The organism is Shewanella gelidii (genome assembly GCF_014647855.1).
GTDB classification, from domain to species: Bacteria; Pseudomonadota; Gammaproteobacteria; order Enterobacterales; family Shewanellaceae; genus Shewanella; species Shewanella gelidii.
In genome coordinates, this window is record NZ_BMPZ01000009.1 from 1 (window position 1) to 57,671 (window position 57,671).

Here is a 57,671-nt window from a genome sequence, read left to right on the forward strand (position 1 = left end):
GACAGGTGTCACGACGGATTATGTAAGGTAGGCGCTGCTTATCGAAAGGTAAGTAATCCACGGATATCAGCATGACAACCGACGAACTTACTTGCTTCATCTACTGCGTTAACTCAATTCATTTTGGGTAGAGAACAAAACTAGGCTTAAATCTTTAGGCCGATATTATTACGTTCTGCTTGACGTGGGGAGTCATACCAACGCCAAGCTAAGCGGCGCAGCTTTGCTGCGTCCTTGCTTGAGCGCCTTGTTAGGGCTTTATGCCAGCTTGAATACGACATTGCCCGATTTAAATTGTTTTAGCTTAATAGCTGGATCGTTTAATGTTGCCTCAGCGCCAGGTCCCAGCCAAAAGTTTTTTACAGCTTGGGTCGTTGGGTTCTCTGATTTCTCGTTGAAACAAATCAGAGAGTTGATGCTACGTTTTTTGAGCCAATTTCTTAATTTTTTGTACAGTAACTCTACTGCCTGATGCGACGAGAAGTTGTAAGCCCCATCCAAATCAGTTGAAGCAATTGCAATGCGACCGGAAGTAAGGATTCCGTCTTCTAGGAGGCTTCGTTCATATTGGATGAAGCCATCATCCAGCAGAATCTCATCGAAGAGTTTCCCCTTCTTAATGCTTACTCCATCAATGCTACGAAGATGATCGTCAAAGACCGCATGATCATCTTGGTTCATGAAGTATTGAAATTCACTCCGCATCTCGATTCCTTTGTAGCCCTAACGCCCTGTTAAGGGGCAAATTGTAGTTGGCTAAAATGTGAAGCGAAGCGGAACCAGCCAACTGTTATTTGTCCCGCTTGAACAGCTTGTTATGTGTAAATTTTTAGCTGTACTTTGCCGTTTATAATTTCTAAGTTACCAAACTCACCAATAACCTTAAAGCCTTGATTTGTCTTAATTAACGAATCTATATTGCCATAATCAAATGAACCATTTATATCTTTGATTGGTTTAACACTACTTTGTTCAGCAAGCCCTGAATATGAAGTAAAATCCGTAAATTGAATTTCACATTTACGGTAGCAAGTATATTCATCAGGTTTTGGACTTAGATAATGAGGTGAATCAGGCCAAATGCTTGCCTCAATTTTGAATGTGATTTCCGTGTCATTTGAACTCCAACCGAGAACAAACGAGTCATTGAAATCTATACCTTTGAAAATATCCATATACTCGACGATATCCGTTTACACATAACGCTTATTAGCGAGCATGCCGTATATGAAAATCACCATATTCTAATGAACGCCTTCAGCTTGAATTTTAATCTGTTGAATTTTATAGCAAAAAACCACCCGTTAATGCAAGCTCCTCCGAAGCGCTCCTTAAAAAACGAGCCTTGATTTATCGAGCCTTGGTATGCTTCCTATTAAATAAGTTGGAATAAATATTTACTTCATATTTATCAATCACATACTAACACCTTGCAAATCAAAACGAGAACAACAAATTTACATAGTAGGAAGTAGTTTTTTGCATTTTTGCAGATTTCACATTATACCTGTATGCATACACAGACATCGTGTAAGTGTCATCCAATGAGTAAATCACCATTCATCGAATCCATCCGTAACCTTTTAAGAACGAAGCGATATAGCCTTAAAATAGAAAAAGCTTACTCATTTGGCGGTCTGTTTTTTGCCATCGCTGGCGCGATGAATCGGGAACAGCGGCATTCTGCTGGCTCAGTTTAATGTCATCAAACGGGTTGACTTGAGTGAGCAGCATCAGTCTGCACCACTTAAAAAACTGCGGTACCGCTGCGAAGTAATCTTTGTTGGATTTATGACTTCTTCCTTCGGTGAGTAATAAGTCTCGATAGACCAGTGCATGGGCACTTGAAACATCAGATACGGATGAAACTTCAGTGCTTTGAATGAAATGTGTTGTTCTTTGCAATAACTGTTTGGCTGAAGCAGAGCTGATGGACTCTTTAGACTTAGACGCAATAAACTGCGCTTGAGCCGATACAAACGTCATTGACGGCAAAGCAGGTGTACTTCGAGCTGCTTTCACAGCCGATTGAACACGATTTGGCATTGTTTGAACTTGATTTACCGCACAATCAAACGTTGCTCTGATCTCATCAACCGTTTGATTCACCAAATCTGTGAACTCATCAGCCTGAACAGTTTCAGTTACAGAATCAATCAACTGCCGTAAACGGCTAGCAACGTCAAAATTGCGCGAAATCGCTAGTGTGCGGTTTTTGGTAAGAAGAGAAACCTTAACGTCAAAGCGGAACCCTCTGACTTTTAAGTATTTTGGTAAACAGATGCGCGTATAGTAGGTGCAATTCGGTGCTCTAAATAGGTACATTGTCTCAGTCAATCCTATAGTGACTGATTTAAGACCGCCTGAAACGCAAAAAAGCCGTTGATAATCAACGGCTTTTTCACTTTTCCAATATGGCGGAGGAGCAGGGATTTGAACCCTGGAACGGGGTAAACCGTTGCCGGTTTTCAAGACCGGTGCATTCGACCACTCTGCCACCCCTCCGAACGAGCGAGATAATATAAGCGCACAGACTTGTTGTAAACTGTTATTTGTATTTTTTTGTTTGATTGCTCAACGTTTCAACAAGCTGCTGAACTAACCGACAACGAAGCGATTCACCTTTGAGTAGGTATTTGGCTTTTAAGTGTGATGACAATGACTACGCTTTGTATTAGATAATAAATCCTTCACTATGGTAAAATTGCCAAACTATTAATCGTGCCAGATCTTTTATGAAGCCTACTTTGCTCACCAGCAGTCAGTTATCACCGACATATAATTTTACTCAAATCAAAACGGTGAACGCACCAGAACACCCGCTCTTGTTAAGCCAAGATAGAGTTATAGACGCATTTACATTGCTTTATGCAACGAACAATCAACATATGTACTTGGCTGACTTTAACGGGTTAGATAGAAGCTTATTTATAAAAGCACTGCTCGACTCTCATGCCGAAAGTGCAAACCAGTATTTAGTTGCATATAAGGATGAACAACAACAAGCCAAGCTCAGGTGGCAAGAGCAACACCCCGGAGAATCCGCAGGGGTGCTCGCCAGCCGAACCAAGCAATATCAATATTTAAGCGGAAACATACGCCGCCAAGATCTCATTGGCACTATCAACAGAACAGAGCACTCAAGCCAATATCAACCGGGTGCATTTGCCAGTTGCCAACTCGTTTTCATCTGTGCGGAATCATTATGGAAGCGTGAATCTTTATGGGAATTTGTGATGCAAACTCTGAATACTGGCCACTACCGCGTCAGTTCAGAATTATCCACGATACCTTTAGGCTGTAAAGTAGTACTGGTTGGTAATAGTTCGGTATTTTCTCAGCTTTACCAATTGGACGGCAATTTTAAGCAGCACTTCCCTCTTTTAGGAGAAATAGCACAAGAAATTGATTTGTCAGAGCACAACGAACAAACCTATCAAGCATGGCTCAATGCAATTGCTGACACCCAATCGCTGCAACTTGCAGACAATGCTTATTTGCCGTTGTTTAAACTCTCAGCGCGGATCACAGAGCATCAAAACAAACTTAGTTTAGATAGTCAGCGCTTCGTACAGCTGTTAGCTCAAGCAAAAGCCTATAGCGGTAGTACTCATATAGATGCGAGTCATATCAACAAAGCGATACAACAACAGAAAATTAGGCATAACAGCCAAGAGGTTATTTCTTCGCAAAATTTTGACGATCGCTTTATTGGCCTATCCACGAGCGGCGAAGTCATTGGACAAGTGAACGGTCTTACCGTGATTGACTTAGCCGACTACAGTTATGGTGAACCGGCACGAATCACCGCATCAGTACATTATGGCGATGGTGAAGTCGCTGATATTGAGAGAAAATCTGAGCTTGGTGGCAACATTCATGCAAAGGGGATGATGATTCTATCCTCCTGCTTATACAGAATCTTTGGAAAAGATGCCCCCTTACATCTCAACGCAAATATTGTGTTTGAACAGTCATACCAAGAAATTGATGGGGATAGTGCGTCCCTTGCCGAGTATTGTTGCCTAATATCAGCAATAGCCGAACAACCAATCCTGCAATCATTGGCTGTAACGGGTGCGATTGATCAGTTTGGCAACGTTCAAGCCATTGGCGGCGTCAATGAGAAAATTGAAGGTTTCTTTAATTTATGCCAGCGACGAGGACTAACCGGCACTCAAGGTATCATCATTCCAAAAGCGAATACTCAACAACTAAATCTATGCAATTCAGTTATACAAGCAATTGAAAAAGATATGTTTTCAATTTATCAAGTTGAACACATTGACCAAGCCGTAGAATTGTTGATGGGTATAAGTGCTGGCGATGCTGATGCTCAAAACCAATTCGAAAAAGAAACATTATATGGCATGGTACAAGCGCGGTTAGACCAGCTTGCAGGGCAAGAAGAAGAACCGGAACTAACTCCATTTGCAAAAGTGTTAACTAAATTACGCTTTTTTAGGTAACTTTTAGCTGATCGGACTTGTTTAGCTTACACGTGTTCGCTAATCTTGGCGCTTCAAGATAAGGAGTGGTAGAACACAATGAACAAAGCAAACAGTTTCAGCAAAGAAGAATTAATTGCCTGTGGCAATGGTGAGCTTTTCGGCAAAAACTCACCACACTTACCTGTGAATAATATGTTGATGATGGATCGCATCGTTAAGATAAATGAAGACGGCGGACCGTTTGGTAAAGGTGAAATTGTAGCTGAACTCGATATTACCCCTGATCTTTGGTTTTTCGATTGCCACTTTGTGGGTGATCCGGTCATGCCCGGTTGCCTTGGCTTAGATGCAATGTGGCAATTAGTGGGCTTCTTCCTCGCATGGGAAGGCGCACAAGGACGCGGAAGAGCGCTTGGCGTTGGTGAAGTAAAATTCACGGGCCAAGTGCTACCAGAAGCGAAGAAAGTAACCTACCGCCTCAATATCAAGCGTAAAATCCATCGCAAATTGATTATGGGGATCGCTGATGCGGTTATGGAAGTGGATGGTCGAGAGATTTACTCAGCAACCGATCTAAAAGTTGGCGTATTCTCTGATACTTCAACCTTCTAAGTTTTAAAACAGCGAAAACCGTCTTAGTACCCTACATGCTAAGAAAAATAAAGGCCCCAAACACAATGGTTTGGGGCCTTCTTGCAATCTCATCTGACAAAACATCAATACAGAGAGAAATTCCTTTTCGTTATCTCTTAACGGTTAAATAAACCACTTTGCCGGCCATCTACCCCTTCGCGCCATCCCCCTAACCATTGGGAGCGCGAATCCAAACTCGCGTAGGGACATAATTCTTTGGAACGGCCACCGATTCCGGCCTGAAATCCTTTTGAAAAAGCTCTGTCTAAACGATCTCGTTTTTGTCTTTTCATGCAAGCGTCCTCATATTTCCATTCAAATTGAGCCGAAGCCCACTTCTATAAATAGAGTTTTTTTTAACCAAGATCAATCAAAAATTGTGCAAAAAAACGCCTCGATTTTTAACTTATTGACAATAAGACAAAAAAAATCGGAGCTTATTCGCTCCGATTTTTACCGTTCGATTTTGATATAACTTTATGCGTGCTTTCTACGACGCAACCAAACTAAAGGTAATGCGAATAACCATGCAAACGTAGCGGCACCTTTTCGAACAAAAGGCTCATCTTCGGTTCCATCGACTTCAGAACAGCCTTCTCCCGAGTTTGTTGGCTTTAGCACAACCATTCGCGGCAGGTATGACGTCACCGGCTCACCATTCGCATTTCTATCAAACAGTGGTCCGCCGTTTTCGCCTAATTCCAAATCCCCATTGTCATCGGTCTTATAGGTTGGTTTACGAACAAATGCTGTACCGACAATCGTGCCATTTTCATTAATGCTTGTCGCTTCAACAACATAAATATCTGCTTCATAGGTGAGAACATCACCCGTATCATCACTGACGCTAATCTCTTGTCGCTTCCAGCCATCACCATCGGCGACATAACCACGGGAGTCACAGGTCATGATCTTATTGATATTACTAAACTCTAGGGTGTTTACGTCAAACAAAAAACCTGCTTTTGGCCTTGGTTTGCCATCTCGCTCAGACGTAGTATCAACAAAGCCCACAACTTGACCTTGGTTGTTAATATCTTTGGGTTTACTTTCTCTATCCGAAGTCTTGCTGAAAAAGTCGTTAGGCGTGATCACCTCAGGGTTGTCTGCTTGCGTGTCATAATAGAAGAATTTGTGGCGCAGAAAGCCTTCTAAGTAAGAGTAATAACTTCCAACGAGAATACCATCGTCATTAATGTCATATGCAATGGACGAATTGAAGTCTTTATCCATCTCAATATCATTGTACTGATAAACACCATCAGCATCTTTACTCCAGTAACCCGCATCGACTCTTAAACGGTCTCTGTTACCATTGCGATATACATGAGAGCGTCCAGCCACGGTTCCCGCAGTATTAATGCCAAGCCCCTGAGCAATATAGGTAGTGGTTGAACTACTTGAGGGTTCTAAGCCCAACGGCAGCTGTGTCGCCACAACCTCATTGCCTTCAAGTTGCCATACAAAAGCACGGGTTTGATATTGAACTTTCCGAGCACCAGTATTGTCATCAGGAAATTGCTTGTCTTGAACACAGATATCGAGTGGTAATGTTTCAGAATCATCAAAACAATTATCGACTTGAGATTTGCCACTGTTACTCATGTCGGTACTTGCATAGCCCGTCGTAAGATTATTCTGGTTAATCGCAACCACGGTAGAAAACCCACCGACAAGGGCAGTTTCGGTTTCATCGTCTTCGTTCACATATTGAACATATGGGGGAATAACCTCAACTTCTGCGTCAGCGGTTTTAATTACGCCTCGCTGCTCGTATTCCCGGAAATACCAGAAATCTTGATCAGTATTATCACCCGTATATTCTAATGTTTGCTCTGGTGCGGTCATGGCACCGACTTTAATGCCTGCATTATTGATATCGTAATAGTATGTATCGACAGAGTTCACGACATCAGTATCACTTGGATCCGTTGTACCATTTACACTGTCAAACAGTGGTAACCACGCACCATTGCTAGCATTTTCTCCAGCGGTAAACGTGAAGTTGTTTCCCTCAATCGCTTTATCGATACTAAACGTAATACGCTCTTCATCGGCGATGCCGTCTTCAATATCAATAATTCCGTCGTCATCAATATCTGCCGTACTGAGCTTTTTCTTACCTTTGGCAATGCCGACCATTTCATCTTGATCATTAACAGCTAAGCCATAGCCATTACGCGTTCCATCGAGAGTACCTTTGGGCGCTTCAGCAGATTGATCCATTAAATCTGCTAGATTCTCAATTGTATAAACTGGCGCTGCATGTGCTATTTGTAATGAACCAATCACACTTAACGCAACAAGAGAGAGGGGTTTGTTTAACTTCATTAATCAGGTTCCCATAAAAATTTGGTCAATTACTTCAACGACTCAAGCTCTTCCCATCGTTCGAAATATACTTCAAGCTGCTGTTCTTTTTCAGCTAATTCATTTAATTTTTCGGTAACAACATCCTGCGCTTGGCTATAGAAATCCGTTTCATTTACTAAAGATTGCAAAGCCTCGATTTCAGCCTCGGTTGTTTCCATGAGCGCTGGTAAAGCTTCTAATTCTCTTTGTAATTTGTACGAAAGCTTCTTCGCAGGCTTTTGCTCTGGCGCTTTCTCAGTTTTGGGTTTCACTTCCTGAGGGGTTTCGACAATCTTTTTGTCGACTGGTTCCTCAGAATAAAATTTTGCACCTTGGTCAACTGCATCTTGGTACCCGCCAACGTATTCCGACCAGCGCCCATTACCCATAAACCACCAACTGCTAGTCACGGTATTATCGATAAATGCTCGGTCGTGACTCACGATTAGCAAGGTTCCATCATAATCGGCCAGCATGGACTCTAACAGTTCCAATGTTTCGACATCAAGGTCGTTTGTTGGCTCATCAAGAATAATGAGATTCGCAGGTCGAAGCAGTAGTCGGGCGAGTAATAGTCGGTTCTTTTCTCCACCAGAAAGGGCTTTCACCGGCGTTCTGGCACGCATGGGGGAAAACAAAAAATCCTGTAAATAGCTAAGAATGTGGCGATCTTTGCCGTTAATCGTGACCGTTTGTTTACCTTCACCAACGTTTTCTTCAACAGTTAATTCAGGGTCTAAGGTTTCTCGGTATTGGTCGAAGTACGCCACTTCAAGCTTGGTACCGATTTTTACATCTCCAGACTGTGGCTCTAATTGCTCAATCAGTAATTTGATTAAAGTCGACTTTCCGCAACCATTCGGCCCGATTAAAGCAATTCTATCGCCACGCATCACCGTTGTTGAAAAATTATTGACTAAGTTTTTCTCTGGCAAATTGAAGCATAACTGCTCAACATCAAACACTAACTTACCTGAACGCTCGCTATCCGCGACCTGCATCCGCGCATTGCCCTGCTTCTCCAGTCGCGCTTTACGCTCAACTCGTAATGCTTTCAAAGCACGAACACGACCTTCATTTCGTGTTCTTCGCGCTTTAATCCCTTGGCGGATCCAAACCTCTTCTTCAGCTAAACGTTTATCAAACTGGGCATTTTGTTCTGCTTCAACGCGCAACCATTCTTGTTTACCGTCCAGATACGCTTGATAGTTACCTGGCCACGACGTCACAACACCACGATCTAAATCCACAATTCGAGTTGCCATTCGATGAATAAAGCCACGGTCATGGCTAATAAAGACGATCGCACCTTTATAATTCAATAAAAATTGTTCGAGCCACTCAATAGCATCAATATCGAGGTGGTTCGTTGGTTCATCGAGAAGCAGAAGATCCGGCTCGCAGACCAAAGCGCGAGCTAGCGCAACACGTCGTTGCCAGCCACCGGAAAGCTCACTTAAGGGTTTATCTGGGTCTAAATCTAATTGCTTACAATGTTGATTGATTCGTGTATCGAGCTGCCAGCCATTACTATGATCTAAAACGCCTTGCAGTCGCTCTAACTGCTTCAGCATTTTTTCCATGTCATCACCGTTTGAATGGCCAATGTCATGTGATATTTGGTGATATTGCTCTAAAGTGTCACCGATTTCCGCTAGGCCACCCGCAATATACGAATAAACAGTGCCCTGCTCCGCTTTTGGTGGATCTTGCTGTAAGCGACTAACATTCACATCTGTGGTGATATTAAACTCACCATCGTCCAGTAATGCTTCACCATCTAGTATTTTGAGTAATGTTGATTTCCCTGCGCCGTTTCGGCCTACAATACATACCCGCTCTCCGGGCTCAATCGTAAAGTCTGCATTCTTTAATAAAGGGGTATAACCATACGCCAAAGAACCATTATTGATCCGAACTAAACTCAAGGGTTTCTCCTGTAAACGTGTGCAGCGCGGCACTATCAAATGGCCAATTGAGCTCCAAACCGTTACTGTCATTACGCAGTACTGGAATTCGGGTGCCATAAACCGTTGCTAACTCTTCATCTTCGCAAATATCACAACATAAAAAAGGCACATTTGCCTGTTGTAAAATAACCATGGCTTCGTCACATAGGTGACAACCTTCCGTATGGAGCAGAACGTATCGAGATTGTTTACCCATGTGTAATCAACCAAGTGTTATGAATATGAGGGTTGCGTTTGTAATCTAATGGTAAGGTTTGCTTATCAATATTCTGCACCTGCATCCCAAGCTTTTTAAGTGCGTCAATATCCATTTTGAACTTACGCTTGTTATTAGAGAAGATGATTTCTCCACCCGGTGCTAATCGCTTAATGAGGCCACTTAGCATTTCTGCGTGGTCTCTTTGCACATCCCAGGAATCTTCCATTCGTTTTGAATTTGAAAAAGTTGGCGGATCGATAAAGATCAAATCAAATTGTTCATCACCACTTTCAATCCACTGCAAACAGTCGGCTTGTACAAACTGATACTGTTTGCCAGATAGCTGGTTGAGCATAAAATTATCTTTTGCCCACGTTAAATAGGTATTTGACATATCAACTGTCGTTACAGACTTCGCCCCACCGATTGCGGCATGAACAGAAGCCGATCCTGTATACGCAAATAAATTTAGAACTTTACGATTACGAGATTTATCACCGACAAGTTTTCGAGTTAGGCGATGATCAAGAAAGAGCCCAGTATCTAGATAATCCGTTAAATTTAACTTGAACTTAGCTCCATACTCACAAGTGATGAGAGACAGCTTCTCAGTATCTAGCTTCTCGTATTGGCTTACCCCTTTTTGGCGCTCGCGGGTTTTTAAAATAATGTTGTCTGGTTTGAGGCCTATTGCAGCAGGTAGTGCCAGTAAGACATCGCTTAGTCGTCTTTTAGTGACTGCTTCTGGAATATTGGCGGGCGCAGAGTACTCTTGAATAACAACATAGTCTTGGTACTTGTCGATGGCGACATTGTATTCAGGGATATCTGCATCGTAGAGGCGGTAGCTATCGATCCCTTCTTTCTTGGCCCACTTTTCCAACTGCTTAAAGTTCTTTTTGACTCGATTAGCGAAAGGAACAGCCACAGTTGCTAGGTCCTGCCCATCTTCTAATTGACCAACTTCCTGACGACGAGTACTTTTCGCATGGAGGCTATATAAGTTAAATGCACACTCAAGTGCGCCGTTAAACATCTTCATTTGTTTATCGGCTTTAAGTTTTAGTGAAGAAATAAGTTCAATATCACTACATAGCATTGCTGCTTTCCAGCCACCAAACTCTTTCTTAAGCCTTTCGCCAAATTGATTATATAGCTGCAGTAACGCCGTGACATTGCCAAGACGCTCACCATAAGGTGGGTTTGAAATCAGAAAGCCACTTTCCTCAGGTACATCAATACTCAACGCGTTGCCAACTCGGAAATCAATCAAAGAAAGCACACCAGCGTTTTCCGCATTGCGTTTCGCTAACGCCACTAATCGAGAATCAATATCTGAACCATAAAACTTGAGTTCACAACGATTTAAACCGAGGGATGCTCGCGCTCTAGCCTCTTCTAAAATTTCTTGCCATATTTTGTCATTGTGTCTTTGCCAGTGCTCAAAGCCAAAACGTTCCCGCTTCAAGCCTGGGGCAATATCTGCCGCTATTAACGCCGCCTCAATTAATACTGTGCCAGAACCACAAAATGGGTCGAGCACATTTGTTGGGTTATCCTGCCATCCACTCCGAAAGAGCATATTCGCCGCGAGGTTTTCTTTGAGCGGCGCTTCGCCTGTAGAACTTCGATATCCACGTTGGTGTAAAGAGGGACCAGAGAAATTAATACCAATGGTCAGCTTGCCATTACGGTAGTGGCCATCAATTTTGAATTCAGCACCAACGCGAGAAACACTTGGGCGCGCAATATCATCATCACGAAAACGGTCAACAACGGCATCTTTGATTTTCAGTGCACCAAACTGCGTATTATTGATGAAGCCACCAAGCCCATGGAAATCAATACTAAAAGTCGTCTTGTTTGAAAAGTGTGACGGCCAATCAATACAATAAGCTGCATTGTATAGCTGCTCAGCAGATTCACAGGGACCTTTATATATAACCAAGATAATTCGACTTGCGAGGCGAGTCCACAGCGTGATGCGATAGGCAAGTTCAAGTGGGGCTGAGAAAAACACGCCGGCAACACTCTCTTTAACATCTTCGGCGCCAAATGCTTTTAGCTCCGTGGCAAGAGAGTATTCAAAGCCCTTGGGGGCTGCTGCAAAAAAATTATACATGGATGACATCAATACACAGAAAAGGATAATCCACCATTATAACCCGATGACACAGCAAAAGATAAACTGTTGACGCCTTCTGTCTAATTTATCTGCAAAATCACAATAAATGCACTTAGCGTTAGCTCACATTGGCGATAAATAAGGTGAGCAGCGCTTTATTTAAGCACTTAAACGCTAATTTCAGATTCGTGCTTGCAAAGCGGATATTGCCCCGTTATAGTTCAGCCCGCTTTAACGAAGTCGCGGGATGGAGCAGTTTGGTAGCTCGTCGGGCTCATAACCCGAAGGTCGTCGGTTCAAATCCGGCTCCCGCAACCAATCTTCTTAAAGTTATTTTTTCGCAGTTAGAATTCAAATAATTGCAGCGTTTATCGGACGCGGGATGGAGCAGTTTGGTAGCTCGTCGGGCTCATAACCCGAAGGTCGTCGGTTCAAATCCGGCTCCCGCAACCAATTCTTTAGTCAATAGAATCAAAACAATGGCAGCGTTTATCGGACGCGGGATGGAGCAGTTTGGTAGCTCGTCGGGCTCATAACCCGAAGGTCGTCGGTTCAAATCCGGCTCCCGCAACCAATTCTTTAGTCAATAGAATTAAAACAGTGACAGCGTTTATCGGACGCGGGATGGAGCAGTTTGGTAGCTCGTCGGGCTCATAACCCGAAGGTCGTCGGTTCAAATCCGGCTCCCGCAACCACTTTCTTAGTGTTACCCTTTATTTCCCCAATTAATAGCAAATCTTCCTCGCGATACCTAGCGAATAAAATCAGCATTTCAAGATGTATCAACAGTTCTCTTACCGATAGATGATTATTGAATATTATTTCCTCGAGACACTATCGCAAATATCTATTTAGCCATAACAAGCTTTTGCCTTTTCAGATTCACTCGTCTAAATCTATCCATTTAAACTCACCAGCACCATGTCACTAATCTGTGGCTAGTCACTCATTTGGTATAGGGCATTCTATATCGAGCTTTTCAACCGGTTTACATGTGAGCACAAAATAGAAGAATCACGGAGACTAAAAACAAAAAAGGCGCCTATAGCGCCTTTTATATACAAAGTATTGCGACTCGCTAGCTTTGCTCGAGTTGTTTTTGCAGCTCTTGCGCAACGGCTTCTGGAGAGCCCGAGTATTTTGCAAACAATGAATATGCTACCGGTATCACCAACAACGTAAATAAGGTGGCAAGTAGAATGCCGGATAGCACCACAACACCGATGACAAACCGCGTTTCAGCACCCGCGCCAGTCGCCATCACAAGGGGGACAGCTCCAGCCGCCGTTGTAATCCCCGTCATCAAGATAGGACGTAGACGTTGGCTCGAGGCTTGTAAAATGGCCTCAGAAAAATCAACACCTTTATCCCGCAATTGATTGGCAAATTCGACAATTAAAATACCATTTTTAGCGGCAAGACCAATCAGCATAATGATGCCGATCTGACTATAAATGTTAAGGCTTTGGCCTGTAAACCACAGACCAATCAATGCACCTAACGTCGCTAATGGTACCGTCAACATGATCACAACTGGATGCACATAGCTTTCAAACTGCGCCGCTAACACAAGAAACACAATGCCTAGCGCCAGCAAGAATACAAAGTACATCGAACTACCGGACTCTTGATAATCTTGCGACTGCCCTTTGTAGCTGATTAGGGCTTCAGCTGGTAAGTAAGCCGTGGCGGTGTCATTTAAGAAAGTCAAAGCTTGCCCTAAGGTGTAACCTTCAGCCAAGTTTGCCTCAATAGTAATTGCCCGCATTCTGTTATATCGGTTCAGTTGGCTGGCATCGGCAAACTCCTCCACGCTCACAAGGTTTGAGAGTGGGATGAGCTTTTGGCTACGCTCTGAGCGAACATAAATATTTTCCAGATCATTCGCTGTATTTTGATTATCTCGGTTCCCTTCAATAACAACATCATATTCTTCCCCATCGCGCATAAATGTTGTGACTAAACGAGAACCAAGCATGGTCTCAAGCGTGCGGCCAATGTGAGAGACTGAGACACCGAGATCAGCTGCTCTATCGCGGTCGATAACTACTTTCAACTGCGGCTTGGTTTCTTTGTAATCATGGTCAACGCCTACCAACATTGGGCTGGCTTTCGCCTTTTCAAGCATTATATCTCGCCAGCGCGCTAACTCATCGTAGCTTGGACCACCAATAACAAATTTAACGGGTTTTCCTACGCCACGCCCAAATGCCTGACGCATTACCGGAAATGCTCTTATCCCCGCAAGATCACTTAATCGGCCTCTAATATCACCAATAATTTCAAAAGCACTCCGTCGCTTTGACCAGTCTTCCAGTACAATAATTGCCATACCATTTGAGAAGTCAGCACTTCGACCAAAGCTCCGAGGTGCGCGGATTAACAGTCGTTTAACCTCACCAGACTCAACCAATGGCATCAAACGATGTTCAATTTCATCCATATAATTTTCAATGTACTCAAAGCTCGCGCCTTGAGGCCCATTGACAATGAGGAACATGGAGCCGCGGTCTTCCCTAGGCGCAAACTCCTGTGGGACATTCTTAGCCAAAAAGCCACTCAAAGTCAGTGCAATCAGAACAATAACGGAAACCAATACTGGATGACGCATTCCTCTTGAAAGCGTGCCTCGATAAAAACTGGCTAATGAATCCATCGCCCCATCGACCTTTTTCACCAGCCACGTGTCTTCCTCGGCGGGCTTGAGTACCTTTGAACACATCATTGGGCTCAATGTGAGTGCTGTTAGGCTCGAGAAAATCACTGCAGCACTCATCGTCACTGCAAACTCTTTAAATAGCTTGCCTAAGTCACCATCAATAAAGGTAATCGGTAAGAATACTGCAATAAGCACCAACGTCGTCGCTACAACAGCAAATGCGACTTCACGTGCCCCAAGAAAAGCGGCCTTCAACGGTGGGTCACCCAGTTCAATCCGTCGATGGATATTCTCAAGCATCACAATGGCATCATCAACCACCATACCAATTGCAAGGATCATCGCGAGCAAAGTCAGTAAGTTAATGGTGTAGCCTAACGCATACAGCACAACAAATGTCCCCATGAGCGAGACGGGAACGGTCAAGGCCGGTACTAACATGGCGCGTACACTGCCCAGGAACAAATAGATGACGATAATAACTAACGCCATGGCAATGAACAGCGTTTGGTACACTTCTTTAATCGAAGCTTCAATAAATACTGAACTATCGTAAGAACGCTTGATTTCCATACCTGCCGGCAACGTTGGATTGATAACATCCACAAGTGCATTCGCTGCGCGCGCGACTTCCAGAGTATTTGACGTAGATTGCTTGGTTACACCGAGGCCAATCATTGACTCACGGTTCCCGCGGAACATAATCCGTTCTTCTTCAGAGCCAATCTCGACTTTGGCCACATCACCAAGTTTAACCAAGTAGCCGTCATCGCCTTCAGCGAGAACTAGGCTTGCAAAATCTTCTGCCGTTCGATAATTCCTCTCTAAACGAACGGTAAAATGACGTTCCTTTGACTCAATTGAACCTGCGGGTAGTTCAACGTTTTGCGATCGCAGGCTTGATTCCACATCTGCAACCGTAAGGTTTCGCGCTGCCAAAGCTTGGCGGTCAATCCATACCCGCATGGCATAGACTTTACCGCCACCAATGCGAATATTGGCAACCCCATCAATCACCGAAAAGCGGTCAACTAAATAGCGCCGTGCATAATCAGTAAGTTGAATCGTGTCCATTTGATCGGAAACCAAATTGAGCCACATGATCACTTCACTACTTCCGCTCGCTTTTTGCACCTCAGGCGGATCCGCTTCCTCGGGTAGGTTATTCAGTAGTCCTGAGATTTTGTCCCGCACGTCGTTTGCGGCAGCCTCAATATCACGGCTAATATCAAATTCTAAGGTTACTGAAGAACGACCATCACGACTCGAAGAACTAACGTTACGGATCCCTTCAACACCACTAATACGGTCTTCAACCAACTGAGTAATACGACTTTCAACGACCGAAGCACTGGCACCGCGGTAATTGGTATTGATTGAAACAATCGGCGGATCAATATTTGGATACTCTCGAAGCGGCAGTTTATCGAATGAAACCAAGCCAAAAGCGATTAAAAGCAGGCTAATCACCGATGCGAACACCGGCCGTTTTACGGAAAGATCTGTTAAAATCATGCGGCAATTTCCGTTTTAGCTTGTGTTTTAAAAGTAAAATTTTCCTCAAGTTGGACTTGTACTTTACTTCCTGGACGAACTTTAAGGATACCGCGGATCAACACTTGCTCCCCAAGCTCTAGACCATCGGTTATCTCCACCCAGCCACGACTGCGTAACCCGATTTCAACTTGCTTTTGTTCAATGACACCTTCTTCGTTTGCAATATATACAAAGTGCTTTTTCTGAATTGGGATAATTGAAGACTCAGGGATCAGTAACGCTTCACGGCTTTGCTTAATCAGCTTCACTTTCATAAGCATGCCGGGTAACAAACGTCCTTTAGGGTTCGGTATTGCAGCCCGCACGATGACGGAGCGAGTTTCCGGATTTACACGACTATCAATTGAGCTAACCTTGCCTTTAAATACCTCGCCACCATAGGCAACAGCAGAGGCTTCAACTAACTTGCCGCGAGACAACTGCTGCAAAAAGCGCTCTGGAACGGAAAAATCTAGTTTTATGGTCGATATATCATCAAGCGTAGTAATACTTGTTCCCGGAGTGACTAAACTACCAACACTGACCTGACGTAAGCCTAAACGGCCACTAAAGGGTGCTGATATACTCCGATCTGCAAGGGACGACTCGGCCTGCTCCAACTCTGCACGAGCAGTGTCGATTTGGGTTTGCAAGCGGTCTCGTTCTAGTTCCGCAATCGTTTGGCTCGTCACTAAAGAGCTGATTCGATCAAACTCCCTTAGATTTTCAACGACTTTGACCCGTGCAACTTTAACTTTCGCTGCGGGTTCAACGTTGTGCAGTTGGATTAAGACATCCCCTTTGTTTACCAAATCTCCATCTTCAAAATTAAGTGCGGTCACGATTTCGGTCACTTTTGGTGTGATGGTGACAGACTCATTCGCCTTAGTTGTACCTAAAGCTTCAACTTCGTCTCGAACACTGGCCATGGCAGTTTTCGTGACGACAACATTGGGTAGTGGTTTATTTCGGTGCACTTGTTTTTTTTGTGTTGTGCTTGTTTGCATATATGCGAAACCTGCAGCAGCTACAATCACGAGTAGGAGGACTATTTTTTTCATTATTGTTCCGGTACAACATACGACGTTGGCAGATAGTTTACTTGGAAGCAGCCACGCTTCAATAGCTTTTACTTTTACTTACAAACTAAGCATAGTTTTTCACTCTCAACGTGGGAATTAAAGCCGTATTTTCATTGCAATAAAAAAGGGTGCCCTAGGCACCCTTTTCTTTAACTTTCGATTCAATGCTTATATAGCAAATTAACGATTACGATCTTCTGCCATGAGTTCTTGGAACTTGTTGTAGATTTTCTCCACAACATCTGCACTCAAACGTTCGTCATCATCATTTTTCAACAAAATTTGCGTCACTTCTGGATTTGAATCTTCTTGAACAACGACACGATAACGCCCTTCTTTCAATGGCAAACTCGTGTCTTCCCACAAAGAACTCCAGAAACCTGCATCATCATTCAGTTCAACATGGAATAATCCATTGTTTGGATCCAAATCTACGATTTCAAATCCTAACTCTGGAAGAACAACACGAAGTCTTTCCCAAACTTTCTTATATTCCGCTGCTGCAGACCAATAGGTATCTTCAACATCTGAATTCACTAAAGAAACAGGGATCCCTAACGCGTCATTAATACGTTGCGCTTTTAGCACTTGTTGGCGTTTAAGCCCCATGTACTGAATCGCACTATTTAGCATATCGATGGTATAGCGCTTTTTATCTTCACCCGTCAGCATAATTTCACGGGCTTTTTCATCAAATATTTCTTCGTGATCAAGTAAAGAAATGGCAATACTACCGCTTCGACCATGGGGGCGGACCGCCACATCAAAACGATACTTTTGCTTTAATTTGTAGATTTTATCTGCACCCCACAAGTTAGATTCAAGTTCTTGCTCATTCTCGATCCAACCAGTTTCTATCGAACCTGCTGCATAGTCACTAGCATCAACAGGAATCTGCTTATTTGTGAGAAAAGCAGTCAAAACATCGAATATTTCCTGCTTCAAGTCTTGATTGTTATTTAACGCTTCAATCACCACTTTGATGCTGTCTGAGTTTTCTTCAACACGTGTACCCGTTGCCATCGGCAAGACTTGCAACGGTGGACGAATATCGAGACGTTCACCAACTAACTTATAGTCTACTTTTGCACCGACATTCGGAATATTAAATTCCTTGCTATAAGTTGGTGTTTTTAAACCTTGAGGGATCTCAAGCTTCGCTGCTATTTCTGTATTTTTTGCAACGCTATACTTAGCAACATCGTTGGCTTGTCGGCGCTCAATTGGTGTCGAACAGGCGACAACAGTTACGGCGAGAGTTAGGGGTATCGCATGTTTCAGCATTAAATTATTTAACCTCAATCTGAGCTTGTTTCATTGCTTCTAACAACAGACCATGAAATTCACTAGAAAGTTCAGTAAGTGGCAAACGAATTTCACCATCTGCGATCAAACCCATTTGATGAGCAGCCCACTTGACAGGAATTGGATTTGCCTCAAGGAAAAGCTCCGTGTACAAACCGCGAAGTGGCGCATCAAATTCATTCGCTAATTCACGATTGCCACTCAATGCCGCGTCGATCATCGCTTTAAAGGCTTTGGGCACAATGTTATTCGCCACAGAGATAACCCCATCGCCACCTGCTAATAAAAACTCTTTTGCAGTTCCGTCGTCACCGCTATACAACTTGAACTCATCGCCACAAAGTGCACGTAATGTGGCAACACGTGAAACATCGCCAGTCGCTTCTTTAACGCCAATAATATTACTTACTGGTGCAAGCTCAGCAATGGTCGCAGGAAGCATATCCACCGCAGTACGTCCGGGGACATTATATAAAATCTGAGGAACATCTGTTGCTGCAGCTACCGCTTGATAGTGAGCAATCAGTCCTTTAGGACTTGGCTTATTGTAATAAGGGGTCACGCCCAACATACCATCGACGCCCAGTTTTTCGAGGGCTTTGGTTAGTTCCACAGCTTCTGCTGTAGCATTGGCACCGTTGCCGCCAATAATTGGCAGGCGACCGTTGGCGAATTGAATCACCTGTTTGACAACTTCTAAGTGCTCTGGAATTGGTAACGTGGCAGACTCGCCAGTGGTGCCGACCGCGACAATCGCGTCGGTGCCTTGATCAATATGGAACTCGACCAATTGTTCAAGACTTGCAAAATCTACTGAGCCATCACGTGACATTGGTGTGATTATGGCTACGATGCTTCCGTTTATCATCTGACTTTCCCCACAAATTCAGGATTCGCTATGGTACTTTCGCTCACTGCTAATGACAAGCTTTACGGGGCTCTCAAAAGCATTTAGTTATGGTAGCATTAGTCCCCACGCGAAAATTAACCCAAAACGACGTTTTTTCGTACTAAATGCAATCAATCTTTGAGGAAAATTCATGACCAACTACTTGGTAGTGACAGCTATGGGTGCCGATCGCCCAGGAATTATTAGCAAGCTCGCTCGTATTGCAAGTGATTGTGATTGTGACATTGCTGATAGCAGAATGGCACTATTTGGCAATGAATTTACACTCATTATGATGCTTTCAGGCTCGTGGGCCGCAATCACTAAGTTTGAAACAAATTTTCCGCAATTAAGTGTCGGTTTAGAGTTAATGACCGTCATGAAGCGTACCTCTAAACACACAGCACAAAACTTCGTGTCACGCATTGAGGTCACATTCAATGGTCAGGACAAACGCGGCACTATGAAAAAGTTAACTGAGTTTTTAGATGAACATAAGCTCGACCTTGCTGCCCTTCGTTCTCATGCAGAAGTTCAGGATGAAGATGACATTGTACAAAGTGAGCAAACTCAAAATGTCGTGCTCACAGTAAACATCCCAGAAAACATCGAACTAGAAACTCTCGAAAACAGCTTTAAAGAACTCGCTGCAAGCTTATCGCTTGATTGCAGTATGCGAATTTTACAAGGTATTGAAATCCCAGAGTTGAATGATTAAAGGATAAAATCAATGAATACACTACAAGCTGGAGACAACGCTCCCCTCTTCAAATTACAAAACCAATTCGATGAAGAAGTTTGCTTAAAAACGTGTTTAGAAACCGGCCCCGTTCTTGTTTATTTTTACCCCAAAGCATCTACACCAGGATGCACAGTGCAAGCCCAAGGGCTTAGAGATAGTAATGAAGCACTGCTCGCTGACAAAATTACCGTACTTGGTATCAGCCCAGATCCTGTTGCTAAACTAAAAAAGTTTTCTGATAAACAAGCGCTTAACTTTTCATTGCTCAGTGACGAAGACCATGCAATCGCCGATGCTTTTGGTGTATGGGGCACAAAGAAGTTCATGGGCAAAGTTTACGACGGTATTCATCGCTTAAGCTTTTTAATCAACCAAGATGGTCAAGTTGAACACCTATTCAATAAGTTTAAAACCAAAGAACACCATCAAGTTGTACTTGATTATTTGCAATCAAAATAAGCTTATAGCCTGTTCGTTGTCATAAAAACCAAATATTGAACACAAAAAAAGCATCTTTAAAGAGATGCTTTTTTATTGCTTTTAAGACTCGCTACTCGCGAATAACTTCGCCATTGACCTGCGGCCAAGCATTAATAACAGCCTTTATCAGTGACGCGAGTGGAATCGCAAAGAATACCCCCCAAACGCCCCACAGTCCCCCAAATACAAGTACCGCCGCGATGATAATCACTGGATGTAAATCAACTGCATCAGAAAATAGTATTGGCACTAATACATTGCCATCCAGTGCTTGGATAATGCCATAGCCCAGCATCAAATAGCCAAAATCAGCACTCACACCCCACTGAAAAAACGCGACCAGTGCGATGGGCAAAGTGACCAAGGTGGCACCAACATATGGGATTAGAACAGATAAGCCTGTTAACACGCCAAGCAACGCAGAATAACGAAGTCCCATGACCGCAAAGAAGACATAGCTTGCGACACCAATAATGACAATTTCGATTACTTTGCCGCGAATATAATTAAAAATTTGCTGATGCATTTCGCCCCAAACTTTTGTGGCTAATGCTCGATTACTTGGAAAGAAACGCTTACTTCCCTGAATAAGCTCGTTTTTATCTTTCAAAAAGAAAAATACAAGTAATGGTACCAAGATGGCATAAACCATCAGCACCAATAATGAGGCCGAATACCCAAGAATTTGTTTGGCAATATCTAAAATTTGCTCTGGATCGGCAATTTTCTTTAACTCAGAGACAAATAAATCAAGTTGCTCAGGCTTTACAAATTGGGGATATTCAGCAACGAGCCCTTGTGCTGTTTGTAGTCCTTTATCCAGCATTGAAGGTAAATCAGCAATTAAGGCTATCCCCTGATGCCAAATGCTGGGGATCAAGCCAAAGGAAATCACAAGTACTAAGACAATAAAAAGCATCAACACCAAAGATGCTGCTGTAGTTCGATTAATATTTAACTTAGCCATCTGGGCGACGGGCCATTCCAGCAAAAAAGCTAAAACCAGTGCAACCAACAGAGGGGCAAGCAAACTGCCAGCAAAATAAATAAGTAAGGACAATCCGACAAGGATAAACATTAAAGTGACCGCTTGAGGGTCACTGAACCTTTCTTTATACCAATTGCTTAAAAACGTTAACATCAAAGATTCCTGAGATTCTATTCACTGAGATACAAAGAAAGCGAAAATTACTTGGTGATGAGAATAGCCAAAACCTGAGCATCATTACAGACTTCTTTCACATCATAACCCTGTTTTTTTAAAAATAAGGGAACATCTTGCCTAGAACCACGGTCAGATAACAACACATGGAGCTGTTCGCCGCGGCTTAAAGCTTTAAGTGCAAGTTTTACTCGTACTAAGGGTACTGGGCAGCGAAACCCCGTTAAATCAATATAATTCTTCATGAGCTGCCAAACAATGCGCTTGCTATCAATCGACTAAGGCTATTATCCTAAGTTGTTACTGAAATCACAAGCTGAGCAATATTCATACAAACATTGCGAATAAACATGATTTTAAAAGGACTAATTTGCGTAATCTGACTCAAACAAGGTTTTCCAAAGCAATTATTGCAGCAAGCCTATCGACCTTTTTAACGGTGAGCACAGCACCAAGCTTTGCTAGCAATGATCTTCCTGATTTAGGGACTGCGGCAGTCAATACATTTAGCTTAGAAAAAGAGCTCGTTTACGGCGATGCCTATATGCGCATTATTCGCTCTTCGGCACCCGTCATTGATGACCCGGTTTTAAGCCAATACACCAGTGAACTGGGTAACAAGTTGGTTGCCCATGCTTCAGGGGTTAAAACACCTTTCTATTTCTTTACCCTAAACAATGACGAAATCAACGCATTTGCCTTTTTTGGTGGCCATGTGGGTGTGCATACAGGTTTGTTTCTCAACGCCGACACAGAAAGCGAAATCGCCTCAGTTTTAGCCCATGAAATAACGCATGTCACCCAAAGGCATCTCGCGCGTTCTCTTGAAGCACAGCAAAAAACTGGCCCAGCTACGCTTGTGGGGTTATTGGGAGCTATCATCTTAACGATAGCCGCGCCTCAAGCAGGTATTGCGGCAATGGCAACAACACAAGCGCTTGCGACACAATCAAAAATTAACTACACCCGTCTACATGAGAAAGAGGCCGATCGGATTGGCACTCAAATTTTAGTGGACGCAGGATTCGATCCAGAAGCAGCAGCTGCATTTTTCGGAAAATTGGCGGCCAGATACCGCTATACAACTAAGCCGCCACAAATGTTGCTCACTCACCCTTTACCAGAATCTCGTATCACCGAAGCACGCAATAGAGCGCGGCAGTATCCGCAGCGTTATATCCCAGACAGTATCAACTTTCAGCTTGCAAAGGCGCGCGTACAAGTTCGGTTTTCCAGTTACAGTGAAGAAGCGGCGCTATCCCTATTTGATACTCAGCTTAAAAAGAAAAACTATACGTTCAAAAGTGCAGCATTATACGGGCGTGCATTGGCATTATTCCGCCTAGAACGTTTTCAGGAAGCCGAAGCCATTATCGACGAACTTTTACTCGGAGATAAAGAGAACCTTTTTTATTTGGATACAAAAACTGATTTATTATTGCAAAGCAAAAAGTATAAACAGGCAATCGCTCTTTTAGAAAATCAGCGTTCTTTGAAGCCGACTTCTAGTGTCATCAATGCGAACCTTGCCAATAGCTACCTTGAATCTAAGCAACCAGACAAAGCGATCCCAATTCTACAAGATATGCTTTTACTGGATAAGCAAAGCCGATTGCCCTATCAAATGCTTAGCGAAGCGTATACGCAAAAGAACAATAAAGCCCTGAGACATTACACTCGCGCAGAGGTGATGGCACTCAGTGCAAATTATGATGGAGCCATTGACCAATTAAACTATGCATACCGCTTTTCTAAAGATCAGCCTTTGCAGCTTGCACGGATCACGGCACGCATCAGACAATTTAAACAAGCGAAAAGTGTTCTTGAAGAGTTGAGATAATTGATTTCTTTCCTGTACAGGTCAAGAGCATTTGCAACGATTATATTCGTGGAAACAAGCAAAAAGTCATTGAGAAACACGAACAGCAAAACGTGACAGACATCACGCTAGTTTGTTAAGGTGTACTGCAAATAAGCTAATGAATTAAGGAATAAAACAAGGTCATGGCACAAGTTACCATTTACCACAACCCAAGATGTTCAAAAAGCCGCCAAACTCTCGCATTGCTTGAAGAACACAACTGCGAAATTCAAATTATTGAGTACTTAAAACAGCCCGCTACTTTTGGAGAGCTACAACAGATCTTAACTTTGTTGAATAAAGCGCCACGAGACATCATGCGTACTAAAGAAACAGAATACAAAGATTTAGGTCTAAACAATTCCGACACGACCGAGCAAGCTTTGATTGAAGCGATGGTGACAACACCAAAGCTAATGGAACGACCGATAGTGCTGGCCAATAATAAAGCCGCGATTGGCCGTCCTCCTGAAAGTGTTTTAGATATAATTTGAGCCTTATCATGAATACAACCACACTATTTCAACTTTCAAGAATTGGTTATGTCGCACTCGTATTTTTGCTTAGCGGCCGATTCATTGGTCAAGGGCTAAATGGTGATTATTCTTTATTGTTTAGCCTACTTTGGCTCATTCCATTACTTTTACCGTTAAAGGGGATTATTACAGGAAAACCCTATACCTACGCTTGGGCTAGCTTTATTTTGTGCCTATACATGCTGCACGGGTTAACCTTGTTATATGTCGATGAAACTGCATTTGCCTTCGCGCTTGCTGAAAGTTTATTAATTGGCATCTTGTTGGTAAGTTTTCCTTTCTATGCCAGATTACGAGGACGAGAACTTGGTCTTGGCCTCAAGAAAAAATCGAAACAAACCCAATAAGCTGTCACTACAAAATTCCCCAATAAAAATAGCGCTTGAGAGCGCTATTTTCGTTTTCATAAATGACGTGTTGACTTTAACTAAGCCAAACTTGGCTCATAAACGCAGCACTTCTTTGACAAACGGAATCGTGAGTTTTCTTTGGTGCACCAACGACGCTTTATCTAGCCGATCTAGTACATCAAATAACGTACGTAGATCTCGTGCTAAACGCGCCATAAGAAAACGGCCGACATCCTCTGGCAACTGCAGCCCTCGCATTGCAGCTCTCCTTTGCAACGCTGCAAGTTTTTCACTATCTTCCATCGGTTGTACTTGATAGCTAAGCCCCCATTGCATTCTAGAGACTAGATCCGGTAATACGAAGTCTGCTTCTTTCGCAGCTTGAGTTGCACTGACAATTAAGCTTGTGTGCTTCTTTTCTGCAACACGGTTATACAGATCAAAAATGGCTTCTTCCCATAATGGATGACCAGCAATGGCTTGCACATCATCAATACAGACTAGGTCTAGGTCTTCTAAACCTTCAAGTAAAGCCGGTGAAATGCTTGCATGAATCGACAGTGGTAGATAAAAGCTCTGTCTTTCCCGTTCATTCGCATAAGCACATGCGGCATGCAAAAGGTGAGTACGACCAGACTTAACAGGTCCCCATACATAAATCGCTTTTTGAACTTGACCAGAGGCACAAGCTTGCAAATTTTGGATCAGCTCGTCATTACCCGATGCTGGGTAATAACTTTCAAAGGTTTCGTCATCAGGTAAATAGACAGGTAATGACAACTGTAACGGTGAGTCTTGGGTCACTCAGTAACTTCTCTTATAAAATCTTCTAAATTCGCGCAGGACACTATCTTAACACACAAGTCTCAAAAGCTCGCCTAGCCACGATTTTGCCAAATAAACATAGGTGACTCACTGGCAGAGTCTACTGGCGCACCCTGTTGTGAATTATTTTGATCACCAGAGGTATTGGAATACCCTTGCCATTCTCCAATTCTGGTTTCTAATCGCAACACATTCAGTAAATCTGCCTCGGTGCCAAATAATGAAACATTAAAAGTAACTTGTGTTCCTTGGATTTGAGAGATTTGAATACTTTTAACTGCAGACAGCTCAGAAAAATAGCGTTCGATTGCAACTAGCTTTCTCATATCTGAGACATTGGCAAAACTTATCGTCATAGAGTTCTGCTGATCAGACTCTTTAATCGCGTAACGCTGTGAATAATAGCGGCTCAAACCTAGGACTAATGCTTCGACCGCTTCTGGCTTATCCTTCGCTACCCCTTCAATATGATTTAAAGGTGCAACATAAGCACCTTCGCTACCGTATGGATATAAATCCATTTGATAGCGGAAGCCACTTGGATGAGATTCAATCGTTGCCATCGAGAAGAAATCCGTTTGGTAGCGATGAGACGCCTTACCAACAACATCGACAAATAAGCCTCGAACATCAGATTCGCTCACCACCATTAAGTCATCTAAATCAAGCAAGGGGAATGTTGTCGGAATCGCATTTTCAACAGAAGATGACTTAAATAACGCTCGGTCTTCACTCTCGGACGCATCTCCAATCAGCTGTCGCTGTTGATCATTTTCAGAAACTAACCAAACCAAAGTCAGCGGCCGTTGGGTCCCCCATATTGGAGATTGAGCTTGCCGTAAGGTTTCTAACACCTTGCCATGGTCAAAGATGGCTCGCAGCATTAACTGACCATCGAGATCAAAATACCTAAACTGACTAAGGTAGCGACGCGGCGATTTAACACTTGTTTGAATGAATTCGTTTTGCAGCACTTGAACTGTTCCAGAGTTTTTTACATAAACTCTTTTAAGTGCTTCCGTTAAAGCTGCATTTCGCAAGGCTCTGTCACGTGAGTCGACTTTAATATCAGTCTGTTCAAGATCAGAAACCTCAACCGCGCCGGCAAGCGGCGTGGCACTTAGGATGATTAACAAGGCTACAGAAAGTCGTTTTAAAAGGTTATAGAGCATACGAATCAAAGACTAAAATAGTGTGGACAGAATTGTACCATAGAAAAAGAAGATAAATAGCTAGCATAAAACCAACGCCACCATTAACCGCAAAAAGAAAATGCACATTTCACAAACTCTTAACCCAATACGTGATCCATTCGCATTACCTTAAATATGAATCCAGCTATACTTGTTCGGTTTGATCTGTACCCCCAATAAAAATCGAGAAAATAAAAAATGAAAAACCTTACTCTACCACTGCAAGGTGCGCAGATGCTTTTTGTCGCCTTCGGTGCGCTAGTGCTGATGCCTTTGCTAACAGGTTTAGATACCAGTGTCGCATTATTTACTGCTGGTATCGGTACACTGTTATTCCAGTTCATCACTAAAAGACAAGTCCCAATATTTCTAGCATCTTCTTTTGCGTTTATCGCGCCGATTATGTACGGCGTACAAACGTGGGGGATCCCCGCTACAATGGGCGGCTTAATGTCTGCAGGCCTAATGTACGTTATATTAGCGAGCGTTGTAAAAGTCCGCGGTTCAGGCTTTATTAAACGTTTGCTTCCCCCTGTTGTTGTCGGCCCAGTCATTATCATTATTGGCCTCGGTCTGGCACCTGTAGCGGTTAACATGGCTCTAGGGAAAACCGGAGATGGAAGCGCTGTTCTTGTTGAGCCAAACGCTGCTCTGATTATTTCTTTAGCTTCTTTAATGACGACGATTTTCGTCGCCATTTTTGCACGCGGATTATTGAAATTAATGCCTATTCTTGCAGGCATTTTGGTCGGATATGGATTGAGCCTTGGATATGGCATTGTTGATTTCACGCCGGTTACAAATGCGAGCTGGATTGCCATGCCAAACTTTGTTGCGCCAGAGTTCAACTGGCATGCAATTGCATTTATGATCCCTGTAGCTATCGCGCCAGCAGTTGAGCACATTGGTGACATTTTGGCTATTTCAAATGTAACTGGTAAAGACTTTATGAAAAAGCCTGGCCTACATCGCACTCTTGCTGGTGACGGTGTGGCAACTATGGCGGCTGCAGCGTTTGGTGGGCCACCAAACACAACTTATTCTGAAGTGACCGGTGCAGTAACACTCACCAAAAACTTTGATCCGAAAATCATGACTTGGGCAGCTGTTACCGCAATCGTTCTGGCGTTTGTTGGAAAGCTAGGCGCATTGATGCAAACCATTCCAGTTCCTGTCATGGGCGGAATTATGTGCTTACTCTTTGGGTCAATTGCTGCCGTAGGCCTCAATACCCTGATCCGTAACCAAGTAGATTTATCTGAAGCGCGCAACTTAAGCATTGTGGGTGTGACGCTTGTATTTGGTATTGGCGGCATGGCATTTGGTATTGGCTCATTTAGCCTTACAGGTATTAGTCTGTGCGGCATCGTCGCAATTTTGATGAACTTGATTTTACCTGACGTAGAAGCAGCGCCGAAAATTACCGACTAACGAACGCTGTATCGACTGTTTAACGCCGAATACATAATTCGAATTAGACAATAAAAAGGCAGCCATGTGGCTGCCTTTTTGATGAAAAAATGCTGAATCTATTACGTTAAAATAGTCCGTAGCCTAATGCATTGCCACCAGCATCTCTTGCGGTTGCTCCAAATAATGCTTCCAAAGATTACAAAAACGAGCAATAGTACCACCATCAATAATTCGATGATCGCCTGACCAACTCACCTGCATAATTTTACGAGCCTCAACTTCACCTTGTTCATTAAATCGGGGCAACACTTGTAGCTTCCCGAGTGCAACAATCGCAACTTCAGGCTTATTGATAATTGGCGTTGCAACCGTTCCACCAAGTGCACCAATATTAGAAATTGAAATCGTGCCTTGTTTCAGATCCGCTGGGGCAACGCGACCACTACGAGCAGATTGTGTTAGGCGAGTAATCTCAGATGCAATGTCTAAAATCGACTTATCTTGTACTTGTTTGACATTTGGAACCAGCAACCCGACTTTCGAGTCAACTGCCATACCTATATTATGATCACGATGGTACGTTAGCTCACTACATGACTCATTGGGTGAGCTATTCATAATTGGAAACTCTTTGATCGCCAAAGACATCGCTTTCATAAAAAACGGCATCAGTGTGAGTTTACGCTCTTCTGTTGAGTACTTCTGTTTCATTGATTCACGAAGTGCCACTAAATCAGTCAAATCAAACTCTTCACAATAGGTGAAATGAGGAATTGTTGAGACTGACTCAGTCATCATCTTGGCCATGACGGCTTTCACACCACGAATCGGTTCAACTTTATCGCCCATGACAACAGCTTCGGTCGTTACAACCGGTAGATTGCCCATAGCTCCATTCGTCTCATTTGAAACCGAAGCTACATTTGAGCCAGACAAAAACTTCTCGATGTCTTCTTTGTATACGCGGCCATTCTTGCCTGAACCTTTCACGTCAGCCAAATTAACATCCAAGCTTCGGGCCATTCGTCTGACCGCTGGACTCGCTAACGCCTTGCCTTGTGTGATATGACTTGCCAAAGCTTTGTCTACTTGCGCATCGGTTGATGTATCAATATTGACCGACGGAGACGCTTGTGTACTGGCCACGCTAGAAACAGTTGTCTTTTCAGCAAAGACTTCAATTGCAAACAACGGCTCATGCACTTTTGCAAGCTGCCCTTTACGGTAATGCAACTTTGCAATTTTGCCGTTTTTTATTGCCGGGATTTGTACAAGCGCTTTATCGGTCATGACATCTGCTATTGGTTGATCTTCAACAACTAAGTCACCCTCGTCAACCAGCCATTCCACCAGCTCACACTCTACGATTCCTTCCCCAATATCCGGTAACAGGAACTCTTCGATCGTAGACGATACGGATGCGGTTTCTTGCACAACCTCAGGAGCCTCAGTTTGCACTTCAACCGCGTCTACTTGAGTGCTCTGAGTTTCACCTTCGTTCGAAATTTCAACCGCATACAATGGTTGATGAACTTTCGCGATTTCGCCTTTACTGTAATATAGCTTAGAAATGACTCCGGCATGCGGCGCGGGGATCTGCACCAGTGCTTTATCCGTCATCACGTCAGCAATCGGTTGATCTTCAACGACGAGATCGCCCTCTTCGACTAACCATTCAACCAATTCACACTCAACAACACCTTCACCGATATCCGGTAGAATAAAATCTTTAATCATAACCGGGCTCCTAAAATTTGATTGATGCTTTGATCGCTTCAAAATTCTTCAGAGCGTCCGGCATATATTCTTTCTCATGGATTAAAGGATAAGGGGTATCCAAACCACAAACTCGGCTAATTGGCGACTCTAAATACAAGAAGCACTCTTGTTGGATCGTGGCCGCAATTTCCCCAGCAAAACCACCGGTTAAGGGGGCTTCATGACTAACTAATAAGCGTCCAGTCTTTTTAACTGATGCAGCTACCGTATCTATATCCCAAGGGGCAAGCGTACGTAAATCTATCACTTCACAGCTGATACCTTCTTTCTTCGCGAGATCTGCAGCTTGCTCAATAACTTCCATCTGAGCTCCCCACGCAAGCAAAGTAATATCGCTCCCCTCACGAATAACTTCGGCTTTACCTAATTCAATTTCATAGTCGCCTTCAGGGACTTCACCAACCGATGCTCTATACAAGCGTTTTGGCTCAAAAAAGATAACCGGATTCGGATCGCGAATAGAGGCGAGTAAAAGGCCTTTTGCTTGTGCCGCGTTTCTTGGGATCACCACCTTAAGGCCAGGTGTACCGGTAAAGTATGCTTCTGGAGATTGTGAGTGATAATGTCCACCCGCAATACCACCACCATATGGTGTTCTAAACGTGACGCCACCAACATCAAATTCATTACCACTGCGATATCTGAACTTCGCTGTTTCATTCACAATTTGATCAAATGCGGGAAAGATATAATCTGCAAATTGAATTTCCGCAACTGGGGTCATACCATTGGATGCGAGGCCATTAGCAAAACCTGCAATACCCTGCTCAGTCAAAGGGGTGTTGAAACAACGGGATTTGCCGAATTTGTCCTGAAGACCTGATGTCGCTCGAAATACGCCACCAAAATGTCCAACGTCTTCACCAAACACCAACATCTTGTCATCCGCTTCCATCGCAATAACAAGCGCTTCGTTGATTGCATGTAACATGTTCATCTCTGCCACGACTTATAATCTCCCTGCGCTTTTTGGATAGGACTTTGGATATTTCTTCACGTGCTGTTTTAGCGCTTTAAGCTGCTGTTTTAATATCGGTGTCGGTTCATCCAGTACATCTTCAATAAGTTCATCAAGATGAGGGACCGGCAATTGCTCTGCGACTTTAACAGCCGCGAGAACTTCTTCTCGATACTTTTCATACAAAGCAGCATCCTCTGCTTCTGTTAACCAGCCCTTATTCAACAGCCATAACTTAAAACGTTTCACCGGATCGTGTTGTTGCCATTTGGCTTCTTCCTCTTTAGAGCGGTAACCCGACGGATCATCTGAAGAAGAATGCGCGCCTAGACGATAGGTCATCGCTTCGATGAGCACTGGAGCGTTGTTTTCAATCGCAAATGCTCGAGCCTGCTGTGTCGCCGCCATAACCGCCAACATATCATTACCATCAACACGAATCGTATGCATACCGTAACCGACACCACGGCTAGCGATACCATTACCAGCAAACTGTTCTTCAGTCGGTGTAGAGATTGCGTAGCCATTATTGCGGCAGAAGAATATTGTCGGAGCGTTTAAAACGGCAGCCATATTTAAGCCGGCATGGAAATCACCTTCAGAAGCAGCACCTTCTCCAAAATAACAAATGGCGACATTACGCTGCCCCTTCATTTTTAGTCCATAAGCAACACCAGTCGCTTGCGGGATCTGAGTACCTAGTGGCGAGGATATGGTTTGATAATTCAGGGCTTCACTGCCGTAATGGATAGGCATTTGTCTGCCTTTCCCTAGGTCTTTTTCATTACTAAACAATTGATTCATAAATTGTTCAGTTGTAAAACCTCGATATCTGAGTGCTGCATGTTCACGGTATTGCGCAAGGATAACATCACCATCATCCAACGCACTTGCGCTGCCAACAATCGCAGCTTCTTCACCGGTGCAAGTCATGTAAAAACTAATACGCCCTTGACGTTGTGCACCAAGCATTCTCTCATCCAAGACTCGGGTAAACACCAAAGTGTCATGAACTCGTTTTGCCAACTTTTCGTCGATTAGGGGAAGAACGGCTTTTTCATAGGTCGTTCCATCGGCCTGTAAAACCTTCAAAATAGGAATATGCAGCGAATCTTTGTCGAGAAAACTGACACGATGCACTGTCTGGTTCTTCGTTGTTGCGTTGCTCATATTGTGCTCTTATTATTAAAAAATGCGCTTAAACCGTGATGTTTAGCGCGATTTCTGTCTTTAAAAAGACTCTTATTCATACACAGAAGCAGACATTACGTTAACGTAAAATACCTATCAACTTTTAGCCTGCTCGGTTTAACAACTTAGCTTATCTTTTTTGTATACTCTGCTTTACACTCTAACAAAGCAGCAACTGTTTTGCAGTGGTTAACATCATCACTGTTCTTTGTCCTACTGGAACTTTTGCGTTGGGAAACACAATCGCTTCTTGCTCAGTTTCTACTTTGACGGCCTGCCCCCCTTCTTTGGCCAAAATGTAGCCCTTGGGAAAAGCAGTAAAATTCTCTACATCATTTGAAAATGTAAATTCAAAATCTTCATAGTTTTTATTAATGACACGGCAGACTTGATATAAGTTCACTTTTGATTCGTCATAAGCCTCAAGCTCTAAATCTTTGCCAGTTAGCAATCGTTGCAGCATTTCCTTGGTTTCAATAAATCGCGTCATATCATTCTGGCCCATCGGGAAAACTTTACCGAGCTCAACGGTAAAGGCATCCGCACCATAGTTTTCTGAAGAGAAATAACTAAAAGTCGTCGTTGGCTCATGGTGCAACAATATTGTCTTGACGCCAGCGGCAGCTAAAAACATGATTTGTTCGGCTTTATAGGGGCGGCCAGAACGATACGGATAAATTGCAAACTTCTCGTGTTTTGACCCTCTGATGGCAGTATGCAGATCGTAATGTATGCGATGTCTACTTGCATTGCGCTGTGTAAAAAATTGATCGACATACAGCTCTAGATTCTTCGCCCTGATCCGCTCAGAGTTGACTAAACCTGGCGAGTTTGAATGTTCGCCATTAAACAGCCTGTTCAGGTTTTCTTCGACAAAACGCGTACCATGATGAATCGCAGCGGGGTTCCCAATCAAAAACATCACACGCTGAGCTAGGCGCAACTCTTGTTTTAAAATTTTAGAAATAAATTCATTACATATCTCAATCGGCGCCGTCTCATTTCCGTGGACCGCACAGGACAGGACGATGTCTTTTCCTTGATCATTTTCAGGCTCAAAAATAATGACCCCAGTATCAGGGATTGTGACTTGCGTTTGATTGGATAACGTAAATGAGATGGGCTCATTGATCGTGGTGGGATTCGCTAAGGTTAACGCGAGAAAGTCGTAAGATTCCATAAGTGCTTGATACACAAAAAGCTCCTTCTTAGAGACGCCAAATTATTGCTATTTGGCAATGCCAAGCCAAATACACTTTATTGTTTTCGCGGATCTTAGCACAAATTCAATAGATTACATCTAACCACATTTTGCAAAAGTTTATGCCCCATTAATTACGGCAACAAAAAGCATCCATAACCCACAAAAAAGACTTGCAAATATCAATAGCAGACGGCAGAATGGCTAGACGTTTAGACGGCTAAAGAGCAAGAATAGAATGGCAAAGGCAACGTTTGGTGCAGGATGTTTTTGGGGAGTTGAGTACTTTTTCCGTGAGGTCCAAGGTGTTAATGACGCCATTTGTGGTTACATGGGTGGGGATGACAGCGCTATAACTTATCAAGAAGTTAAATCTGGAATTACTGGTCATGCAGAAGTCGTTGAAGTGGATTATGATCCTGAGCTCGTCAGCTATGAACAGCTACTCAATGTGTTTTGGACTAACCACAACCCAACCACACTAAACCGTCAGGGAGAGGATGAAGGTAGCCAATATAGAAGTGCGATTTTTTATCACTCTTGCGAACAGCAGCAAAGTGCCATCCAGTCAAAATCTGCGCTTCAAAGCAGTGGCAAATGGGGGGATAAACGCATTGTTACCGAAATCGCTGCAGCAACTAAGTTTAATAAGGCTGAAGAGTATCATCAGAGTTATTTGCAAAAAAATAATCTACCAAGCTGCCATATTTCGTTTTAATGCGCACTGCCATGCCAATGACAACGCTTGCAATAAAAAAACGCGCTTTTGGCGCGTTTTTTTATTTAATTTTGCAGCAATTCTGGAAAACTAATTTGAAAGTGCCTTATCAATGAAAACTTGGGCTTCTTGAATGACTTTCTCAAGGTGAGCTTCTGACACAAAGCTTTCTGCATATATCTTGAACAATGCTTCTGTACCCGAAGGGCGTGCCGCAAACCAAGCATTTTCAGTACATACTTTGATACCACCAACGGCGGCATCATTCCCAGGTGCTCGCGTTAATATATCTAATACGGATTCTCCCGCCAGCAGCGGCAAGTCAAGGGACAATGGATCAAGCGCGGCAAACTTTTGCTTTTTATCTAGACTTATCGGGCTATCAACACGCTTATAGTAACTTTGACCAAATTGCTCCTCTAAGGCTTGATACCTCTGTGCTGGGGTTTGCCCTGTAATAGCAATGATCTCAGCTGCAAGTAAAGCAAGAATAAACCCGTCTTTATCTGTACACCATGTCGAACCATCACGTTTTAAGAATGCAGCCCCAGCACTTTCTTCGCCGCCAAATGCAACGGTACAGCTCGCCAACCCATCGACAAACCACTTAAATCCTACAGGCACTTCCATCAAACGGCGTTGGTGAGACTCAACAACACGATCGATCATCGCACTTGAAACAAGCGTTTTACCTATTGCAAGTTCAGAACTCCATTCAGGACGATAACGAATCAAATAATCAATGGCGACTGCCAAAAAGTGATTTGGGTTCATTAAACCAAAACCAGGGCAAACAATACCATGGCGGTCGTAATCTGGGTCATTGCCGACACAAATATCAAACTGGTTTTGATAAGCAAGTAACCCTGCCATAGCATATGGAGATGAGCAGTCCATACGGATCTTGCCGTCTTTATCCAAAGGCATAAAGCTAAAACTAGGGTCGACGTTATCATTAACTATAGTAATATCTAATCCATACCGCTGTGCAATGGGTTGCCAATAATCAATACCTGAACCACCGAGCGGATCGACACCAATACGGACTTTCGACGCCGCAATCGCTTCCATATCAATGACTTCAGCAAGAGAACTCACATAGGGAGAAATAAAGTCTTGTTCTCGAATCCAATCTGAATCAAGCGCTTGAGTATATGAAACACGTTTAACACTATTTAATTGGTTTTCGAGATATTGATTCGCACGTTGCTCAATCCAAGCCGTAATCTCACTTTCTGCTGGCCCACCATGGGGCGGATTGTATTTAATACCACCATCCTGAGGCGGATTATGTGAAGGCGTAATCACCAAACCATCACAAAGGCTTTGTGGCTGATTCTCGTTTGCAGCAATAATGAGGCGAGAAATGACTGGTGTTGGGGTATACCCCTGTTGTTGATCAATTCTAACTTCAACTTGATTTGCGGCTAGCACTTCTAATACAGAGATAAATGCTGCTTGCGATAGTGCATGGGTATCGATACCCACATAAATCGCCCCAGTAATCCCTGCTTGCTGCCGATAATCAGCTACGGCCTGTGCAATCGCCCAGATATGATGTTGGTTAAAGCTCACCTGCTCGGCATTGCCACGATGACCCGATGTTCCAAAGCTCACTCGTTGGCCTACTATTTTCACATCGGGCATTAAGCGGTAGTATTGACTCATTAGCCGCGGAATGTTCACTAGATCTTGTTGTTGAGCCGTCTTCCCTGCTCTTTCATGAATTCCCAAAAATCAAATCCCTCTATCGTCAACTTTATTCTTACAAAGATAATAATTCAAAATAAACCATGCCAATCGCGCTACAGTGGCAAAGCTTGCTCAGCTATAGATTTCGCAATCGTTTCATCACAACCAAATTGCAGCAAAACTTCCTTCAGAATGGTGCGTTTTTTTGCCGTATTATTGTTGCTCGTCACCCAGTATTGGCTCTCTCCAATCTGCTTAGGATTCGCAGATGGACTTGCTTTTAGCAGAGCTTCTTTCGATTTTGCAAAATACAAACGGTCTCGACCTTGAATTTGTAAAATCTTCTCGAATTTTTCACCCATCAATTGATGAACAGACTCAAGTGCAAATAAGAATTTTCCAACGGCACCTTTTTGCTGCATTAATAAAGTGGGGCTGAATAGATTATCAAAGCATATATCACTTAAAGCGACGTCTGCGGCCGGTTCTACCTCTGATGTCTCTTGCGTTGCAACAATTGGCTCATTAGGACTGGATTCGACGACAGTTTCCATACTTGGCTGGCTAATCGATTCCGGCTCGGATTGCTCTTGCTGCGACGTTGATAGGCCGAGTTCTCGCCGTAATATATCAGAAGCACTTTCACCAATGCGCACGGTTTTACTGGCAATATGGCGATAAAGCTCTTCATCTACTTCGATATACTTCATTTCTGTCCTTCCCTCTTCCTATGGCTTGCTTGCAACTTCAAGCGAACAAACGATTTGATTGAACCCAATTTTATTGTATTTGCAGCAAACAGTTTATGTTTAAAACTCGAAAATTTAGACTGCAATAATCCTGAACCACCTTAAAATCAAGCTCTAGTTTAAGCCAAAAGAACCAGATAGATAAAGCAACAAACCGACAAAAAACAAGGAAAACACTCACAAATACTTTACAAAACACAACTTGGATAAAAATCAAACGAGCAATGTACAAATCCTTGCCATTTGTCTGCAGAACAAGGCAAAATTCGACGATAAATTTGTAAAGGAATAAATAATGAATTACGAGTTATCAGGTAGTGGCAGCCCAGTTGTTCTGATACACGGACTTTTCGGTAATTTGGACAATTTGAAAACATTGGCGCGCGCATTAGAAAAAGCACATACCGTGATTCGTATAGACATTCCTAATCATGGTCAAAGTGAGCATACGCAGAAGATGGGTTATGACGATTTAGCTTTCAAAGTTATCTCATTACTTGATTCATTAAACATTGGCCGTTGTCACCTCGTCGGTCATTCGATGGGCGGAAAAATTGCACTCGCAACCGCACTTTACTACCCAGAGAGGGTTCAAAGTGTCATTGCCGTCGATATTTCACCAGTTGCCTATGCGCAGCGACACAATGACGTGTTTAATGCCCTGCTCTCAATGCCATTACCACAAATAGCAAATCGACAACAAGCGCTGCAACATCTACTACAAAAAGGTTTAGATGAAGGAACAAGCCAATTTTTGCTCAAAAGCTTGGCCAAAAATGAAAATGGTTTTTACTGGAAAATGAACCTTCGAGGTTTACGCGAGTGTTATCAAGATCTCATTCTCTGGACGGTAAAAGATCAAGTTTATTCTGGTCCAACATTATTTGTCCGAGGTGGTGATTCCGACTATATCCAGTTATCACACAAACAAGAGATCTTAAGACAATTCCCCAATACCGAAGCCAAAACTATTCAAGGTGCTGGGCATTGGTTACATGCGCAAAAACCGGTTATATTCAATAAAATCGTTGCCGAATTTATTGAAAAACACGATTGCTAATCGTAGATTGAACATTAGTAAAAAGCCATAAATCATATAGCCCAATCAAGCGGAATATGCTATATTCGCGCCTCTTTTAATGACCACAGGGACATTTGGGGGTCGAAACGTGTTAGCCCAATACATGCAGCAAATTGAAACGATAGGTTTGAATTTCTTTTTTGCCGCTATATTTTTCTTTATTGGCATGGCAATTCACGACGTGCTCAAACAAGGCAAAGTCCCAAAGTTTGGTCAATATATTGTTTGGTTAGTTTTATTTCTCGGCTGTGCCGGGTTCATTGCAAAAGGTATTATTCAGGTCACTTGGGAGACCTCAGGGATCGGTTAAAACAATAAGATGGCGAAAGAAGCAACAGACAGAACGACCATTGATCTCTTTGCCGATGATAAACGTCGAGGACGACCCAGAAGCAACCCGCTTCCTCGCGAACAGCAATTAAAGGTCAATAAACGAAATCAGATCCAACGCGACAAAGCGAAGGGACTGAAACGAATAGAGTTAAAGGTGTCACAAGATCTTTATGACGCCTTGAACCAAAAGGCTTTGGACAGTAACATCAGCCGAAGTCAATTAATTGAATTAATACTGCAAGAGCAAGTTAGTCACTAATTGAGTCTCTAATCCATCTCGCAGAAAAACGAAACTAATTTAAAGGAAAGACAATGGCAACTGTAGGTCTTTTTTTCGGTAGTGACACAGGAAACACCGAAGCTGTAGCCAACATGATCCAGAAGAAGCTGGGCAAAAAAATGGTTGAGGTGAAAGATATCGCCAAGAGTACCAAAGAACAAATCGCTGAATACGATCTGCTAATTTTTGGTATTCCGACATGGTACTACGGTGAAGCGCAGTGTGACTGGGATGATTTTTTCCCTGATCTGGAAGAAATCGATTTTACAGACAAATTGGTTGCAATCTTTGGTTGCGGCGATCAAGAAGATTATGCTGAGTACTTCCTTGATGCCATGGGCATGGTAAGAGATATTGTTGAACCACGCGGCGCTATTATTATTGGCCACTGGCCTACTGAAGGGTACGATTTTGAAGTGTCTAGAGGTTTAGCGGACGACGATCATTTTGTTGGCCTAGGTATTGATGAAGACCGTCAACCAGAACTGACTGAAGAACGTGTAGACCAATGGGTTAAACAAATTTACGAAGAAATGTGTCTCGCAGAACTCGAAGATTAAGCTTGTACGATTAAGCTCAACAAAAGCGGCTGATATGGCCGCTTTTTTGTGTCTTCATTGAAAGATCAGAGTCTAAGATATTTGGAGCCCCCATGGTTTTAGAAAAACGTTCTGCACACTGGGATATATTTTGCGCAGTCGTTGACAATTACGGTGACATCGGCGTGACATGGCGCCTAGCAAAACAATTGGCTGCAGAATATCAAATAGAGGTTAACTTATGGGTTGATGACTTATTTAGCTTTCAACATATTTTGCCCGATCTCGACCCAAATCTTAGCCTGCAGCGTTATGTAGGAGTCAATATCTATCAATGGAAACAACCCCTTGAAGCAAAATACCGGCCAGGTCATGTCGTTATTGAAGCATTTGCATGTGAACTCCCTAACGAAGTAAAGCAGAGTCTCAACGAGCAACACCAACTTGCACCAAGCCAAGTTCCCATATGGCTTAACTTAGAATACTTGTCCGCGGAATCATGGGTAGATGGCTGCCATGCTTTACCTTCTTTGCAATCCACAGGCTTGAAAAAGCACTTTTATTTCCCGGGTTTTACCCAAAAGTCTGGTGGACTAATCTGTGAATCTTCCCTTATTGAGCAACGAGAGAGCTGGCAGGCTAATCCTCAAAACCGCTTCAAGCTGTTTGATTCACTCGGACTAAAAGGAATAGAGACCGGACATCAAGTGATCAGCCTGTTTAGCTATGAAAACTCGGTATTGCTTTCTTTATGCCAATATTTGCAGCAAAACTCACGCCCAACTCACATACTCGTTCCCAAGGGACGAAGCCTTACTAGCTTACAGAGCTTATTTCCTGCACCAGTTGAAGAACTGGCCGCCGGCGATCGAATTCAGCAAGGAAGTCTCACAATCCACATTCTACCAATGACAGATCAGCAAGCCTATGATCAACTGTTATGGAGCTGTGATTTCAACATCGTCAGAGGTGAAGATTCCTTCCTAAGAGCGCAATGGGCAGCCAAACCCTTTATTTGGCACATTTACCCGCAAGACGAAGACTATCACCTTGTAAAATTAGCTGCTTTTTTAGAACGATACACAGAAAAACTGCCACCTATGCTCAAAGTGTTAATCGACGCGTTAAACACAAATTTCAACCAAGAGTTGACCAGTGAAACCATTCGCAATTGGCACGAGCTACAAGATTTAACTCCTTTGCTGCTGCAACACGCACAAAATTGGCCAAATGATGCATTAAATGGCTCAGATCTCGCAGAACGGCTAGTTCATTTCGTCAAAAATGGCTAAGATACGCCACTGAAACAGAAGAATCTAAATATAGGAATTATTGTAATGAAAACTGCTCATGAACTCCGTCCTGGTAACGTCATCATGTTAGATGGCACCCCATGGGTTGTACAAAAGACAGAAACGACTCGTTCTGGCCGTAATGCTGCAATTGTGAAAATGAAATTAAAGAATTTGTTGCAGGATTCGACGACAGAAACCACCTTTAAGGGTGATGACAAAATGGAAGACATCATTCTTGAACGTCTCGATTGTACTTATTCTTACTATGCTGACCCAATGTACGTATTTATGGATTCTGAATACAACCAATATGATGTTGAGTCTGAAAACCTAGGGGACGCATCTGCATTTATTGTTGATGGTATGGAAGAGATTTGCCAAGTGACTTTCTATGAGGGCAAAGCTATCTCAGTCGAACTTCCAACGTCAATTACTCGTGAAGTCACATATACCGAGCCAGCAGCTCGTGGTGATACCTCGGGTAAAGTGATGAAGCCTGCAACCATTGAAGGTGGCGCAACGATCACTGTTGCTGAGTTTGTCAAAACAGGCGATAAAATCGAAATCGATACACGCACCGGCGAATTCAAAAAGCGCGCATCTTAAACAATACGCCTTTCATTCGCATCAATCACAGCGAATAAAAAAAGCCAGAGCAATGCTCTGGCTTTTTAATGTCCCTCTGAAACAGCTTGCTTTGAATATCACCGACTAAACAATCAATAAGAATCCAACAAAGGCAACAAAAGCGGCAATGAGAGCATAAGGCAACTGGGTAACAGCATGGCTCATAAGATTGCAACCCGAACCTTGCGCAGCTAAAACGGTAGAATCTGAATAAAAACAAGCTTGACTACCAAAAGAAGAGGCCGACAGCAATGCTCCGATTACTATCGGCATATCGGCCCCAACAGATTGAGCAAGCGGCATCACAATAGGAATCGTGACCGCAAATATTCCCCAACTTGAGCCCGTAACAAAAGCAAGTATCGACATCGCGACAAAAACAACAGCGGGCAACATGGTTGCGGTCATGTACGGACTGAGCGACTCAATAACATACTGAGGTAGCAACAATTGATCACACACATCCTTAAAGATAAAGGCCGCAATAACAGTTCCAATTGCTGGCAGCATACTTTTAAAGCCATCAATCATTTGCTCCATCATATCGGCAAGCGACATAAGGCCTTGCAGACCATAAAAAGGCAAGGTAATGGCCAGGGTTGCTAATAAACCCTTCCAGACATCAATATCGAAATAAACAGTAAAACCAACTAATAATAAAATCGGCACCAAAAAGTTATGCAACTGACCTTTTTTGCTACCGGCCTCGAACTCCTCACCTATGGCTTTTACTGCGTATTCGTCAGAGGTTTGAACCACTTCGTCCATATCAATGGTTTCCCCTTGTATACCTTGCTGAGCAAGTCGTTGCGCTTTGCCCATCGGGCCAAACGCAGGCACGATACCTAAGACAACGAGTAAAACAAGAAACACAGCAAACCATGCATAAAGCATATAAGGAATTGCCTGAATATAAACGCTAATCCCCTCTCCAGCTGCGGCGATACCGTTATCAACAAGCAATCCACCAAAAAAGACCGCCCAAGTAGACAATGGGACTAAAACACATACTGGCGCAGCAGTTGAGTCCACGACATAAGCAAGCATCTCACGAGAAATCTTAAAGCGATCAGTCACTCGCTTCATGGTTTCTCCTACAGTTAACGCATTTAAATAATCGTCAATAAAAATGATGAGGCCTAAGAAGAAGGTCATGAATAAGCTTGATTTGGGGCCTTTGGCTAGCTTTAGCGCCTTTTCACCAAAAGCTAGAGCTCCACCTGTACGTACGAGTAAAGCAATCAATGAGCCAAAACTTCCACACACTAAAATCAACCAGCCAATGGTTTCATCAGCCATCACTTTGAGCGAAGTATCTGCCATTTGACTAAGCGTGGTTGTTGGGTCAATCAACAACAAGCCGACAATGGCTCCAATAATCAGTGACAATATTGGCCGACGTAGCCAAATAGCCAAAATTAACACCACCAATGGGGGGACCAAACTTAAAGATGTCGGTTCAGACATTCCAAAAAACCCTCAGTTCAATAGATTATCTATTGATAATGAAAATAAACAGAAATTTTATGTTGGAATCATTTATACCAACAAAGCCGCAAATAATGACTTTAATCACGGTCAGAAACTAGCTTCGCTCAAACATCAAGCCGTCTACAGGTCAAAATGAATACATTGCTCACAACATGTGGACTTGCAATATTTGACGTTGAAGTGACATAGAAATCAGCGCATTTATTTAATGATGCGGAAAATAATCCCAACCGCATAACGAGTCAATATATTTTTTCAAGTTTTACCTATATTTTTATCAAAAACGCTGTAAACACCCCACGGTAGGCGATTACAGCAACATAAGAACCGCTCCCTTTGAATTCACACTAAAAAATAAACGCTTATTCACTCACAATTTGGCACTGAATATACATGGAACCTTTACAAAACAAGGGACTTTTATGAGAATTCATTATGCAACATACGAATGACTCCAAAACACACAACAACAGCATTTTCCACCATAGAGCAATCCTTTTTAAGCACCATTTAGATGGATACACTAACCGAGCAACTTTTGGAGGTAAAATATTCTTATTTATGCTTTTAACTAAAACGAAATTTGGGTATTGTGTGGTTAAATATGCCGACACACTCACTTTTCGAGTTCTACCGCGACTTTTACCAAGATAGCTACCACTACGTCACTATTTAAGTTGCTTCGGCAAAGGTTTATCAGACTAGTAAGAAAGCGCGAAAGCAAAACTCTGCTAGAACATTTATGATTTACAGTACAAGAGAGTCTCAAGAGCTTAGCTTTCAGGCTAGCTCAGAAGACAAGCATGTACCATTTAGAGGTTTGAATGCGCCCAATTATTAAATCACATAAATTAGATAGCGTTTGTTACGACATTCGAGGTCCGGTTCATAAAGAAGCACGCCGCCTTGAAGATGAAGGGCATCGGATCCTCAAACTCAATATTGGTAACCCTGCTCCTTTTGGATTTGAAGCACCTGAAGAGATTGTCCGAGATGTCATTTTAAACCTGCCAAGTGCTCAAGGCTATTGTGAATCCAAAGGGCTATTTTCAGCTCGAAAAGCCATCGTCCAACACTATCAAGCCAAAGGGATCTTTGGTGTCGATATAGAAGATGTCTATATCGGTAATGGCGTATCCGAGCTCATCATGATGGCCATGCAAGGCCTACTTAATTCAGATGACGAAGTCTTAATTCCTTCACCTGACTATCCATTGTGGACGGCAGCCGTCAATTTAACTGGCGGCAAACCTGTGCATTACCGCTGCGATGAAGAATCAGATTGGTTTCCAGACCTAGAAGATATAAAACAAAAAATTACGCCTCGAACTCGGGGGATCGTGCTGATTAACCCAAATAATCCAACCGGAGCGGTATATTCTAAAGAATTGCTTCTCGATGTTGTAGAGTTATGTCGTCAACACGACTTAATTTTATTTGCAGATGAAATATACGACAAAGTTTTGTATGACGAAGCTGAGCATATTCCAGCGGCAAGCCTTTCCGACGATATTCTTACCGTGACATTCAACGGATTATCAAAAGCCTACCGCTCTGCCGGCTTTCGAGTGGGTTGGATGATGTTAACTGGTAACTTAAAAGCGGCCAAAAACTATATTGAAGGCTTGGATATGCTTGCCTCAATGCGTTTATGCTCTAATGTACCGAATCAACATGCAATTCAAACAGCGTTAGGCGGCTATCAGAGCATCAATGAGCTCATCGCACCGACTGGTCGCCTCGCGATTCAAAGAGACGTTTGCTACGAGCTGCTCAATGATATCCCTGGCGTGAGCTGTAAAAAGCCCAAAGGTGCTATGTATGCCTTCCCAAAACTCGACGTAAAAAAATTCAATATCAGAGACGATGAACGATTAGTACTTGACCTACTCAAAGAAAAAAAGATCCTGCTGGTTCAAGGTACGGCGTTCAATTGGCCAGAACCAGATCATATGCGAGTTGTCTTTTTGCCACACAAAGAAGATTTAGAAAAAGCCCTTATTGACTTCGGCGAGTTCCTAGAGACCTATCGACAGTAGACTATTAATCGATACAAATTAAAGCGGCATAGGCCGCTTTATTTTTTATATCCCATCCATTAACTATGCTAATGTGTTGTTATATTGAGTGAAAAGAGAGAGGAAGATGAGCCATCTATTTGCCCATTTAGCAAGAATGAAACTAATCCAACGTTGGCCGCTAATGTACAACGTTCGAACCGAGAACGTACAAGAACACTCTTTACAAGTCGCGATGGTCGCACATGCACTCGCGATAATTAGTAACAAAAAATACGATAGTGCTTTAGACCCTTATCGCGCGGCAACGATGGCGATTTACCACGATGCTAGCGAAATATTAACTGGGGATTTGCCCACGCCGGTGAAGTATTTCAATAAAGAAATTGAAGCGGAATATAAGAAAATTGAATCCATCGCTGAACAACGGTTACTCGAAATGGTGCCAGATGAATTTCAAGATGACTTTAGAGAACTCTTTGACTCAAGTGCGGCCGACCCAATATATAAAAAACTCGTAAAATCCGCAGATACCTTATGTGCTTATTTAAAGTGTCTAGAGGAACAAAGTGCTGGCAATAATGAGTTTAACACCGCGAAAAAAAGGTTAGAGAAAATGCTTGATGCAAACCCAGATCCTGCGGTTCGGTATTTTCGTCAATGCTTTATTCCAAGCTTTACGCTCAATCTTGATGATATCAACAAAATGTTATGACAGAGGTTAAGGAGAGCTTTCCAATGAGTGATGTGTGGACTGAGCGCCGTCATGGTGAAGATAAGAATCGCCGCAATGATCATCGTAGCCCCTTTCAAAGAGATCGAGCGCGCATTTTGCATTCTGCAGCATTTCGTCGCCTTCAAGCAAAAACACAAGTGCATAGCGTAGGCATGAACGACTTCTATCGCACTCGGCTGACTCACTCTCTAGAAGTCTCTCAAATAGGCACAGGTATCGCCGCGCAGCTGAAACTAAAGCATCCTGAGCATCACACATTATTAGACTCAACCAGCTTGCTCGAATCATTATGTCTTGCGCATGACATAGGCCACCCGCCCTTTGGTCACGGTGGTGAAGTCGCACTCAATTACATGATGCGCGACCATGGTGGATTTGAAGGAAATGGACAAACATTTAGAATTTTAGCGAGGCTTGAGCCCTATACACTAAACTATGGCATGAATTTATGTCGAAGAACCTTACTTGGAATTTTAAAATATCCAGCACTTTATAGCCATTTAAAGTCTCCGACACCTGCACTAGAGATCAGCAATTATCGACAATTACGACCTTCCCAGTGGCCAGCGGTAAAAGGTATATTTAATGATGATGCCGATATTTTGGACTGGGTACTCGACCCATTATCCAATCAAGATAAACAACACTTTATCGCTTGCCAAAAGTTAACAAAAAGCACCCACCTCCGGACGCTACATAAGTCTTTTGATTGCTCCATTATGGAACTTGCAGATGATATTGCATACGCGGTACATGATTTAGAAGACGCCATCGTAATGGGAATTGTCAGTCAATCCCAATGGCAACTCGACGTTGTAGATCAGCTGAAAACTAGTAAAGATGAATGGGTTCGACACGAGTTCACCCATATCTATAAAAAATTATTTAGCAGCCAACATCACTTAAGAAAAGATGCAATTGGCACACTGGTCAATGGCTTTGTTACCGCTATCGCGATAGTCGAGGATGAGCGTTTTGAAGAACCTTTACTACGATGTAATGCTAAACTTGAACCAGAATTTGCAATAGCTCTTGAAGTTCTGAAGCAATTCGTTTTGAAATACGTAGTGAGGAAGCCTGAAATTCAGATGTTAGAGTACAAAGGTCAACAAATCGTGATGGAGTTATTTGAAGCTTTTGCTTCTGATCCTGAGCGACTTTTACCAGCCAACACTCAAGAACGTTGGCGACAAAGTATAGAGTCCGGCAGTAATAGCCATCGCGTGATTGCCGATTATATCTCTGGCATGACAGATGAATTTGCATCCCGCTTACACCAACACCTCTTTAGCCCAAAATCAGGAAGTATGGTTGAGTTTGGCCGAGAATAATTCCACACCTAAAGTCATACCCAGTTAAAGTTTTAGACCATTTAATAAAAAGCCAACTCGTTGTAACGAGTTGGCTTCTTCTTGCATATGACTTTATTTAAACAGTTTGAGAATTTAAACGCTCAATGACCTTTCCGTAAATGATCAAAGACACAGCGGACACAGTCGCAATCGCTGCGAAGAAATACCATATGTAATGGGCATTCGATGCTGCTGCAGCCCAAGCCTCGTGGGTTTCAAATAAACGCGGATCAGGACAATAGGCGTTAAGTAAGTAACCAGACAAACCAAAGCCTAACAAGGAGCTAATAAACGAATGTAAATGAGAGAACCCCAAATACAAACCTTCTTCACCCTTTGGCGCTTGCAAAGAGAAATATTCAAGGAATCGCGGCGAGATAAAAGATTCAGCTAAACCTTGAAAAACAATACCTACAATCATCATAAATGCCACAGGATGAATTTCGATAAAGCCTAAGTCAACGTTGCCATCTAACATGTTCCCAGAGGCCATTGCTAATGCAGAGATTGGCATGATGAACATCCCAACGGTCATTGAAAACAGAGCGCTGCGATTACGCATCATCGACGTGACAACCCCAACGGTCAGCACCACAACAAATGGGTTGACGTTGGCATACCACGACGGCGAAGCTCCTTCACCGGCCATACGAAGTACATATTTTGGCATTGTGGCGTACAACTGATGTTGAACCATCCAAAAACCGGTAATAATTAATGTCAGTGCAATTAGGCGTCCGTTTGATAACACTTTAACCAATGCCTGAGACACCTCAGCAAAAGTACGCTTATGGGCATTTTCATCGGTCGTTTTAAAGAAGAGTAAAATACTGACAAACGCAATTCCCGTCATCGCTGCGGCAAAATAGTTCAAATTAATCAAACCTAAATCACCCATCGATTCCCGCAATGGCTTCACAATGGTTTTACCCGAAAACGCTCCGATATTGACCATCATGTAAAAGATTGAAAAACCTTTTGCTCGGGTCGCAGCCGTTGTCGACTTTGCTACTGTTGCAGTAATAACAGCTTTAATAAATGAACCACCAATCATAATCACAACCATAATCGGTGCGATAGCCCAGCGAATATCAGCTTCTAACAGACCCGTAAACTTAACGGTTCTGCCATATTCAACAAGGCCCTGTGCTTCCAGCATATTTGGAAATACAGCTAAACTTGCATAGCCCACAGTCAACAAGGCAAAAGCTAGCAGGAGTGAATTTCTAAAGCCGATCTTGTCTGCAATTGCGCCACTAAACGTGGGAAGGAAATAAAGGCCAGCTGAAAATGAGCCAGAAATCCAAGCCGCTTCAACGTCGCTAAAACCGAGAATTCGCGACAAATAAAGTGTAATGACGATGAATACACCATAATAAGCCGCTCTTTCTAGCAACTCTACACCGTTCGCTATCCAAAACGTCTTCGGGAAACCCTTCGACGCTTCTGGAGAAGTAGTTTGATTCATTATTAATTATCCAAAAATTCTTGTGATTGTGTGAGTCTGGAGGACGTATCTTGGCTTGCGCCAAAATCGAGTAAATACCAGCACAAACTCCACTCGATACCCGGCGAAGATTCTAACTCATTTGAGCACGAAACGAGAGCCCTCTTTTTCTGGTTTTCACATGTCTTCTTTAAGTTTCTAATAGGGTTTACCAAAACACATAGACTTAGATAGAGCCATACAATCAACCTTAACCCGTCATATGCTCACTTTTAAAAACCAGTCGCCGATGCGTTTATCAATAATCTAAATCCGCAAATATATTCATCAATAAGTGGACTCTATAGAATCAAGCGATAAAAAAGGCTATTGAAAGCAGAATAAAAAGCGATCATAAACAATAACTTGCATATTTTTATCCGTGTTTAAAAAAGACTATTAATATAAAAGATTTTCACTGCTTAACTGGGTATAACTGTAATGATTATAAAAACAGATCAAACCTAATGTTTTTGATCGAATGAATATATTAAGGAAGAAGAAAATAAACTTAATAATGAGACAATCATGGATGAAGTGAAATTTGATTCTATCAAGAGGAAGAAAAGTGAGGATATTGAACTGAAGAAACTAAAAATGAAATAAAGTGTTCTCTACATTCAATGATGGAAAACCAGCAGCGTTAATAATAACCCTCAAAGGCTAGAATCGACTATGCAGCAACCACTTGGCGATTAACTCTAAGTGGATGCAAACGATCGTGCATGACTTTAATCGTATCAAATTGCTTTAAGCATTTAGAATCCGTCAATTGACATTCCGAAGACAGCAGCATCACTTGTGTCGCCTGTAAGCCGACCTCAACAGCAACAACCAATGACTTATGGCCGTTAGCTTTAATATAAAAGACTTTGCCTACTTCGCTGTAAACGCAAGTGTCACTTGCGTCGAAAAACCAAGACTTTGGCATTTGCGGTTTAATCAAGAAATGCGCTGCCGTTGCATTGAGCGCGATTTGAACAATTGCACCATCGGTCACAGACAATGATGTAGATAGTTTATCCAATAAATCAATATAAAACTTGGCATGCTCAACACTAAACTCTAAAGAGTCACGTGCGTCAGGGATTAATAGCTTTGAAGTATAAGGGGTAAGAAATTCATAGTCAGAGCCCAACGAAACACTCAACACCTGATGGGTGAGACTGAAATTCCATTGCCAATCCTTTTGAGGCATTAATATCATGATGCTTTCCCAGAACCCGACTTATTAAAACCGTAGACTATATATTTAACATCCGATGATAGACTATTAATTATTCAATTACAAAATAAATATTAAATTTGTGAATTAAACATGGTTTATTAAATTAGATCATTGGCTCAAGAAGGGATCGTATATAAAGAAAAAAGGATCGCTTTTGCGATCCTTTTAGTATTTATTTTGTACGATATAGATCGACAATATCTTTTATTAGTTTCGGACCTTGATAAATAAAACCAGTATATATTTGAACCATTTCTGATCCAGCGTCAAATTTATCCATGGCGTTTTCGGCTGAATTGATCCCACCAACACCTATAATTGGAACTTGGCCATTTAAGCACGATGCTAAATGTTTTATCACTTTTGTCGACAAATCATTTAGAGGCTTGCCGCTTAAACCCCCAGTTTCATTAGAGTTTAGTAGTCCACTTACACCATCTCTATTGAGAGTCGTATTCGTCGCGATTGCGCCGTCAAAGTTATTTTTAACTAATGAAGTTGCGATTGACTCTATCTCTTCGTTCGTTAGATCCGGAGCGATCTTTAAAGCAATAGGGACATATTTTCCATGTTGATTTGCTAGGTCAGCTTGTTTTTCTTTTAAGCCACTCAGCAGATCATCTAATAGATCGCCATATTGCATGGCACGAAGGCCGGGCGTGTTTGGCGAAGAAATGTTAACCGCGATATAGTCACAATACATGTATACCTTTTCCATACAGATCAGGTAATCATCCTTGCCTTGCTCTACGGGTGTATCTCTATTTTTACCAATGTTAACACCAATCTTTGCATCGGACTTCACTGCTTTCAGATTCGCAACTAGGTTATCAACACCTTTGTTGTTAAAGCCCATGCGATTAATAATCGCTTTTGCAGGCTTTAATCGATATAACCTTGGCTTATCGTTACCTGGTTGTGGCCGTGGTGTCACAGTCCCAACTTCAATATGACCAAAACCCATCGCATAAAAAGCATCGATAGACTCGCCATCTTTATCCATACCTGCAGCTAATCCAACTGGATTAGGAAAGGTCACTCCCATACATGTTACTGGCGCCGGCTTAATGTTTTGCGCGTAAAAACAATTCAGTGGTGAATTGCCTGTGACTTTTAAACCACCGATTGCCAGATTATGTGCATGCTCTGGATCCATCTGAAACATGACTTTCTGAGCTAATTTATAGAACATGTATTCTCCTAGACCTAAAAAAAGCCCCGGCTATCGCCAGGGCTTCTGATTTTTATAATAGTTTACTTTGTACCTTCACAATGAAGGATCAGAAGATTCAGTTCACGTAGGGCGACAGAGAACTTAGCAAACTCATGACTTTGCGAAGTCTTAAAGTCGGCCAGCATGTGGAACCAACGTTCCAATAGTTGCTGATTGAGTTCAACCCATTGAGAAATAATACTCTCAGCATCACATGACGTTGTGCAGGTCCGAAGAACTGTTGATGTTAATGCGCGTTGTTGCCAATCTAGTTCTTCCCTAAAGGCCGCTCTTGCAAGCGCTTGCCAATGGTTTGAAACTGGCTGTGCACTAATTTGCTCAAGGAACCAATGTAACTCAACTCTTGCACCTAACTTAAAGTAGGTTTCTGCAACGAGAGCAACCGGCTTACTTTCTAATTGAGCAATTTGTGCAATATCAAGCGCCGAGAATAAGGTACTCATATTTGCAACTAAGTTGGAGACTTCTTGTGAGACTCCTTCCTTAACCAAAGCACTTATCTCTGCTCGAATCGCAATAACTTCTTCTTCAACTAAATACTTATCAACGCCGGCTTTGAGCTCATCAAACACACCTTTATAGAATAGAACCGTTTGGTCTATCGTGAGGCTACGGTTACGATGTCTTAAGAACCAACGACAAGCGCGACGCATAAAGCGGCGCAACTGATGTAGCATTTCGCCTTGAACGACTGCAGGTACAACGCCATTTAAATCAGTAATTGATTTTGTTAAATCGGCCAACCCAAAAACTTCGCGGGCCATAGTATAACAAATGGTAGCCTCTGCGACTGAGGCACCTGTCTCATCTTGCATACGTTGCACAAAATTCAAGCCCATATCATTGACAAGCTCATTTGCCAGTGACGTTGCAATAATTTCGCCTCGCAAAGGGTGCGCAGCCATTTGTTTACTATATTTTTGCTGCAGTTGTTTCGGGAAATACTCAATAAGCAATTGACTTAAAAATGGGTCTTCAGTTATTTCTGGTGTTTGTAACTGCTCTTTCAACACCATTTTCGCGTAAGCAACCAATACTGAGAGTTCTGGTCGAGTTAAACTGCGCCCATTCGCTAAACGCTCTGAAAACTCATCTTCAGTCGGTAAAAACTCAAGCGCTCGATCAAGCTTACCCTCTTTTTCTAAATAATGAATAAAGCGAATTTGTTCTTTCAGCTGCTCCGCACCGCGCACTTGCGTAACCGAAATCGTCCGCGTTTGATCATTACAATCTTGCAATACGATTTCCGCAACTTCATCGGTCATTTGTTCAAGTAGACGATTGCGCTGCTTCGTGGTCATCTCGCCATCGGCCACTAACGCATTAAGTAAAATCTTAATATTGACTTCATTGTCTGAACAATCAACACCGCCAACATTATCGACAAAATCGGTATTCATGCGGCCGCCTTGAGCGGTATATTCAATACGCCCCAATTGGGTACAACCGAGATTCCCACCTTCACCAATAATCTTTGCTTTCACTTCACAGCCATTGACACGCAATGCATCGTTGGCACGATCACCAACTTCACTATGCGATTCGCTAGAAGCTTTCACATAGGTGCCGATGCCACCATTCCAAATTAAGTCCACTTGCATTTGCAGCAATTCTTTCAGCAACTCATTTGGCGTCATGGTCGACTTTTGCGAACCAAGCATTTCCTGCATTTCAGGTGACAGTTGGATAGATTTGGCACTGCGCTTGAAAATGCCGCCCCCTTCAGAAATTAACTTCTCATTGTAGTCTTCCCAACTAGATCGCGGCAATTCAAATAAACGCAGGCGCTCTACATACGTCGTCGCAGCATCAGGATTGGGGTCAATGAAAATATGCATGTGGTTAAATGCCGCAACTAAACGCGTATGCTTCGACAGCAGCATGCCGTTACCAAATACATCCCCTGCCATATCGCCAATAGCTAAACAGGTAAAATCTGTCGACTGACAATCAATTCCCACTTCTCTAAAGTGACGTCGAACCGATTCCCATGCTCCTCTTGCAGTAATGCCCATTTTCTTATGGTCATAGCCATTACTACCGCCAGACGCAAACGCATCACCCAGCCAGAAGCCATATTCTTCTGCAATTTCGTTGGCAACATCTGAGAACGTTGCAGTCCCTTTGTCCGCTGCAACCACAAGATACGCATCGTCTTCATCATGACGAACCACATCAACTGGTGGAACAACCTCACCGTTAATAATATTGTCAGAGATATCTAGCAAACCACGAATGAACAGTTTGTAGCAGGATTGGCCTTCATTGAAGAACGCTTCTCGACCACCAGTCGTCGGCAACTGTTTACATACAAAGCCACCTTTAGCACCTACCGGAACAATCACCGTATTTTTAACTTGTTGTGCTTTAACTAGCCCCAAGACTTCTGTGCGGAAATCTTCTCGGCGATCGGACCAGCGCAAACCACCGCGGGCAACTTTGCCGCCACGTAGATGCACGCCTTCAACCCTTGGGCTATAAACAAAAATCTCAAATTTGGGTAATGGCTTTGGCATCTCGGGGATTAACTCCGGCGAGAATTTAAATGATACGTATTCTTTAGCCTGACCCAAAGCATCATCTTGATAGAAGTTAGTTCTTAAAGTTGCATTAATTAAATCAAGATAACGACGAATAATTCGATCATCATCTAGGCTAGACACTTCATCTAAGCGTAAATTAATTTGTTCGACAAACTTACTTAACGTTCGAGTTCTTAGCTTTGGATTAAACTTCCGAATAAACATCTTCACCAATAAATCTGCAATTTGCGGATACCGTGTAAAGGTTTCTTCGATATAAGCTTGGCTAAAAGTTGCATCAATTTGGCGCATATACTTCGCATACGCCCGAACAATAGACACTTCTCTTCCGCTCAAACCTGTTGCCAACACAATGCGGTTAAACCCATCATCTTCTAGATTTTTCGCCCACACATCAGCAAGCGCTGTTTGGAAACGGTCTTGACTATCAGCTAGGTTTTCAGTTGATGCATGTTGCACCGTCATTAAGAAATCTAAGATCCAGTAGGTATGTCCATCGTTCGTTACGATTTCATAAGGACGCTCATTAATCACCCGAAGCCCAAAATTTTCGAGCATAGGCAAGACATCTGAAAGGTGGATAGGCTCATCTTTATGGAATAGCTTTAGACGCACTTTGTTATCATTCAGCGCAGTTTCTTGAGGCTGATAGAACAGCATTCCAAGTTTGTGACTATCATCTAATCGCTGCAACTCTCGCACATCAACAACTGCAGAGCTTGGCAGCGCATCATCTTTATAACTTTGTGGAAATGCGTGGACAAAACGCTTTGAAAGACTCGTGCCCTTCTCTTCTCCAAGGGAAGAGTTAAGCGCTGTATTGAGTTTATCTTCCCACGAACGGGCCGCTTCAATTAGGTTGTTTTCAATCGCCGCCACATCCACATCCATATTATTGTTGTCTACTTTGACAATATAGTGAGTTCTCGCCAAAGTGGACTCAGAGAAATAAGTTGTAAACTCCACATCTTCTTTGCAGTTAAAATGCTGCGCTAAAATTCGCTGAGTATCTTGTCGAAGCTTGGTGTTGTATCTATCTTTTGAGACATAAACGAGACACGAAAGAAATCGCCCAAAGCCATCTTTGCGAACAAACAGCTTTAATTTGTCTCTATCTTGCATATCCAAAACGCCATGAGCAATATCACATAAATCTTCAACATTGGCTTGGATCAGCTCATCACGAGGTAAGTTTTCTAAGATATTTAGCAGTGCTTTATAATCATGAGAGCGAGGAGTTAGCCCACTCCGGTCTAGGATCCTTTGCACTTTATCCGACAGCAATGGGATTTCACGAGGACTGCGATTGTATAAGTTTGATGCGTAAAGACCGATGAATCTGTCTTCTCCAATCACATTTCCTTTTTCATCAAAGCGTTTGACGCCGACATAATCAACATACGCTGGTCGATGAACTCGGCTCTTTGTCCCGCTTTTAGTCAGGATCAATAAACTATCGTCTAACGCTTCTTTGCGGGCGGATTCAGAGAGGCTAGAAATCAAAACACTTTTCGGTGCACTTTGACCATCACCCTTTTTCATCAGACCTAAACTGGTATCCATCACTGGCACCAATTCAAGGTCTCCTTTGACCTTCTTCAAGTCATAACGGCGATAACCAAGTAGCGTGAAATGATGGTTATTTAGATAGGTAAGAAAGTTTGTTGATTCGTCTAACTCGCGCTTGTCTCCAGGATAGGGACGCTCAGATAGCTCTTTAATAGTGCTCGACAATTGATCAGATATCTGCTGCCAATCGTTAACTGACGCAGCAACATCAGCAAGAACAGACTTAACTTGCTGTGCTAACGCTTTTATATCTTCATCGTTCGATTGGCGATCAATCTCAATAAAGAAAACAGCAACTTTTTCACTATCTGGATTACTGTCTTTGACATAGCTTACACGCGAAATATCTTTCCCTGAGCGTTCAATTGCCATGGGGGTATGCAGCATCACGTGAGTTGTAATCCCTAAACGTTTCAATGCCATACCGACCGAATCAACTAAAAATGGCATATCCTTTTGAATAATTTCAATAATAGTATGCGTCGATTGCCAGCCATGCTTGGATTGGTTTGGGTTAAATACTCGTATATGAGGATTCGTCACACTGACTTTATTTAGCGCATTCCACAAGCTCAATGCTGAGCCATATAAATCGCTATCATTCCTTGCATTTAAGTCATCTTTGGAGAGGTGTGCATATAAACAAGAGGTAAACTGCTCAACTTGGTTAGCTTGTGAGCCAGAAACCTTGGTATGAATTAGTTTAATTACGTTTTCTAGTAAAACAGAAGGCATTGCATCTTTTAAGGCCATGTTGCTGTTTCCTTAAGCGTCTATGGCAGCGCTTTTTCATTATTAGAATGCTGAAACAATAGACCCTACCGCAAATTATGTGATCAAGGTCATGTGGCGAAGTTTATTACTAAATCCTAGAATTTTCGAGCTAATTTTTCGTGGTTTTACCTGTTAAATCTATGCAAATCAGATACTTTTTACCACAAGTTGCTCAAACAATCATTAATCTAGGTTTTTTATGCATAAAAAAGGGCCCGTAGGCCCTTTGAATTTCTTTATTTATCAACGCTGTCGCCAGAACATTGCCGCAAGGGACGGCAATATAATTATTGCCCCTAGCATATTGACCAAAAACATAAAGGTCAGCAAAATTCCCATGTCCATTTGAAACTTGAGCGCACTGAAAAACCAAGTACTAACACCTATTGCAAGGGTTAGACCTGTAAATATCACCGCACTTCCTCTTTCCACTAAAGCCTCATAATATGCTTGCTGAACAGGCATCCCCGCCGTTAATTTCGATGACATGGTCGATAAAATATAAATACCATAGTCAACGCCAATCCCAACGCCTAAGGCAATAACAGGTAAAGTACTCACAGCCAAACCGATATCTAGCTCTGTCATCAAAGCCTGCGCGTGAGTTGACACAAAATAAAGCGGCACAATGACAGCGACAGTCGCTTTAATCGAGCGAAAACTAATTAAACACAATACAAATACTGCGCCATATACATAGAGCATCATCGGCAGCTGCGCTTCGGCAACGGCTTCATTAGTTGCCGCCATCACACCAACAGGCCCAGAGGCTAATCGGTAGGTCAATTTATCGTTGTCCATAGTTGCAGCAACGGCTTTGACCTTATCAATGACCCGCTCTATTGTCTCAGCTTTATGATCCTCTAAAAACACATACACTGGCATGACTGAACAATCAGAGTTTAAGAGTCCTGACGAGGTAGGCACCCGACCAACGGCTTGCACTAAACTCGCCGTTGTTCTGGGAAGTACGTGCCACTTCGGATTTCCTTCGTTGAAGCCGGCATTCACGCGCTTAGCTACAGAGGCCAAACTTGCACTCGACTGCACACCCTCGGTATTTTTAACCTGCCACTCAAAGTTATCGATTTGTTCAAGCACTTCATGATAAGTACACGCTTCAGGAAACGCCTCGACGATAACTGTCATCACATCCGTGGTAATTGAAAAATGATCGGTAATAAAAAAAGTATCTTGATTGTATCGAGAGTCTTGATGTAAAGCCGGCGCCCCCCCCTGCAAATCTCCAATTTTCATTTTATTGGCTTGGTTTAAACCAAATCCATACAAAACAAGGGTGGCTGCAAGCACTACCAAAGCATATTTGGGTGTAGCAAATAGACTCAGCTTACGCCAAATATTATCAACCCTTGCGGCATGTTTCGGATTTGTTTTAGTTTTTTTAAATTCGGTAAATGAAAGTACTAAAGGCAGAAGAATAAGGTTAGTAAGAATAATAACCGCGACCCCAAGTGACGCCGATATGGCAAGCTCTCGAATAATTCCGATATCGATTGCCAGCAAAGTTAAAAAACCAACGGTATCGGAAAGCAATGCAACACCACCGGGAACTAACAAACTACGAAATGCTGATGCCGCTGCTGATTTCGTCGCTTGCCCTTCTAAAACACGCTGACGTACAGCATTGATCATCTGAACACCATGGCTCACTCCAATCGCAAAGACTAAAAACGGTACCAGAATCGACATAGGATCAAGGCCAAAACCGACAACCGTCAGCAAGCCTAACTGCCAAATCACCGCAATGAGGCTGCACATCAATGGCAATACGGTCAAAACTATAGACTTAGAGAAGAAATAAACCATCACAGCAGTCACTAGAATGGCGATTAAGAAAAACAGCAATACCCCTTTAGCACCATCAGCAACATCACCAGCCATTTTAGCAAAGCCAATGATATGCACTTTCACGGTGTCTTTCTCAAACTTACCACGCAACTCTTTTTCTAACTGAGCTGCAAACGCTAATGTATCGAGCGGTTCTCCTGTGCTTGGGTCAAAATCCATTAACTGCGCCCGTACCATCGCAGCACTATAATCTTCAGCAATTAATCGTCCAACAATTCCGGCCTTTTCAATATTATTCTTAACTCTCTGTAAACCTTCGGGGGTTGTTGAAAAATCTGCGGGAATCACAGGCCCCCCCGCAAAACCATCTTCAACGACCTCGGTGAACCGGGTCGATGGCGAGAACAAAGATTTAACTTGAGAGCGCTCAACGCCAGGAATGAAGAACAATTGATCGTGTACACCTTTTAAGGCATCGAAGAACTCTCCATTAAAAATATCACCGTTGGTATCTTCGACTGCGACCATAATACTGTTCGCACCACCAAACTGCTTTTGGTGCTTGAGATAGGTCTGCATATATTCGTGCTGTAGTGGAATGTTTTTAGTAAAAGCAGCATCCATTTTTAAGTTGCTTGCTTGCATCCCTAAATAAACTGTCATTAACACAAAGGCAAAAATCACCCGCCCGCGATGACGAAACAGAAACGCTTCAAATCCATTGACCAGTTTTTCTAACATCTGAGTGGCCCTATTATTGTAATTCTATTGAGGACAGACCTTTCGTGCCTGCTAGCCATATTTGACCTAATGGCCCTTTATTGATCGCGACAATATTCTCGCCTTGCTTCTGTACCACAAGCTCTACTGCCTGGCTTGGGGATATTTTGACGACTGCGCCTGCATTTCCCACAAGAAACAGGTTACCTTTCTCTACAATTGCTCCATTTAACGTGGACTCAATGGGCATTTTTACCGACTGCCAATCATGAAGTGAGGCATTGGTTTTAAAAACATTGCCACGCAGCCCCATCACATATACCTGTTGCGCATACTCTATGACATTAAAAATTGAACCTTCGTAGCTGAAACTAGTTTGTTGAAACGTGCGGCCCAAATCATCTGAAAACGCAACTAAACCAAGTTCTCCCACGAGAAGAAAACGGCCGTCACTAAGCGGATAAAAACGGTTAAAATGAGGCAGTAATGCAGCACGTTCGCTTAG

General features: G+C 42.8%; 47 protein-coding genes and 5 tRNA genes (1 of these 52 running past the window's edge). 22 read left to right on the forward strand and 30 right to left on the reverse strand.

The window, feature by feature from the left end; genetic code table 11:
* Positions 1–258: 258 nt before the first annotated feature.
* From IEY18_RS13865 to IEY18_RS13880, 4 genes are all read right to left on the reverse strand, one after another.
* Positions 259–705 (reverse strand): hypothetical protein, encoded by a 447-nt coding sequence (locus tag IEY18_RS13865; protein WP_188921854.1) that lies wholly within the window; start codon positions 703–705, stop codon positions 259–261.
* 110 nt (positions 706–815) lie between these two features.
* A complete protein-coding gene (locus tag IEY18_RS13870) occupies positions 816–1,175 on the reverse strand; it encodes a hypothetical protein (protein WP_188921856.1) in 360 nt (119 codons plus the stop codon).
* 430 nt (positions 1,176–1,605) lie between these two features.
* Entirely contained in the window at positions 1,606–2,325 is a 720-nt protein-coding gene (locus IEY18_RS13875; protein WP_188921858.1) for a hypothetical protein, read from the reverse strand.
* Positions 2,326–2,415: 90 nt separating this feature from the next.
* Positions 2,416–2,505 (reverse strand) — tRNA-Ser (locus IEY18_RS13880).
* 230 nt (positions 2,506–2,735) lie between these two features.
* Here IEY18_RS13880 and IEY18_RS13885 point away from each other — a divergent pair.
* Together IEY18_RS13885 and fabA are read left to right on the forward strand one after the other, a co-directional pair.
* Positions 2,736–4,469 (forward strand): S16 family serine protease, encoded by a 1,734-nt coding sequence (locus IEY18_RS13885; RefSeq protein WP_188921860.1) that lies wholly within the window; start codon positions 2,736–2,738, stop codon positions 4,467–4,469.
* 78 nt (positions 4,470–4,547) lie between these two features.
* On the forward strand, positions 4,548–5,063 hold the full coding sequence (gene fabA, locus IEY18_RS13890; RefSeq protein WP_188921862.1) for a bifunctional 3-hydroxydecanoyl-ACP dehydratase/trans-2-decenoyl-ACP isomerase: 516 nt from the start codon (positions 4,548–4,550) through the stop codon (positions 5,061–5,063).
* A gap of 137 nt (positions 5,064–5,200) precedes the next feature.
* Here fabA and rmf read toward each other — a convergent pair whose 3' ends face one another.
* From rmf to rlmKL, 5 genes are all read right to left on the reverse strand, one after another.
* The gene (gene rmf / locus IEY18_RS13895; RefSeq protein WP_188921864.1) at positions 5,201–5,377 is read right to left on the reverse strand and encodes a ribosome modulation factor; all 177 of its coding nucleotides are present in this window, start codon (positions 5,375–5,377) and stop codon (positions 5,201–5,203) included.
* A 184-nt stretch (positions 5,378–5,561) separates the two neighbouring features.
* A complete protein-coding gene (locus IEY18_RS13900; protein ID WP_188921866.1) occupies positions 5,562–7,415 on the reverse strand; it encodes a DUF3466 family protein in 1,854 nt (617 codons plus the stop codon).
* A gap of 29 nt (positions 7,416–7,444) precedes the next feature.
* Positions 7,445–9,364: an ABC transporter ATP-binding protein gene (locus IEY18_RS13905; protein ID WP_188921867.1), complete on the reverse strand. Its 1,920-nt coding sequence runs from the start codon at positions 9,362–9,364 to the stop codon at positions 7,445–7,447.
* A complete protein-coding gene (locus IEY18_RS13910; protein ID WP_188921868.1) occupies positions 9,342–9,602 on the reverse strand; it encodes a glutaredoxin family protein in 261 nt (86 codons plus the stop codon). The genes IEY18_RS13905 and IEY18_RS13910 overlap by 23 nt, the downstream gene beginning before the upstream one ends.
* On the reverse strand, positions 9,595–11,727 hold the full coding sequence (gene rlmKL / locus IEY18_RS13915) for a bifunctional 23S rRNA (guanine(2069)-N(7))-methyltransferase RlmK/23S rRNA (guanine(2445)-N(2))-methyltransferase RlmL (protein WP_188921869.1): 2,133 nt from the start codon (positions 11,725–11,727) through the stop codon (positions 9,595–9,597). Before rlmKL ends, IEY18_RS13910 begins: the two co-directional genes overlap by 8 nt.
* A 244-nt stretch (positions 11,728–11,971) precedes the next feature.
* Here rlmKL and IEY18_RS13920 point away from each other — a divergent pair.
* The 4 genes from IEY18_RS13920 to IEY18_RS13935 all read left to right on the forward strand — a co-directional run bounded on the left by IEY18_RS13920 (position 11,972) and on the right by IEY18_RS13935 (position 12,425).
* Positions 11,972–12,048 (forward strand) — tRNA-Met (locus IEY18_RS13920).
* A 58-nt stretch (positions 12,049–12,106) separates the two neighbouring features.
* Positions 12,107–12,183, forward strand: a tRNA-Met gene (locus tag IEY18_RS13925).
* A 44-nt stretch (positions 12,184–12,227) separates the two neighbouring features.
* Positions 12,228–12,304: transfer RNA gene (locus tag IEY18_RS13930), tRNA-Met, on the forward strand.
* 44 nt (positions 12,305–12,348) lie between these two features.
* Positions 12,349–12,425: transfer RNA gene (locus IEY18_RS13935), tRNA-Met, on the forward strand.
* A gap of 383 nt (positions 12,426–12,808) precedes the next feature.
* Here the strand turns inward: IEY18_RS13935 and IEY18_RS13940 are convergent.
* The 4 genes from IEY18_RS13940 to dapA form a co-directional block, all read right to left on the reverse strand.
* Entirely contained in the window at positions 12,809–15,904 is a 3,096-nt protein-coding gene (locus IEY18_RS13940; RefSeq protein WP_188921870.1) for an efflux RND transporter permease subunit, read from the reverse strand.
* Positions 15,901–16,986, reverse strand: coding sequence for an efflux RND transporter periplasmic adaptor subunit (locus IEY18_RS13945; RefSeq protein WP_188921871.1), 1,086 nt, complete (start codon positions 16,984–16,986; stop codon positions 15,901–15,903). The genes IEY18_RS13940 and IEY18_RS13945 overlap by 4 nt, the downstream gene beginning before the upstream one ends.
* 201 nt (positions 16,987–17,187) lie before the next feature.
* Positions 17,188–18,291, reverse strand: a complete 1,104-nt coding sequence (gene bamC, locus IEY18_RS13950; RefSeq protein WP_188921873.1) for an NlpB/DapX family lipoprotein — start codon at positions 18,289–18,291, stop codon at positions 17,188–17,190.
* Positions 18,292–18,295: 4 nt separating this feature from the next.
* Positions 18,296–19,180 carry a 4-hydroxy-tetrahydrodipicolinate synthase gene (gene dapA / locus IEY18_RS13955; protein ID WP_188921875.1) on the reverse strand — a complete coding sequence of 295 codons (885 nt, stop codon included), beginning with the start codon at positions 19,178–19,180 and terminating at the stop codon, positions 18,296–18,298.
* Positions 19,181–19,352: 172 nt separating this feature from the next.
* Between dapA and IEY18_RS13960 the strand changes: the two genes are divergently transcribed.
* On the forward strand, positions 19,353–19,919 hold the full coding sequence (locus tag IEY18_RS13960; RefSeq protein WP_188921877.1) for a glycine cleavage system transcriptional repressor: 567 nt from the start codon (positions 19,353–19,355) through the stop codon (positions 19,917–19,919).
* 12 nt (positions 19,920–19,931) lie between these two features.
* Positions 19,932–20,402: a thioredoxin-dependent thiol peroxidase gene (bcp, locus tag IEY18_RS13965; RefSeq protein WP_188921879.1), complete on the forward strand. Its 471-nt coding sequence runs from the start codon at positions 19,932–19,934 to the stop codon at positions 20,400–20,402.
* Between the two features lie 91 nt (positions 20,403–20,493).
* On the opposite strand, the gene IEY18_RS13970 is transcribed toward bcp, so the two are convergent.
* The gene (locus tag IEY18_RS13970; protein WP_188921881.1) at positions 20,494–21,564 is read right to left on the reverse strand and encodes an AI-2E family transporter; all 1,071 of its coding nucleotides are present in this window, start codon (positions 21,562–21,564) and stop codon (positions 20,494–20,496) included.
* A 47-nt stretch (positions 21,565–21,611) separates the two neighbouring features.
* Positions 21,612–21,830: a sulfurtransferase TusA family protein gene (locus tag IEY18_RS13975; RefSeq protein ID WP_188921883.1), complete on the reverse strand. Its 219-nt coding sequence runs from the start codon at positions 21,828–21,830 to the stop codon at positions 21,612–21,614.
* Positions 21,831–21,955: 125 nt separating this feature from the next.
* On the opposite strand from IEY18_RS13975, the gene bepA reads away from it, so the two are divergent.
* The 3 genes from bepA to IEY18_RS13990 all read left to right on the forward strand — a co-directional run bounded on the left by bepA (position 21,956) and on the right by IEY18_RS13990 (position 24,329).
* Entirely contained in the window at positions 21,956–23,425 is a 1,470-nt protein-coding gene (gene bepA / locus IEY18_RS13980; protein WP_283103797.1) for a beta-barrel assembly-enhancing protease, read from the forward strand.
* Positions 23,426–23,589: 164 nt separating this feature from the next.
* Positions 23,590–23,940, forward strand: coding sequence for an arsenate reductase (glutaredoxin) (gene arsC / locus IEY18_RS13985; RefSeq protein ID WP_188921885.1), 351 nt, complete (start codon positions 23,590–23,592; stop codon positions 23,938–23,940).
* An 8-nt stretch (positions 23,941–23,948) separates the two neighbouring features.
* Complete coding sequence (locus IEY18_RS13990) at positions 23,949–24,329, forward strand: DUF2069 domain-containing protein (RefSeq protein WP_188921887.1); 381 nt, start codon at positions 23,949–23,951, stop codon at positions 24,327–24,329.
* 96 nt (positions 24,330–24,425) lie between these two features.
* Here IEY18_RS13990 and hda read toward each other — a convergent pair whose 3' ends face one another.
* Positions 24,426–25,136, reverse strand: coding sequence for a DnaA inactivator Hda (gene hda / locus IEY18_RS13995; RefSeq protein WP_188921889.1), 711 nt, complete (start codon positions 25,134–25,136; stop codon positions 24,426–24,428).
* A gap of 74 nt (positions 25,137–25,210) precedes the next feature.
* Complete coding sequence (locus IEY18_RS14000) at positions 25,211–26,293, reverse strand: DUF2066 domain-containing protein (protein WP_188921891.1); 1,083 nt, start codon at positions 26,291–26,293, stop codon at positions 25,211–25,213.
* Between the two features lie 255 nt (positions 26,294–26,548).
* Here IEY18_RS14000 and IEY18_RS14005 point away from each other — a divergent pair, with 255 nt between their 5' ends.
* A complete protein-coding gene (locus tag IEY18_RS14005) occupies positions 26,549–27,781 on the forward strand; it encodes a uracil-xanthine permease family protein (protein WP_188921893.1) in 1,233 nt (410 codons plus the stop codon).
* A 123-nt stretch (positions 27,782–27,904) separates the two neighbouring features.
* Here the strand turns inward: IEY18_RS14005 and IEY18_RS14010 are convergent, their stop codons facing one another.
* From IEY18_RS14010 to astE, 4 genes are all read right to left on the reverse strand, one after another.
* Positions 27,905–29,500 carry a dihydrolipoyllysine-residue acetyltransferase gene (locus tag IEY18_RS14010; RefSeq protein ID WP_188921895.1) on the reverse strand — a complete coding sequence of 532 codons (1,596 nt, stop codon included), beginning with the start codon at positions 29,498–29,500 and terminating at the stop codon, positions 27,905–27,907.
* Positions 29,501–29,510: 10 nt separating this feature from the next.
* Positions 29,511–30,488, reverse strand: a complete 978-nt coding sequence (locus IEY18_RS14015; protein ID WP_188921897.1) for an alpha-ketoacid dehydrogenase subunit beta — start codon at positions 30,486–30,488, stop codon at positions 29,511–29,513.
* Positions 30,489–30,491: 3 nt separating this feature from the next.
* Positions 30,492–31,670: a thiamine pyrophosphate-dependent dehydrogenase E1 component subunit alpha gene (locus IEY18_RS14020; RefSeq protein ID WP_188921899.1), complete on the reverse strand. Its 1,179-nt coding sequence runs from the start codon at positions 31,668–31,670 to the stop codon at positions 30,492–30,494.
* Positions 31,671–31,851: 181 nt separating this feature from the next.
* The gene (astE, locus tag IEY18_RS14025; protein WP_188921901.1) at positions 31,852–32,886 is read right to left on the reverse strand and encodes a succinylglutamate desuccinylase; all 1,035 of its coding nucleotides are present in this window, start codon (positions 32,884–32,886) and stop codon (positions 31,852–31,854) included.
* Positions 32,887–33,130: 244 nt separating this feature from the next.
* On the opposite strand from astE, the gene msrA reads away from it, so the two are divergent.
* Positions 33,131–33,610: a peptide-methionine (S)-S-oxide reductase MsrA gene (msrA, locus tag IEY18_RS14030; protein WP_188921903.1), complete on the forward strand. Its 480-nt coding sequence runs from the start codon at positions 33,131–33,133 to the stop codon at positions 33,608–33,610.
* 90 nt (positions 33,611–33,700) lie between these two features.
* Here the strand turns inward: msrA and pgm are convergent, their stop codons facing one another.
* Together pgm and seqA are read right to left on the reverse strand one after the other, a co-directional pair.
* Positions 33,701–35,344 (reverse strand): phosphoglucomutase (alpha-D-glucose-1,6-bisphosphate-dependent), encoded by a 1,644-nt coding sequence (pgm, locus tag IEY18_RS14035; RefSeq protein WP_188921904.1) that lies wholly within the window; start codon positions 35,342–35,344, stop codon positions 33,701–33,703.
* Between the two features lie 71 nt (positions 35,345–35,415).
* On the reverse strand, positions 35,416–36,012 hold the full coding sequence (gene seqA, locus IEY18_RS14040; RefSeq protein ID WP_188921906.1) for a replication initiation negative regulator SeqA: 597 nt from the start codon (positions 36,010–36,012) through the stop codon (positions 35,416–35,418).
* A gap of 334 nt (positions 36,013–36,346) precedes the next feature.
* Here seqA and IEY18_RS14045 point away from each other — a divergent pair, with 334 nt between their 5' ends.
* The 6 genes from IEY18_RS14045 to efp all read left to right on the forward strand — a co-directional run bounded on the left by IEY18_RS14045 (position 36,347) and on the right by efp (position 40,185).
* Positions 36,347–37,111, forward strand: a complete 765-nt coding sequence (locus tag IEY18_RS14045; protein ID WP_188921909.1) for an alpha/beta fold hydrolase — start codon at positions 36,347–36,349, stop codon at positions 37,109–37,111.
* A 109-nt stretch (positions 37,112–37,220) separates the two neighbouring features.
* Complete coding sequence (locus IEY18_RS14050; RefSeq protein ID WP_188921911.1) at positions 37,221–37,442, forward strand: DUF2788 domain-containing protein; 222 nt, start codon at positions 37,221–37,223, stop codon at positions 37,440–37,442.
* 9 nt (positions 37,443–37,451) lie between these two features.
* Entirely contained in the window at positions 37,452–37,724 is a 273-nt protein-coding gene (ybfE, locus tag IEY18_RS14055; RefSeq protein WP_188921913.1) for a LexA regulated protein, read from the forward strand.
* A 53-nt stretch (positions 37,725–37,777) separates the two neighbouring features.
* Positions 37,778–38,305 carry a flavodoxin FldA gene (gene fldA / locus IEY18_RS14060; RefSeq protein WP_188921915.1) on the forward strand — a complete coding sequence of 176 codons (528 nt, stop codon included), beginning with the start codon at positions 37,778–37,780 and terminating at the stop codon, positions 38,303–38,305.
* A gap of 92 nt (positions 38,306–38,397) precedes the next feature.
* Complete coding sequence (gene earP, locus IEY18_RS14065; RefSeq protein WP_188921917.1) at positions 38,398–39,576, forward strand: elongation factor P maturation arginine rhamnosyltransferase EarP; 1,179 nt, start codon at positions 38,398–38,400, stop codon at positions 39,574–39,576.
* Positions 39,577–39,621: 45 nt separating this feature from the next.
* Complete coding sequence (gene efp, locus IEY18_RS14070) at positions 39,622–40,185, forward strand: elongation factor P (protein WP_188921919.1); 564 nt, start codon at positions 39,622–39,624, stop codon at positions 40,183–40,185.
* 105 nt (positions 40,186–40,290) lie between these two features.
* On the opposite strand, the gene IEY18_RS14075 is transcribed toward efp, so the two are convergent.
* Positions 40,291–41,673 carry a Na+/H+ antiporter NhaC family protein gene (locus IEY18_RS14075; protein ID WP_188921921.1) on the reverse strand — a complete coding sequence of 461 codons (1,383 nt, stop codon included), beginning with the start codon at positions 41,671–41,673 and terminating at the stop codon, positions 40,291–40,293.
* Positions 41,674–42,521: 848 nt separating this feature from the next.
* Between IEY18_RS14075 and IEY18_RS14080 the strand changes: the two genes are divergently transcribed.
* The 3 genes from IEY18_RS14080 to IEY18_RS14090 all read left to right on the forward strand — a co-directional run bounded on the left by IEY18_RS14080 (position 42,522) and on the right by IEY18_RS14090 (position 45,782).
* Complete coding sequence (locus IEY18_RS14080; protein WP_188921923.1) at positions 42,522–43,736, forward strand: pyridoxal phosphate-dependent aminotransferase; 1,215 nt, start codon at positions 42,522–42,524, stop codon at positions 43,734–43,736.
* Between the two features lie 106 nt (positions 43,737–43,842).
* Complete coding sequence (yfbR, locus tag IEY18_RS14085) at positions 43,843–44,430, forward strand: 5'-deoxynucleotidase (protein WP_188921925.1); 588 nt, start codon at positions 43,843–43,845, stop codon at positions 44,428–44,430.
* 23 nt (positions 44,431–44,453) lie between these two features.
* A complete protein-coding gene (locus IEY18_RS14090; RefSeq protein WP_188921927.1) occupies positions 44,454–45,782 on the forward strand; it encodes an anti-phage deoxyguanosine triphosphatase in 1,329 nt (442 codons plus the stop codon).
* Between the two features lie 97 nt (positions 45,783–45,879).
* Here the strand turns inward: IEY18_RS14090 and IEY18_RS14095 are convergent, their stop codons facing one another.
* From IEY18_RS14095 to IEY18_RS14120, 6 genes are all read right to left on the reverse strand, one after another.
* A complete protein-coding gene (locus tag IEY18_RS14095; RefSeq protein WP_188921929.1) occupies positions 45,880–47,271 on the reverse strand; it encodes an MFS transporter in 1,392 nt (463 codons plus the stop codon).
* A 691-nt stretch (positions 47,272–47,962) separates the two neighbouring features.
* The gene (locus IEY18_RS14100) at positions 47,963–48,496 is read right to left on the reverse strand and encodes a cell division protein ZapC (RefSeq protein WP_188921931.1); all 534 of its coding nucleotides are present in this window, start codon (positions 48,494–48,496) and stop codon (positions 47,963–47,965) included.
* A gap of 193 nt (positions 48,497–48,689) precedes the next feature.
* Positions 48,690–49,709 carry a quinone-dependent dihydroorotate dehydrogenase gene (gene pyrD, locus IEY18_RS14105; protein WP_188921933.1) on the reverse strand — a complete coding sequence of 340 codons (1,020 nt, stop codon included), beginning with the start codon at positions 49,707–49,709 and terminating at the stop codon, positions 48,690–48,692.
* Positions 49,710–49,771: 62 nt separating this feature from the next.
* Positions 49,772–54,616, reverse strand: a complete 4,845-nt coding sequence (locus tag IEY18_RS14110) for an NAD-glutamate dehydrogenase (RefSeq protein ID WP_188921935.1) — start codon at positions 54,614–54,616, stop codon at positions 49,772–49,774.
* A gap of 264 nt (positions 54,617–54,880) precedes the next feature.
* Positions 54,881–57,187, reverse strand: a complete 2,307-nt coding sequence (locus IEY18_RS14115; RefSeq protein ID WP_188921937.1) for an efflux RND transporter permease subunit — start codon at positions 57,185–57,187, stop codon at positions 54,881–54,883.
* 13 nt (positions 57,188–57,200) lie between these two features.
* Positions 57,201–57,671, reverse strand: partial view of a WD40/YVTN/BNR-like repeat-containing protein gene (locus IEY18_RS14120; RefSeq protein ID WP_188921939.1) — the end only. It continues 543 nt past the right edge of the window; the window shows 471 of its 1,014 coding nt (coding positions 544–1,014); its start codon lies off the right edge, out of view — the gene reads right to left on this strand; the stop codon is at positions 57,201–57,203.

Excerpts from the sequence above, each read along its gene's own strand:
- IEY18_RS13865 (WP_188921854.1), bottom strand. The coding sequence starts at position 705 with ATGCGGAGTGAATTTCAATACTTCATGAACCAAGATGATCATGCGGTC.
- IEY18_RS13870 (WP_188921856.1), bottom strand. The coding sequence starts at position 1,175 with ATGGATATTTTCAAAGGTATAGATTTCAATGACTCGTTTGTTCTCGGT.
- IEY18_RS13875 (WP_188921858.1), bottom strand. The coding sequence starts at position 2,325 with ATGTACCTATTTAGAGCACCGAATTGCACCTACTATACGCGCATCTGT.
- IEY18_RS13885 (WP_188921860.1), top strand. The coding sequence starts at position 2,736 with ATGAAGCCTACTTTGCTCACCAGCAGTCAGTTATCACCGACATATAAT.
- fabA (WP_188921862.1), top strand. The coding sequence starts at position 4,548 with ATGAACAAAGCAAACAGTTTCAGCAAAGAAGAATTAATTGCCTGTGGC.
- rmf (WP_188921864.1), bottom strand. The coding sequence starts at position 5,377 with ATGAAAAGACAAAAACGAGATCGTTTAGACAGAGCTTTTTCAAAAGGA.
- IEY18_RS13900 (WP_188921866.1), bottom strand. The coding sequence starts at position 7,415 with ATGAAGTTAAACAAACCCCTCTCTCTTGTTGCGTTAAGTGTGATTGGT.
- IEY18_RS13910 (WP_188921868.1), bottom strand. The coding sequence starts at position 9,602 with ATGGGTAAACAATCTCGATACGTTCTGCTCCATACGGAAGGTTGTCAC.
- rlmKL (WP_188921869.1), bottom strand. The coding sequence starts at position 11,727 with ATGTATAATTTTTTTGCAGCAGCCCCCAAGGGCTTTGAATACTCTCTT.
- IEY18_RS13940 (WP_188921870.1), bottom strand. The coding sequence starts at position 15,904 with ATGATTTTAACAGATCTTTCCGTAAAACGGCCGGTGTTCGCATCGGTG.
- IEY18_RS13945 (WP_188921871.1), bottom strand. The coding sequence starts at position 16,986 with ATGAAAAAAATAGTCCTCCTACTCGTGATTGTAGCTGCTGCAGGTTTC.
- bamC (WP_188921873.1), bottom strand. The coding sequence starts at position 18,291 with ATGCTGAAACATGCGATACCCCTAACTCTCGCCGTAACTGTTGTCGCC.
- dapA (WP_188921875.1), bottom strand. The coding sequence starts at position 19,180 with ATGATAAACGGAAGCATCGTAGCCATAATCACACCAATGTCACGTGAT.
- IEY18_RS13960 (WP_188921877.1), top strand. The coding sequence starts at position 19,353 with ATGACCAACTACTTGGTAGTGACAGCTATGGGTGCCGATCGCCCAGGA.
- bcp (WP_188921879.1), top strand. The coding sequence starts at position 19,932 with ATGAATACACTACAAGCTGGAGACAACGCTCCCCTCTTCAAATTACAA.
- IEY18_RS13970 (WP_188921881.1), bottom strand. The coding sequence starts at position 21,564 with ATGTTAACGTTTTTAAGCAATTGGTATAAAGAAAGGTTCAGTGACCCT.
- IEY18_RS13975 (WP_188921883.1), bottom strand. The coding sequence starts at position 21,830 with ATGAAGAATTATATTGATTTAACGGGGTTTCGCTGCCCAGTACCCTTA.
- arsC (WP_188921885.1), top strand. The coding sequence starts at position 23,590 with ATGGCACAAGTTACCATTTACCACAACCCAAGATGTTCAAAAAGCCGC.
- IEY18_RS13990 (WP_188921887.1), top strand. The coding sequence starts at position 23,949 with ATGAATACAACCACACTATTTCAACTTTCAAGAATTGGTTATGTCGCA.
- IEY18_RS14005 (WP_188921893.1), top strand. The coding sequence starts at position 26,549 with ATGAAAAACCTTACTCTACCACTGCAAGGTGCGCAGATGCTTTTTGTC.
- IEY18_RS14010 (WP_188921895.1), bottom strand. The coding sequence starts at position 29,500 with ATGATTAAAGATTTTATTCTACCGGATATCGGTGAAGGTGTTGTTGAG.
- IEY18_RS14020 (WP_188921899.1), bottom strand. The coding sequence starts at position 31,670 with ATGAGCAACGCAACAACGAAGAACCAGACAGTGCATCGTGTCAGTTTT.
- msrA (WP_188921903.1), top strand. The coding sequence starts at position 33,131 with ATGGCAAAGGCAACGTTTGGTGCAGGATGTTTTTGGGGAGTTGAGTAC.
- seqA (WP_188921906.1), bottom strand. The coding sequence starts at position 36,012 with ATGAAGTATATCGAAGTAGATGAAGAGCTTTATCGCCATATTGCCAGT.
- IEY18_RS14045 (WP_188921909.1), top strand. The coding sequence starts at position 36,347 with ATGAATTACGAGTTATCAGGTAGTGGCAGCCCAGTTGTTCTGATACAC.
- ybfE (WP_188921913.1), top strand. The coding sequence starts at position 37,452 with ATGGCGAAAGAAGCAACAGACAGAACGACCATTGATCTCTTTGCCGAT.
- fldA (WP_188921915.1), top strand. The coding sequence starts at position 37,778 with ATGGCAACTGTAGGTCTTTTTTTCGGTAGTGACACAGGAAACACCGAA.
- earP (WP_188921917.1), top strand. The coding sequence starts at position 38,398 with ATGGTTTTAGAAAAACGTTCTGCACACTGGGATATATTTTGCGCAGTC.
- efp (WP_188921919.1), top strand. The coding sequence starts at position 39,622 with ATGAAAACTGCTCATGAACTCCGTCCTGGTAACGTCATCATGTTAGAT.
- IEY18_RS14075 (WP_188921921.1), bottom strand. The coding sequence starts at position 41,673 with ATGTCTGAACCGACATCTTTAAGTTTGGTCCCCCCATTGGTGGTGTTA.
- IEY18_RS14080 (WP_188921923.1), top strand. The coding sequence starts at position 42,522 with ATGCGCCCAATTATTAAATCACATAAATTAGATAGCGTTTGTTACGAC.
- yfbR (WP_188921925.1), top strand. The coding sequence starts at position 43,843 with ATGAGCCATCTATTTGCCCATTTAGCAAGAATGAAACTAATCCAACGT.
- IEY18_RS14090 (WP_188921927.1), top strand. The coding sequence starts at position 44,454 with ATGAGTGATGTGTGGACTGAGCGCCGTCATGGTGAAGATAAGAATCGC.
- IEY18_RS14095 (WP_188921929.1), bottom strand. The coding sequence starts at position 47,271 with ATGAATCAAACTACTTCTCCAGAAGCGTCGAAGGGTTTCCCGAAGACG.
- IEY18_RS14100 (WP_188921931.1), bottom strand. The coding sequence starts at position 48,496 with ATGATATTAATGCCTCAAAAGGATTGGCAATGGAATTTCAGTCTCACC.
- pyrD (WP_188921933.1), bottom strand. The coding sequence starts at position 49,709 with ATGTTCTATAAATTAGCTCAGAAAGTCATGTTTCAGATGGATCCAGAG.
- IEY18_RS14110 (WP_188921935.1), bottom strand. The coding sequence starts at position 54,616 with ATGGCCTTAAAAGATGCAATGCCTTCTGTTTTACTAGAAAACGTAATT.
- IEY18_RS14115 (WP_188921937.1), bottom strand. The coding sequence starts at position 57,187 with ATGTTAGAAAAACTGGTCAATGGATTTGAAGCGTTTCTGTTTCGTCAT.